62 protein-coding genes and 1 riboswitch (2 of these 63 only partly in view) are annotated in these 56,930 nt (G+C 46.1%); of the genes, 45 read left to right on the forward strand and 17 right to left on the reverse strand.

Annotation, left to right across the window (positions count from 1 at the left end):
- The 3 genes from BBI11_RS03925 to BBI11_RS03935 form a co-directional block, all read left to right on the forward strand.
- Positions 1-705, forward strand: the 3' portion of a protein-coding gene (locus BBI11_RS03925) for a hypothetical protein (protein WP_068460834.1). The gene continues 57 nt to the left of window position 1, outside the view; 705 of the gene's 762 nt are visible here — the last part of the coding sequence; its start codon lies beyond the left edge, outside the window; it ends in the stop codon at positions 703-705.
- Positions 706-810: 105 nt separating this feature from the next.
- The gene (gene ltaS, locus BBI11_RS03930) at positions 811-2,742 is read left to right on the forward strand and encodes a lipoteichoic acid synthase (RefSeq protein WP_167358142.1); all 1,932 of its coding nucleotides are present in this window, start codon (positions 811-813) and stop codon (positions 2,740-2,742) included.
- Positions 2,743-3,114: 372 nt separating this feature from the next.
- The gene (locus BBI11_RS03935) at positions 3,115-4,050 is read left to right on the forward strand and encodes an acetamidase/formamidase family protein (RefSeq protein WP_068460838.1); all 936 of its coding nucleotides are present in this window, start codon (positions 3,115-3,117) and stop codon (positions 4,048-4,050) included.
- Positions 4,051-4,121: 71 nt separating this feature from the next.
- Here the strand turns inward: BBI11_RS03935 and BBI11_RS03940 are convergent, their stop codons facing one another.
- The 4 genes from BBI11_RS03940 to BBI11_RS03955 all read right to left on the reverse strand — a co-directional run bounded on the left by BBI11_RS03940 (position 4,122) and on the right by BBI11_RS03955 (position 7,344).
- Entirely contained in the window at positions 4,122-4,832 is a 711-nt protein-coding gene (locus BBI11_RS03940) for a hypothetical protein (protein ID WP_068460840.1), read from the reverse strand.
- Between the two features lies 1 nt (position 4,833).
- Complete coding sequence (locus BBI11_RS03945) at positions 4,834-5,703, reverse strand: ATP-binding cassette domain-containing protein (RefSeq protein WP_068460842.1); 870 nt, start codon at positions 5,701-5,703, stop codon at positions 4,834-4,836.
- Positions 5,703-6,077: a GntR family transcriptional regulator gene (locus BBI11_RS03950; RefSeq protein ID WP_068460844.1), complete on the reverse strand. Its 375-nt coding sequence runs from the start codon at positions 6,075-6,077 to the stop codon at positions 5,703-5,705. The genes BBI11_RS03945 and BBI11_RS03950 overlap by 1 nt, the downstream gene beginning before the upstream one ends.
- Positions 6,078-6,210: 133 nt before the next feature.
- The gene (locus tag BBI11_RS03955; protein ID WP_335645536.1) at positions 6,211-7,344 is read right to left on the reverse strand and encodes an IscS subfamily cysteine desulfurase; all 1,134 of its coding nucleotides are present in this window, start codon (positions 7,342-7,344) and stop codon (positions 6,211-6,213) included.
- A 99-nt stretch (positions 7,345-7,443) separates the two neighbouring features.
- Between BBI11_RS03955 and nadB the strand changes: the two genes are divergently transcribed.
- The 7 genes from nadB (at position 7,444) to BBI11_RS03990 (ending at position 16,333) form a co-directional block, all read left to right on the forward strand.
- Entirely contained in the window at positions 7,444-8,994 is a 1,551-nt protein-coding gene (gene nadB / locus BBI11_RS03960) for an L-aspartate oxidase (protein WP_083389002.1), read from the forward strand.
- Complete coding sequence (nadC, locus tag BBI11_RS03965) at positions 8,994-9,848, forward strand: carboxylating nicotinate-nucleotide diphosphorylase (protein WP_068460846.1); 855 nt, start codon at positions 8,994-8,996, stop codon at positions 9,846-9,848. Before nadB ends, nadC begins: the two co-directional genes overlap by 1 nt.
- Positions 9,845-10,939 (forward strand): quinolinate synthase NadA, encoded by a 1,095-nt coding sequence (nadA, locus tag BBI11_RS03970; RefSeq protein WP_068460847.1) that lies wholly within the window; start codon positions 9,845-9,847, stop codon positions 10,937-10,939. Before nadC ends, nadA begins: the two co-directional genes overlap by 4 nt.
- 217 nt (positions 10,940-11,156) lie before the next feature.
- Positions 11,157-12,158, forward strand: coding sequence for a LacI family DNA-binding transcriptional regulator (locus BBI11_RS03975; RefSeq protein WP_068460849.1), 1,002 nt, complete (start codon positions 11,157-11,159; stop codon positions 12,156-12,158).
- 140 nt (positions 12,159-12,298) lie between these two features.
- A complete protein-coding gene (locus BBI11_RS03980) occupies positions 12,299-13,687 on the forward strand; it encodes a hypothetical protein (protein WP_068460851.1) in 1,389 nt (462 codons plus the stop codon).
- Positions 13,688-13,707: 20 nt separating this feature from the next.
- Positions 13,708-15,129, forward strand: coding sequence for an aldehyde dehydrogenase family protein (locus BBI11_RS03985; protein ID WP_068460853.1), 1,422 nt, complete (start codon positions 13,708-13,710; stop codon positions 15,127-15,129).
- Between the two features lie 46 nt (positions 15,130-15,175).
- Positions 15,176-16,333, forward strand: a complete 1,158-nt coding sequence (locus BBI11_RS03990; protein WP_418312513.1) for an iron-containing alcohol dehydrogenase — start codon at positions 15,176-15,178, stop codon at positions 16,331-16,333.
- Between the two features lie 75 nt (positions 16,334-16,408).
- Here BBI11_RS03990 and BBI11_RS03995 read toward each other — a convergent pair whose 3' ends face one another.
- Complete coding sequence (locus BBI11_RS03995; RefSeq protein ID WP_068460858.1) at positions 16,409-17,437, reverse strand: NADP-dependent oxidoreductase; 1,029 nt, start codon at positions 17,435-17,437, stop codon at positions 16,409-16,411.
- 157 nt (positions 17,438-17,594) lie between these two features.
- Here BBI11_RS03995 and BBI11_RS04000 point away from each other — a divergent pair, with 157 nt between their 5' ends.
- Both BBI11_RS04000 and BBI11_RS04005 read left to right on the forward strand, forming a co-directional pair.
- The gene (locus tag BBI11_RS04000) at positions 17,595-18,722 is read left to right on the forward strand and encodes an NADH-dependent flavin oxidoreductase (protein ID WP_068460859.1); all 1,128 of its coding nucleotides are present in this window, start codon (positions 17,595-17,597) and stop codon (positions 18,720-18,722) included.
- A gap of 102 nt (positions 18,723-18,824) precedes the next feature.
- Positions 18,825-19,469 carry a DUF1643 domain-containing protein gene (locus tag BBI11_RS04005; RefSeq protein ID WP_068460862.1) on the forward strand — a complete coding sequence of 215 codons (645 nt, stop codon included), beginning with the start codon at positions 18,825-18,827 and terminating at the stop codon, positions 19,467-19,469.
- 52 nt (positions 19,470-19,521) lie between these two features.
- Here BBI11_RS04005 and BBI11_RS04010 read toward each other — a convergent pair whose 3' ends face one another.
- The gene (locus BBI11_RS04010) at positions 19,522-20,190 is read right to left on the reverse strand and encodes a GIY-YIG nuclease family protein (protein ID WP_068460864.1); all 669 of its coding nucleotides are present in this window, start codon (positions 20,188-20,190) and stop codon (positions 19,522-19,524) included.
- A gap of 92 nt (positions 20,191-20,282) precedes the next feature.
- On the opposite strand from BBI11_RS04010, the gene BBI11_RS04015 reads away from it, so the two are divergent.
- From BBI11_RS04015 to nhaC, 5 genes are all read left to right on the forward strand, one after another.
- Positions 20,283-21,296, forward strand: coding sequence for a helix-turn-helix transcriptional regulator (locus BBI11_RS04015; protein WP_083389004.1), 1,014 nt, complete (start codon positions 20,283-20,285; stop codon positions 21,294-21,296).
- An 82-nt stretch (positions 21,297-21,378) separates the two neighbouring features.
- Positions 21,379-22,026, forward strand: coding sequence for a DUF1643 domain-containing protein (locus tag BBI11_RS04020; protein WP_068460867.1), 648 nt, complete (start codon positions 21,379-21,381; stop codon positions 22,024-22,026).
- 76 nt (positions 22,027-22,102) lie between these two features.
- Positions 22,103-22,405 (forward strand): hypothetical protein, encoded by a 303-nt coding sequence (locus BBI11_RS04025; RefSeq protein WP_167358143.1) that lies wholly within the window; start codon positions 22,103-22,105, stop codon positions 22,403-22,405.
- Positions 22,406-22,522: 117 nt separating this feature from the next.
- Positions 22,523-22,975 carry a DinB family protein gene (locus BBI11_RS04030; RefSeq protein WP_083389138.1) on the forward strand — a complete coding sequence of 151 codons (453 nt, stop codon included), beginning with the start codon at positions 22,523-22,525 and terminating at the stop codon, positions 22,973-22,975.
- Positions 22,976-23,304: 329 nt separating this feature from the next.
- Positions 23,305-24,699, forward strand: a complete 1,395-nt coding sequence (nhaC, locus tag BBI11_RS04035; RefSeq protein ID WP_068460874.1) for a Na+/H+ antiporter NhaC — start codon at positions 23,305-23,307, stop codon at positions 24,697-24,699.
- A 95-nt stretch (positions 24,700-24,794) separates the two neighbouring features.
- Here the strand turns inward: nhaC and BBI11_RS04040 are convergent, their stop codons facing one another.
- Positions 24,795-25,754, reverse strand: a complete 960-nt coding sequence (locus BBI11_RS04040) for an ABC transporter substrate-binding protein (protein WP_068460876.1) — start codon at positions 25,752-25,754, stop codon at positions 24,795-24,797.
- Entirely contained in the window at positions 25,751-26,293 is a 543-nt protein-coding gene (locus BBI11_RS04045; protein WP_068460878.1) for a hypothetical protein, read from the reverse strand. The genes BBI11_RS04040 and BBI11_RS04045 overlap by 4 nt, the downstream gene beginning before the upstream one ends.
- Positions 26,294-26,459: 166 nt before the next feature.
- A riboswitch (cobalamin riboswitch) is annotated at positions 26,460-26,639 on the reverse strand.
- A 365-nt stretch (positions 26,640-27,004) separates the two neighbouring features.
- Here BBI11_RS04045 and BBI11_RS04050 point away from each other — a divergent pair.
- The 11 genes from BBI11_RS04050 (at position 27,005) to BBI11_RS04100 (ending at position 36,186) form a co-directional block, all read left to right on the forward strand.
- Complete coding sequence (locus tag BBI11_RS04050; protein ID WP_068460880.1) at positions 27,005-27,253, forward strand: acyl carrier protein; 249 nt, start codon at positions 27,005-27,007, stop codon at positions 27,251-27,253.
- Positions 27,246-28,637 (forward strand): AMP-binding protein, encoded by a 1,392-nt coding sequence (locus tag BBI11_RS04055; RefSeq protein WP_083389005.1) that lies wholly within the window; start codon positions 27,246-27,248, stop codon positions 28,635-28,637. Before BBI11_RS04050 ends, BBI11_RS04055 begins: the two co-directional genes overlap by 8 nt.
- Positions 28,638-28,722: 85 nt before the next feature.
- Entirely contained in the window at positions 28,723-30,174 is a 1,452-nt protein-coding gene (locus BBI11_RS04060) for an MBOAT family O-acyltransferase (protein WP_068460882.1), read from the forward strand.
- Between the two features lie 80 nt (positions 30,175-30,254).
- Positions 30,255-31,163 (forward strand): hypothetical protein, encoded by a 909-nt coding sequence (locus tag BBI11_RS04065; RefSeq protein WP_068460884.1) that lies wholly within the window; start codon positions 30,255-30,257, stop codon positions 31,161-31,163.
- Positions 31,164-31,520: 357 nt separating this feature from the next.
- Entirely contained in the window at positions 31,521-31,721 is a 201-nt protein-coding gene (locus BBI11_RS04070; protein ID WP_068460886.1) for a hypothetical protein, read from the forward strand.
- Positions 31,722-31,931: 210 nt separating this feature from the next.
- Positions 31,932-32,333: a hypothetical protein gene (locus BBI11_RS04075; RefSeq protein ID WP_068460888.1), complete on the forward strand. Its 402-nt coding sequence runs from the start codon at positions 31,932-31,934 to the stop codon at positions 32,331-32,333.
- A 218-nt stretch (positions 32,334-32,551) separates the two neighbouring features.
- Positions 32,552-32,764 carry a helix-turn-helix transcriptional regulator gene (locus tag BBI11_RS04080; protein WP_006830166.1) on the forward strand — a complete coding sequence of 71 codons (213 nt, stop codon included), beginning with the start codon at positions 32,552-32,554 and terminating at the stop codon, positions 32,762-32,764.
- Positions 32,761-33,150 carry a hypothetical protein gene (locus BBI11_RS04085; RefSeq protein WP_068460890.1) on the forward strand — a complete coding sequence of 130 codons (390 nt, stop codon included), beginning with the start codon at positions 32,761-32,763 and terminating at the stop codon, positions 33,148-33,150. Before BBI11_RS04080 ends, BBI11_RS04085 begins: the two co-directional genes overlap by 4 nt.
- A 252-nt stretch (positions 33,151-33,402) precedes the next feature.
- Positions 33,403-33,885 carry an RNA polymerase sigma factor gene (locus BBI11_RS04090; RefSeq protein ID WP_068460892.1) on the forward strand — a complete coding sequence of 161 codons (483 nt, stop codon included), beginning with the start codon at positions 33,403-33,405 and terminating at the stop codon, positions 33,883-33,885.
- On the forward strand, positions 33,875-34,723 hold the full coding sequence (locus BBI11_RS04095) for a zf-HC2 domain-containing protein (RefSeq protein ID WP_068460894.1): 849 nt from the start codon (positions 33,875-33,877) through the stop codon (positions 34,721-34,723). Before BBI11_RS04090 ends, BBI11_RS04095 begins: the two co-directional genes overlap by 11 nt.
- Positions 34,724-34,965: 242 nt before the next feature.
- The gene (locus tag BBI11_RS04100) at positions 34,966-36,186 is read left to right on the forward strand and encodes an MFS transporter (RefSeq protein ID WP_167358145.1); all 1,221 of its coding nucleotides are present in this window, start codon (positions 34,966-34,968) and stop codon (positions 36,184-36,186) included.
- A 25-nt stretch (positions 36,187-36,211) separates the two neighbouring features.
- On the opposite strand, the gene BBI11_RS04105 is transcribed toward BBI11_RS04100, so the two are convergent.
- Entirely contained in the window at positions 36,212-36,769 is a 558-nt protein-coding gene (locus BBI11_RS04105) for a helix-turn-helix domain-containing protein (RefSeq protein WP_068460898.1), read from the reverse strand.
- Between the two features lie 526 nt (positions 36,770-37,295).
- Between BBI11_RS04105 and BBI11_RS04110 the strand changes: the two genes are divergently transcribed.
- The 8 genes from BBI11_RS04110 to BBI11_RS04135 all read left to right on the forward strand — a co-directional run bounded on the left by BBI11_RS04110 (position 37,296) and on the right by BBI11_RS04135 (position 43,788).
- On the forward strand, positions 37,296-37,736 hold the full coding sequence (locus tag BBI11_RS04110) for a hypothetical protein (RefSeq protein ID WP_068460900.1): 441 nt from the start codon (positions 37,296-37,298) through the stop codon (positions 37,734-37,736).
- On the forward strand, positions 37,709-38,326 hold the full coding sequence (locus BBI11_RS04115; protein ID WP_068460902.1) for a DUF2268 domain-containing putative Zn-dependent protease: 618 nt from the start codon (positions 37,709-37,711) through the stop codon (positions 38,324-38,326). Before BBI11_RS04110 ends, BBI11_RS04115 begins: the two co-directional genes overlap by 28 nt.
- 330 nt (positions 38,327-38,656) lie before the next feature.
- The gene (locus tag BBI11_RS04120) at positions 38,657-40,297 is read left to right on the forward strand and encodes a thiamine pyrophosphate-binding protein (RefSeq protein WP_068460904.1); all 1,641 of its coding nucleotides are present in this window, start codon (positions 38,657-38,659) and stop codon (positions 40,295-40,297) included.
- 282 nt (positions 40,298-40,579) lie between these two features.
- Positions 40,580-41,290, forward strand: coding sequence for an alpha/beta fold hydrolase (locus BBI11_RS04125; protein ID WP_068460906.1), 711 nt, complete (start codon positions 40,580-40,582; stop codon positions 41,288-41,290).
- 44 nt (positions 41,291-41,334) lie between these two features.
- A complete protein-coding gene (locus tag BBI11_RS16305; protein WP_156889033.1) occupies positions 41,335-41,496 on the forward strand; it encodes a hypothetical protein in 162 nt (53 codons plus the stop codon).
- 87 nt (positions 41,497-41,583) lie between these two features.
- Positions 41,584-41,751, forward strand: coding sequence for a hypothetical protein (locus BBI11_RS16310; RefSeq protein WP_156889034.1), 168 nt, complete (start codon positions 41,584-41,586; stop codon positions 41,749-41,751).
- Between the two features lie 43 nt (positions 41,752-41,794).
- Positions 41,795-42,244 carry a hypothetical protein gene (locus tag BBI11_RS04130; protein WP_156889035.1) on the forward strand — a complete coding sequence of 150 codons (450 nt, stop codon included), beginning with the start codon at positions 41,795-41,797 and terminating at the stop codon, positions 42,242-42,244.
- Positions 42,245-42,486: 242 nt separating this feature from the next.
- On the forward strand, positions 42,487-43,788 hold the full coding sequence (locus BBI11_RS04135) for an endonuclease (protein ID WP_068460909.1): 1,302 nt from the start codon (positions 42,487-42,489) through the stop codon (positions 43,786-43,788).
- Between the two features lie 144 nt (positions 43,789-43,932).
- Here BBI11_RS04135 and BBI11_RS04140 read toward each other — a convergent pair whose 3' ends face one another.
- Positions 43,933-44,220: a hypothetical protein gene (locus BBI11_RS04140; RefSeq protein ID WP_068460911.1), complete on the reverse strand. Its 288-nt coding sequence runs from the start codon at positions 44,218-44,220 to the stop codon at positions 43,933-43,935.
- A gap of 208 nt (positions 44,221-44,428) precedes the next feature.
- Between BBI11_RS04140 and BBI11_RS04145 the strand changes: the two genes are divergently transcribed.
- Positions 44,429-44,617, forward strand: a complete 189-nt coding sequence (locus tag BBI11_RS04145; protein WP_068460914.1) for a hypothetical protein — start codon at positions 44,429-44,431, stop codon at positions 44,615-44,617.
- Positions 44,618-44,711: 94 nt separating this feature from the next.
- Positions 44,712-44,939 (forward strand): hypothetical protein, encoded by a 228-nt coding sequence (locus BBI11_RS04150; protein WP_068460916.1) that lies wholly within the window; start codon positions 44,712-44,714, stop codon positions 44,937-44,939.
- 41 nt (positions 44,940-44,980) lie between these two features.
- Here the strand turns inward: BBI11_RS04150 and BBI11_RS04155 are convergent, their stop codons facing one another.
- Together BBI11_RS04155 and BBI11_RS04160 are read right to left on the reverse strand one after the other, a co-directional pair.
- On the reverse strand, positions 44,981-45,700 hold the full coding sequence (locus tag BBI11_RS04155) for a 3-ketoacyl-ACP reductase (protein WP_068460919.1): 720 nt from the start codon (positions 45,698-45,700) through the stop codon (positions 44,981-44,983).
- 352 nt (positions 45,701-46,052) lie between these two features.
- Complete coding sequence (locus BBI11_RS04160; RefSeq protein WP_068460920.1) at positions 46,053-46,835, reverse strand: glucose 1-dehydrogenase; 783 nt, start codon at positions 46,833-46,835, stop codon at positions 46,053-46,055.
- Positions 46,836-46,992: 157 nt separating this feature from the next.
- Between BBI11_RS04160 and BBI11_RS04165 the strand changes: the two genes are divergently transcribed.
- On the forward strand, positions 46,993-47,589 hold the full coding sequence (locus BBI11_RS04165) for a TetR/AcrR family transcriptional regulator (protein ID WP_068460922.1): 597 nt from the start codon (positions 46,993-46,995) through the stop codon (positions 47,587-47,589).
- A 53-nt stretch (positions 47,590-47,642) separates the two neighbouring features.
- Here BBI11_RS04165 and BBI11_RS04170 read toward each other — a convergent pair whose 3' ends face one another.
- Positions 47,643-48,458 carry an alpha/beta fold hydrolase gene (locus BBI11_RS04170; RefSeq protein ID WP_068460925.1) on the reverse strand — a complete coding sequence of 272 codons (816 nt, stop codon included), beginning with the start codon at positions 48,456-48,458 and terminating at the stop codon, positions 47,643-47,645.
- 333 nt (positions 48,459-48,791) lie between these two features.
- On the opposite strand from BBI11_RS04170, the gene BBI11_RS04175 reads away from it, so the two are divergent.
- Genes BBI11_RS04175 through BBI11_RS04190 form a run of 4 tightly spaced genes read left to right on the forward strand, consistent with a single transcriptional unit; the run spans position 48,792 to position 52,368 of the window.
- A complete protein-coding gene (locus BBI11_RS04175) occupies positions 48,792-49,508 on the forward strand; it encodes a PspA/IM30 family protein (protein ID WP_068460927.1) in 717 nt (238 codons plus the stop codon).
- Positions 49,509-49,556: 48 nt separating this feature from the next.
- The gene (locus BBI11_RS04180) at positions 49,557-50,585 is read left to right on the forward strand and encodes a TFIIB-type zinc ribbon-containing protein (protein WP_068460929.1); all 1,029 of its coding nucleotides are present in this window, start codon (positions 49,557-49,559) and stop codon (positions 50,583-50,585) included.
- Positions 50,582-51,361, forward strand: coding sequence for a TPM domain-containing protein (locus BBI11_RS04185; protein ID WP_237150316.1), 780 nt, complete (start codon positions 50,582-50,584; stop codon positions 51,359-51,361). The genes BBI11_RS04180 and BBI11_RS04185 overlap by 4 nt, the downstream gene beginning before the upstream one ends.
- Before the next feature lie 29 nt (positions 51,362-51,390).
- The gene (locus BBI11_RS04190; protein WP_068460931.1) at positions 51,391-52,368 is read left to right on the forward strand and encodes an SPFH domain-containing protein; all 978 of its coding nucleotides are present in this window, start codon (positions 51,391-51,393) and stop codon (positions 52,366-52,368) included.
- Between the two features lie 123 nt (positions 52,369-52,491).
- Here BBI11_RS04190 and BBI11_RS04195 read toward each other — a convergent pair whose 3' ends face one another.
- The 4 genes from BBI11_RS04195 to BBI11_RS04210 form a co-directional block, all read right to left on the reverse strand.
- Positions 52,492-53,241: an SDR family NAD(P)-dependent oxidoreductase gene (locus BBI11_RS04195; protein WP_068460934.1), complete on the reverse strand. Its 750-nt coding sequence runs from the start codon at positions 53,239-53,241 to the stop codon at positions 52,492-52,494.
- 66 nt (positions 53,242-53,307) lie between these two features.
- Positions 53,308-53,808 (reverse strand): DUF2798 domain-containing protein, encoded by a 501-nt coding sequence (locus BBI11_RS04200; RefSeq protein WP_068460936.1) that lies wholly within the window; start codon positions 53,806-53,808, stop codon positions 53,308-53,310.
- A 139-nt stretch (positions 53,809-53,947) separates the two neighbouring features.
- Entirely contained in the window at positions 53,948-54,466 is a 519-nt protein-coding gene (locus BBI11_RS04205) for a mismatch-specific DNA-glycosylase (RefSeq protein ID WP_068460938.1), read from the reverse strand.
- 114 nt (positions 54,467-54,580) lie between these two features.
- A complete protein-coding gene (locus tag BBI11_RS04210) occupies positions 54,581-55,042 on the reverse strand; it encodes a BsuPI-related putative proteinase inhibitor (protein ID WP_068460940.1) in 462 nt (153 codons plus the stop codon).
- Between the two features lie 137 nt (positions 55,043-55,179).
- Here BBI11_RS04210 and BBI11_RS16315 point away from each other — a divergent pair, with 137 nt between their 5' ends.
- Both BBI11_RS16315 and BBI11_RS04215 read left to right on the forward strand, forming a co-directional pair.
- Positions 55,180-55,317: a hypothetical protein gene (locus BBI11_RS16315; protein ID WP_156889036.1), complete on the forward strand. Its 138-nt coding sequence runs from the start codon at positions 55,180-55,182 to the stop codon at positions 55,315-55,317.
- Positions 55,318-55,431: 114 nt separating this feature from the next.
- A protein-coding gene (locus BBI11_RS04215; protein WP_257785577.1) for a class I adenylate-forming enzyme family protein crosses the window boundary here: on the forward strand, positions 55,432-56,930 show its 5' portion. Its footprint extends 82 nt past the window's final position; 1,499 of the gene's 1,581 nt are visible here — the first part of the coding sequence; it begins with the start codon at positions 55,432-55,434; its stop codon lies off the right edge, out of view.

The raw sequence follows: 56,930 nt of genomic DNA on the forward strand, positions 1-56,930 counted from the left end.
ATCGTAAACGAACTGTCGTGGCAGGTGCCGCTGATTTCCTACGAAGTATCCTATTCCCGTATCAAGCGTTTTAAAATGGATATCTTGATGAAGATGCTGCTGCTCACTTTTCAAGAAGCAGACATCCGCCGCCCGGCTGCACTTGCAGAAATGCTATTGGTCGAAGAATTGTTTATTCGTGATTTGATCGATAAGATGCATCACACCCAGTTGATTCGGCTCGATCCCAAAGGCTACCGGCTGACGGACAAAGGGTATGGGCAATTGGAAAGAGGCATTTTCGAAGAAGCGATGGATGGTGAGAGCGACACGGTCTCTTTCAGCGCGGCTCATAACCGCTATTGGCTCATAGAAGATGTGCAGGACAAAAAACAAACTGACGGCCCTGTCTACCGCTATGCCACGGAATCTTCAGCTGACAAAAACCGCATCCAGGAGCTGTTGGCGCAAGAAAAAGATGCCGCCGAAGAAGGCTATCAAGTGCTAGTTGCGGATGTCCTGACGCTAGATGAACTTGGCTATGATGCTATCCCTTGCATCGAGTTTCAGCTATACGACCGGAAGCAGGATCTCTTCTACGCCCGCGTCTGGAACACGAAGAGCAATACTTGGGATGATGTACTTCAGAAACAAATCGAAAAGCAGGAATTGGTCACATGGCGCGAAGCGATGGCAAGCCAAGAATCCGCACCGGAGCATGCATAAGGCTTTGAATTTCCGGAAAATGGGAGTACAATAGAGAATGTTTCTTTCGAGAAACAGGCTAGCGAATAGCCAGAAGACAATCGATCATAAAAAGGTGTAATGAACATGAAAAAAATGAAAATGACTAATTACATGCCCATTTTTGTATTGGCAGTTGTGATGCTATGGGCGAAAACATATATCTCGCAAAAAACACAATTCACGCTGGAAGTAGAAGGCGGGCTGCAAGAATTCCTGTTGTTGCTTAATCCGTTAGGCTCTGCGCTGTTATTGCTGAGCTTGTCTTTGTTCTTTAAAGGGATGCGCAAATACTGGGTCTTGCTGTCAATATACCTTGGCATGTCGATTCTGCTCTATGCCAATGTCGTCTATTACCGGTTTTTCAGTGATTTCATCACTTTGCCGACTTTGTTCCAGACACAGAATTTCGGTGATTTGGGAGGCAGTGTGCTGACCTTGATCCAGCCGCTCGACATCCTGTTCTTTGCCGATGTTTTGTTGCTAGGTGCATTGGTTTTATCGAAACGAATGGAAAAAGACATGCGCACGGTCAAAAAGAGAATGGCTCTGCCATTGATTGCAGCGGCTTTGTTGATTTCACTCTTTAACTTGTCGCTCGCGGAATCAGACCGCCCAGATCTTTTGACACGCGGTTTTGACCGCACGTACATCGTCAAGTATTTAGGGATGTACAATTACGCGCTTTACGACACGGTCGAAAGCGTGAAAGCTTCCTCCCAGCGGGTTATGGCAGATAGCGATGACAATACGGAAGTGTTGAATTACACGAAATCGAATTACGCAAAACCGGATGAAGCGTATTTCGGCGCAGCTGAGGACATGAACGTCATCTATTTGCATTTGGAATCGTTCCAAACCTTCCTGATAGATTATGAGCTGGACGGCGAAGAAGTGACGCCATTTTTGAATTCGATGGTAGAAGACCCAAACACCATGTATTTCGATAATTTCTTCCATCAAACGGCTCAAGGCAAGACGTCCGATGCCGAATTCATGTTAGAAAACTCCCTATTTGGCTTGCCAAAAGGTTCAGCGTTTATTACGAAAGGGCAGAACACATATCAGTCCGCGCCCGCCATCTTGAAAGATGAGGGCTATACATCGGCTGTATTCCATGGCAATAACGGGACGTTCTGGAACCGCTCTGAAATCTATAAGTCTTTCGGTTACGATCATTTCTTTGATATCGAATCGTACCCGAATACGACTGAAGCTGACATGGCCGAATATGGCTTGATGGATAAGCCATTCTTCGAGCAGTCAGCGCCGCTTTTAGAGTCGCTGCCGGAGCCATTTTATACGAAATTCATCACCGTAGCGCACCATTTCCCTTATAAAATGGACCAGCAACTGGCGACCATCGAAAAAGGGACAACGGGTGACGCGAGCGTCGATAATTATTTCCAGACGGCGCGTTATGCCGACGAAGCGATCAAGCAATTTTTCGAACAGCTCGAAGCGTCGGGACTTGCGGACAACACGATGATCATCATGTACGGAGACCATTACGGCATTTCTGATAACCATAATGAAGCGATGGCTGAAGTCTTGTCGAAAGACATTACGCCGGTTGAAAATGCCAAGCTTCAACGCGTGCCATTGTTCATCCATGTGCCAGGAATGGATGGCGGCCTCAACGATACGTACGGCGGCCAGATTGACCTATTGCCGACCGTGCTGCATTTGCTCGGTGTGGATACGCAAAACTATGTGCATTTCGGGACCGATTTATTGTCTGAAGAACATGAAGAACTCGTCATGTTCCGCAACGGCGATTATGTCAGTCCCGAGGCTTACTCCATCGGCGAAGCGTTTTACGACCCTGCCAGCGGATTGCCGCTTGAAGAAGGGCAGCTTGAAGAAGCCGAGATGCTGAAACAGCTCGGCAGATATGAACTGCAACTGTCGGATGGCGTCGTCAATGGCGACTTGCTGAGGTTTTACACACCTGTTGGATTCACCCCGGTCGACCCGGCGGATTATTATTACCAACAGCCGAGAAATACGGATAATTGATGGAACAAGATGCCCAGAACCGATCGATCGGTCATGGGCATCTTTTTTGTTTGGGCTGGCAGCCGGGCAAAAAACTTCTCTAACAGCCATGAATGTGAAAGACTAAAAGAAAGCTGATTTATTATCGTAAAGGAGCGACAGATTATGTTTTCATTTTTTAAGAAAAAATGTGCAGTGTGCAAACAAAGCGCGCGGCAGCCAAGAAAATATTATAACGACCGCAACGAGGCGGTGGTCGTTTGTGCGCAATGCGTATTGTATGCAGAGAGGCGCGCCTTTCGTAAGCGCAGTGCCTGATCGCAAAAGGCTTGCCGGAACTCGCATGGGTTCTGCCATCATCACAAGAAACCAGCTACACGGAAGGGGCAGCTCATGAATCATCGAATCGAACTTACATCCGAAAATCTCCACTCGTCGTTCAACCAGGCCTATAAGCCAATCCTGTCGGTGCATTCCGGCGACACCCTCGAGGCACGGACGCCGGACATCGAATGGGGCTATTCGGCGCATGAAGGTGAAGAGCGGATCATTTATAGCTCGAGGGAACAGGAAGAAAAACTTGGCCATCCGCTTATCGGGCCGATTGAAATCGAAGGCGCAAAGCCCGGGATGGTGCTGGAAGTACGTATCAACGAGAATGTCCCTGGCTGGTATGGCCGCAACTGGGCAGGAGGGACGCCGGCTTGGCAAAATGAAAAACTCGGCATCGCAAATAGCGAGCGCCTCCAAGTCGACTGGACGCTAAACCGCGAACAAATGACCGGCAAGTGCACATTGTCCGGAACCGAGTTCAGCGTCGCCTTATCGCCATTTCTCGGGTTGATCGGCTTGGCGCCAGGCGCACCAGGCACCCACCGGACCGCTCCGCCATACCGGACGGGCGGCAATATCGACTGCAAGGAACTGGTCAAAGGCAGCTCGCTGTTTTTGCCGGTTGAAGTGGACGGTGCGATGCTGTCGTTCGGCGATGGACACGCTTTGCAAGGCGACGGGGAAAACTCGGGTACGGCGATCGAATGCCCGATGGACCACGTCGCATTGACGGTCGTGCTTCACGAAGAGATGACGCTCCATATGCCAAAGGCGAAAACGCCGGCAGGCTGGGTAACGTTTGGCTTTGATGAAGACTTGAATGAAGCGGCCGCGACAGCGCTCGATGAAATGATCGGCTTGATTCAAGATTTTCATTCCGTTTCCAAAACACAAGCGACCGCTTTGGCAAGTGTGGCGGTCGATTTGCACATCACCCAGATCGTCAATGGCGTCAAAGGGGTCCACGCCCTCTTGCCACACGGGGCGATCCGTTGAGATGACATATGAAAAAGCTGTTCTACAGATGTAATCATCTGCGGAACAGCTTTTTTTGATGGGCTAGTTTATTACATCTTGATCGGGACACGTTTTGTCAAAAGTCTCATGACCAGGAAAAGCACAAGAAGCATGGCGACCGAGCCGAGTACAATCAGCCAGAAATCCATTTCCAGCGGTTCGTATGGCAGCCAGTCCAGTGTGTAATTTCCAGGCTTCCATAGATAGTCGTTGAGGCCGAAGACGATGAACGACAAGGCGATAAAGCCAAACCCGGCAATCCAGCGGAAGCGGTAATAGCCGATGCTGATGAGCCAGCCGGCGAAAAAATAAGTGAGCACATTCAAGAACAGCCCAATCGCTGCAGCGGCTGCGCCAGCTGTGGATTCGAAAACGACAGCCGTATCCAGTGCGACCGGGAAGATCGAAGCTTTAGCCAACAAGTGTTGAAGGCCGTTAATGGCGAGCGGTACAACGGTCAGGAATAAAGCGAACCCAGTGGCGGCAAGGGAGATGCCGAAGAAAGAATCCCGTCGGCTAACGCCTTGTTGGATATGCCGGCCCATGAACGTATAGGCTGTCATGATGCCGAGCACCAGCGTGAAGATACTTGTCGAGTACTGGGAGAAGGTGAAGAACCCTTCAATGGGGGCGGGCCCGCCATTCAGCCAAAAAACCCGGATCAAATGGATCGCCAGCAAAATGGAGAAAAACCAAAGGCTCCAACGGATCATTTCCTTAAATACGGCAGTGGCTACTTTCATAGAGCGTGTGGATGTCATATCAGTTCGCCTCCTCGGTTAAGTAGATGAACAGGTCTTGAAGCGAGACGGGGCCTATTTCGAGTCCTAAAGCATGGGCTTCCTGGCGTTTTGTTTCGTCGAGTTCCCCGTAGACCATCACGGATTTCGTGCCGCCGAGCTGCTGTTCGTTCAGTCGCTGCATAGTTGCTGTAAATGCATCGACATCTGCTGCTGCGCCAGTGACCGATGCGCCTTGCGCTTCAAGTGTTTCATAAGGTTCATTTAAGACCAGTCGTCCTTGGTCGATGATGACGACATGGTCGAACAAATAATCCATCTCGGATACCAAATGAGTGGACAGGATGAACGTACGCGGATGTTCTTCCTGGTCTTTCAGAATCTCTTTATAAAAAATCTCACGTGCCGGTGCGTCCATGCCAAGATAGGCTTCATCGAAAATCGTAATGGGTGCGCGGCTTGCGAGGCCGATGACGACATTCAGTGCCGACTGCATGCCTTTCGATAATTTGTTGACGGGTTTGTCGACAGGCAATTTGAAACGTTTGATCAAATGCTCGGCATTGTCCATGTCAAAATGTGGGCGGTAATGAGCGGCAAGTGCGATCAATTTCTTCGCCTTCTCTGTTTCTTCTTTATAGTCTTTGTCATAAATGAACGCGATTTGCTCCATTTTCTCCGGGTTTTCGAACACAAGAGCTCCATCAACGGCTACTTCACCAGTTGTCGGTTCACGAAAAGCGGCAATTAACGAAAGCAGCGAAGTTTTGCCTGCGCCGTTCCGGCCGATGAGCCCGTGGATTTTGCCGGCTTCGAGCGTCAGGGAGATGTCTTTCAAGGCTTCAAATTTCTTGAATTTCAAGGTCACATGATTGAGTTGAACGGCTGTCATCACACATCACGTCCTTTCGTGGATTTGATCAATTCGATGATTTCGAGCTCGGTGATGCCAAGCTTTTCTGCTTCTTGCACCAGGCGGGTGACGTAATTGTCAACGAATGCTTTTTTGCGCTGCTGGACTAATGTGTGCTTTGCGCCTTCTGCTACGAACATGCCGATCCCTCGCTTTTTATAGAGTATGCCTTCATCGACGAGCTGTGTGATGCCTTTGGACACGGTGGCGTGATTGATTTTGTAGAAGTTAACCAATTGATTGGTGGATGGGGCTTGGTCGCCTTCTTGCAATTGATCATTGACGATCTGGTCTTCGATCAATTCGCGAATTTGCAGGAACAGGGGCTTTGTCGAATCGGATGGATTGATCATGAAAACACCTCCTCTAGGTGATTTAGTGTAACGGTTATATACTTATGTGTATAACCATATAACTAAAATGATTTCTTGTCAATAGAATTGTCAGAAAAATTTTGGCGCAAAAAAAACCGCTGCGAGGGCGGCTTTACAAAGAAGACGTAAATTCGGTTAATGAATGGTCGACGACTTGGATAAACTCATCGATATCCCGTGTGCTGGTTTCTCGGTGAAAGGAGATGCGGACGAATTTTCGTGCCGCATCCGGTTCTGTTCCCATCGCAAGCATTGCGGACATCGCTTCGCCATAGCCGATCTTACAAGCGGTGCCAGTCGAGATGGCGATCTGTGCACGGTTGCAATCGAGCATCATCCATTGTCCTTCAACATGCGGCAAGATCAAGCCTTGGATAAACGGAGATTTTGTGGTGACTTCACCTGTTGCGATTACGCCATCAGGCAAATGTGCGAACAGGTAGTCCTGAAGTTTTTGCGCATGTTCGTAACTGTGTGGCTGCTCGCTGATGGCGAGCTTCGCGGCGATGGTGGCGGAGACGATACCCGGCACATCAATGGTTCCTGCACGAAATCCATTTTGATGCGTCGTCCCTTCGTAAACCGATTGCCAGTGGATGGACGGGTCAAGGTAGGCGATGCCGACGCCTTTTGGGCCGCCGATTTTATGTGCTGAACACACAGCAGAGGCGACGCCCCATAATCCGATATCGACGGGTAGTTTGCCGAAGCCTTGGACGATATCCGAATGAAGCGGCACGCCGAAGCGACGAGCAATTTGCGCGCATTCTTTGACCGGCTGTACGGCACCCATTTCGGAGTTGACCAGCTGCATCACGACGAGTGCGGTTTTTTCACTGATAGCTTGTTCGAAGGCCTTCATATCGACTTGGCCAAAGCGGTCAACTTCAATGTAATCGATGGTGTAGCCTTGTTTTTCAAGTTCATGCAATGTAGACAACACGGAAGCATGTTCAAGTTTCGTGGAGACAATCTGCCGGCTAGTGGCGGGCCTGCCATTTAGCAGCGAGCGGATCGCGAGTTGATTCGCTTCAGATGCATTGCCGGTGAAATAAATACCGTCGGGCCGGACATTCAAGAATTGTCCCCATAACTTTCGGCACGACACGACATAGTCGGCTGCCGCAGATCCTGCGTCGTGAAGGCTTTGGGTATTCCCAAAGGCTTTTTCCGCAGCTTCTGCGTAGGCGGCGATGGCTTCTTTTCTCATTGGGGCAGTTGCGGCAGAGTCCAGATAAATCATCATCTCTCATCAAATTCCTTCCTTAAATGGACTTTCTTCTTGTAATCACTCTATCTTTATGTCATTAATGGTGTCAAGACACTTGTAAAGAAGGTGTAAAGTTTGTATGATGTTTGCATTATCGGAGGAGGCGTAGCCGGGCTCATGCTTGCGCGTTCGCTACCCGATTCGTATTCGATTGCCTTGCTGACTAAACAGCACGCTTACGCAGGAAACACTGCACTCGCACAAGGCGGCATTGCCGCGAGCATCAGTTTGGACGATTGTGCACAATCCCATGCCATAGATACCATGCTCGCTTCGGCCCATCACGCAGATGCCGAACGGGTGGATATATTAGTCCGTGAAGGAGCTGACATCGTAGCGGAATTGCTTGCACAAGGATTGCCTTATGATGCAGATCGAAACGGCCAGCCCTCTCTTGGCATGGAAGGCGCGCATAGCACCAGGCGCATCTTGCATGCAGGAGGCGATCAAACCGGAAGCATACTGATGCAGTTTCTATTGGAAGATTCCGCAGAGAACATTACGCGCTTATCGGGCCATCAAGCTCTGGAATTGATGATTTCTCAAGGGCGTTGCACGGGTGTTCTTGTCTCTCAGCCTACAGGTGACCGCACGATTATCCGTGCCCGTCACATCGTTCTTGCGACAGGAGGGATTGGCCAATTGTATAACCAGACATCGAACTCCTCCGTTGCAACGGGCGACGGGTTGTCACTTGCTTACCACGCAGGAGCGGTGCTGGAAGATCTGGAGTTTGTCCAATTCCATCCGACGGTCCTAACCATCGGCGGCAAGTCTTGCGGATTGATTTCAGAGGCGGTTCGCGGGGAAGGAGCCCTGCTGGTGGACCGGAACGGCAAGCGCATCATGGAAGGCATCCATCCACTCATGGAACTCGCACCGCGTGATGTCGTGGCGAGAGCCATTGAATGGCATTGGCAACAACATGGCCCTGTGTACTTGGATGCCAGAAAAGTGGCTGAGTTTGCTCAACACTTTCCCTCAATCCAGACGAATTGTTTGCGCCACGGGATCGACCCGCGCTACGAACGGATCCCGGTGCGTCCCGGCGCTCATTTCCATATGGGCGGAGTAAAAACGGACAGCTACGGCGCGACGACGGTTGCAGGACTTTTTGCCATCGGGGAAGTGGCATCTACTGGCGTCCACGGAGCGAACCGACTGGCGAGCAATTCTTTGCTTGAAGGGTTGGTATTCGGTCGACGTCTGGCTAAACGCATCACAGAACTTACTCATCCAGAAGTGCCACTGGACGTGCCTGTAAATTTCAGCGCTAACCAACGGCTTGATTTTGAAGCGCTAGATGAAAGTGAATTGAAAAAAGAAATGACACATGTCGCAGGAATTTTGAGACATCCCAAACAACTGGAACGATTTCTGAAGGCGCATCCGCTGCGTTCGTTTCCACTTCGTGACTATTCGGATGAGCTCATTGCCGAGATCCACCGAAGCACCGCAAGCAGCCTCATTGCGACAGCCGCTTTATTGCGTGAAGAAAGCCGGGGCGGCCATTACCGGGTCGATATCCCGGAAATGAAAGAACAGTGGACCGGAAAAGTCATCGAGTTATCGAAGAACGGTGCGCATTTAAGTGAGCGTAAAATTCAATCCAAGGAGACAGTATGATGAATCGTTTGAAAGCAGAACAAGCGTTAAAGCAATTTTTACTCGAAGATATCGGGGACCGCGACGTATCGTCTGTATTGTTTAGCGATACCGATCACGGCGAAGCCATCGTCCGCATGAAACAAGACGGCGTCATTGCAGGGCTCGACTGTTACATATGGGGATACGGGCTATTGGATGCCTCGGTCAGTGTGGAACTGTTGAAACGGGATGGAGACCGGGTCCAAGCAGGAGAAGCCATCGTGAAATTAACTGGCCCGGTCGCCTCGCTGCTTGCCGGGGAGCGGGTGTTATTGAACTTAGTTCAGCGCATGAGCGCAGTGGCGACCTTGACGGCGAACTGTGTCGAAGCGCTCGGTTCGAGCCATACTAAAATCGTCGATACCCGCAAGACGACCCCGGGGCTGCGCATGTTTGAAAAATACGCAGTTCGCGCAGGCGGCGGGTTCAATCACCGAAACGGGCTGTACGATGCAGTCATGCTAAAAGACAATCACATCGCGGCTGCCGGCTCGATCATTGAGGCAGTGAAAAAAGTGCGCGACTCACTCGGCCATATGACGATGATCGAAGTGGAAGTCGAAACCGAGCAGCAATTGATGGAGGCTATAGAAGCTCAACCTGACGCCATCATGTTTGATAACCAGTCACCTGAGACAATTCGGCACTGGGTCCAGCTTGTGCCAGAATCGATTCGCACAGAAGCATCCGGCGGCATTGATCTCGAGAAGCTCGCGCTTTACCGCGACACCGGCGTCGATGTCATTTCGATTGGTGCCTTAACCCACAGCGTGTCGAATCTTGATATGAGCATGAATCTTTCCATATCCCATAAGGAGGTATTTGTACGATGACTTCTTTGCTTGAAGAACTACAAATGGCGGACGCCATGCCAAAAAGTTACTTAACTGCATCGACTGAAGAACTGCACAAACGAGCAAAACAGGCCCGTGAAACACTTGGGGACCGACTGTATATTCTGGGCCACCATTACCAGAAAGACGAAGTAATTGCATATGCCGATGTTAAAGGCGACTCACTGCAATTGTCCCAAATTGCCGGCCGCCAAACGGCAGATTATATCTTATTCTGCGGCGTCCATTTCATGGCGGAAACGGCCGATATTTTGACCGAACCGCATCAAGCGGTCATCTTGCCGGATATGCGGGCGGGCTGTTCGATGGCGGATATGGCCAATATCGACCAAACTGAACGCGCTTGGCTGGAATTGCAGAAATTATATGGCGATACTATCGTTCCACTGACCTACGTCAATTCGACAGCGGCGATCAAAGCTTTTGTCGGCCGCAACGGCGGGGCGACCGTCACTTCCTCCAATGCCGAAGAAATGGTTGAATGGGCCTTGGCGCAAAAGCAGCGCATGCTGTTCTTGCCCGATCAGCATCTTGGGCGCAACACCGCGGTGAAACTGGGTATTCCGCTCGAGCAGATGGCTGTATGGAATCCCATCAGACAGAAGCTTGAACTCGACTGCGCCATAGAAGAAGTGCAAGTGATCTTGTGGAAAGGGCATTGCTCGGTCCATATGAATTTTCTGCCGAAACACATCGACAACCTGCGTATGAAAGAACCTGATCGCAATATCCTCGTCCATCCGGAATGTACGTACGAAGTCGTCAGCGCATCTGATTTTGCGGGTTCCACGAAATACATCATCGACATGATCGAAGCATCCGAACCAGGATCGAAATGGGCAATTGGCACGGAAATGAACCTTGTCAACCGGCTTATCAAGGATTTTCCAGACCGTGATATCGTCTCCTTAAATCCATTTATGTGTCCGTGTTTGACGATGAACCGCATCGATTTGCCGCATTTTACGTGGATCTTGGAAGAACTGGTGGCAGGCCGTGTCCTTAACCGCATTCAAGTAGATAAGAAAACGTCCGTGGAAGCGAAGATGGCTTTAGAGAAAATGTTATAAGCATGAAACCCGCTGTCCTGAAATGGGGAGCGGGTTTTTTTATGTGATGGGACAATAAAGCCTTGGATGCTAGCTCCCCCTTTATCGATCATCGACTTTCGTGTAATATTTCAGTGAAAGCCTGTTTCGACAAACACTGAAAACATAGGCGCTCATGGATGCCATTCAATTAGTGTTCATAGATGTTCCATAACTTATATCAGCTGAGGGGGTTCATATGGTTTCATCAAAAGATGTAGCAAAATATGCAGGTGTTTCGCAAACGACCGTGTCACGTGTGTTGAATACTCCCGATCGAGTAAAAGAACCTACGTATAAAAAAGTGATGGCGGCCATCGACGAGTTAAATTATATTCCGGATGCGAATGCCCGCTCGCTCGTCCAGCAAAAAACCGATACCATCGCCTTGGTGTCAGGGCCTTTGTTTAACCCGTTTTTTGTAGAAACGACAACATCCATAGTTAATTTTGCCAATGAAAACGGCTTTAAAGTGAATGTCCATTTTTCTAAAAACGAAAACATTACCGATACGTACCACTCCATATTTGAAAACAAAGTGGACGGCATAATCCTGTCCTCTATTTTGATAGAGGATCCTGTTTTCCATAAGTTGGAAAAATCAGGAATTCCCTTCATTACTTACAATAGAAAGCACGAAAGCAATAAGAATTTTGTTGAAATGGATAACGAACAGGCAGGTTTTCTAGCTGCTGATTATTTATTATCGCTTGGTCATGAGACGATTTGCTGGGTGGGTGGGCCCCTAGAAGTCAGCACATTCAAAGGCCGGTATGACGGCTTTTTGAGAGCGTTTCAAAAAAATGATGTCTCAGTGGAGCAAGAGCGGGTTTTTCTAACCGATACAAGCAAAGAAGAATTGCATAAAACTTTTTTGAAAATGGAACAGTTGAAAGACAAACCGACGGCGATTTATGCAGCGACAGATGCTATTGCGATCCAGATGATGGATTTTTATATTTCAGCAGGCTATCGCGTCCCGGAAGATATTAGCATCATCGGCATCGACAATGTAGAAATCGGCCAGCATGCCTCCATCAACTTAACCACGGTCGGCGTTACTTCATCGGCGAATCTCGGTCAATTGGCGATCGAAACACTGATCGATATGATTCGCGAGAAAAATAACCCTTGTATTCAAATCACAAAAGCTGTTAGACTATTCGAAAGAAAGACAACAATGGCAAGAAGGAGGGTATAAGCCCTTTTTTTTCACTCAAAATGGTTACGTAACCATTTTATTGTTAGTGAAAATGATGGCGCTTTCATTGGGGAAGATGAACTGGTATTCATCTAAATAGCAATGGGGTAAAAATTTCACGAAGAAACTGGGGGATGTATATGAAATGGAAACAACGTGAGTTTGGAGAAGAGTCACCTTTTATTCCAGCGGGGCCGTTTAAAATTCGCTTGCCGTTTATTCACTATCGATTTGAGTGGCCGGATTATGTGCAAGGCCTGTTAATGTGCGCAGTTGATCTAGCTGCGATTCCGTTATTGATCGAATTGCTTGGGATGCCTTTTGAAGTGGCGTTAGCCATTGTATTGCTGAACGGGGCCTTTTATTTGCTGCATCATTTGCTCGGGGATCCAGCAGTTCCGGGATGGATTACACCGGCGATTCCGCTGATCATGCTGTATTGCATGCAGTTTCCAGAAGGGCCTGAGAGGATACATGCATTGATCGCTTTTCAGATGACCTTAGGGGTGTTTGCGATTCTTCTTGGATCGACCGGATTGGCTGCCAAAGTCGTATCGAGCATTCCTTCTGCCATTAGGGCCGGAATTATTCTAGGTGCCGGATTTGCCGCAGTGGCGTCGATTTTTGAAGTAGGCGGCCGTTTTGAAACCTTCCCATGGACAATTTCAATTGCTGTCGGTATTGGTTTCTATTTATTGTTTTCAAAGCATTTCGATAAACTCAAAACAACCCATCCGATATGGGGCTTGGTCGGAAAGCTAGGCATTTTCCCGATCATCATCATCGCTATTGTGATTGCGCCGCTGTTTGGCGAAGCGCCATGGCCGACGATTGAATGGGGCTTGATCTCGCCTGATTTTGTCGGCCTATGGACGAACTACACTATGTTTGGTCTAGGGTTCCCGCCGTTGATGCTGTTTGTCACAGGTATTCCAACGGTCCTGGCGGCGTATATTGTTCTTTTCGGCGATGTATTGCAGACGAAAGCATTAGTAAAAGAAGCAGACTTATCACGACCGGATGAAAAACTTGACTACAATCCGAACCGTGCACATTTGATTTTCGGTGCGAGAAATTCAGCGATGAGTGTACTCGGGCCAGATGTGACCATGGCGGGTCCTTTATGGGCAGCGATGCAAGTGGTCGTGGTTCAGCGATATAAAGATGGCCGAAAAGCGATGGATTCTTTCATCGGGGGCGCAGGTTCATTCCGATGGGGAACGAATACCGGCTTGTTGTTATTGCCAATCGTCAGCTTGGTTCAGCCAATTCTCGGAATCGCTCTCGCGTTAACGCTGTTAATCCAAGGATATGTCAGCGTGAAAGTCGGGATCTTGGAAGCGAGAAGTCAAAGTGATTTGGGAATTGCCGGCATTATTGGAGCCGTGCTAGTCATTAAAGGAGCGGCATGGGCTTTCCCAGTCGGTATCGCATTGTGCTTATTGATTTATGGCAAAGACTTCTTCAAGAACGAATCGGATGAGACATTCACGAAAGACCTTGTGCCGGAAACGAAAGAAAATGCTTAACGGATGAAAGGATGTCACGTATGAAAAAGAAACTTTATCTAAACGGTCAATGGCAAGAAACAACAGACTATGCCGAGCTGTTCTCGCCTTACTCGAATGAAAAAATCGGTGAAATTCCGAAAGCTTCCGTATCAGATGTGGAAGCGGCGATTGAAGCAGCTGCTGAAGCACGTGAGGCCATGGAAGCATTGACGGCCTACGAGCGTGCGGCCATCCTTGAGCAATTGGTTTCACTGTTCATTGAACATAAAGAGCAAGCGGCAAAAATCATTGCCCAAGAATCAGCTAAGCCGTTGAAATTTGCATTAGGGGAAATTGACCGGACGATTGAAACGTATAAATTCGCGGCTGAAGAAGCGAAACGGTTATCTGGAGAAATGATTCCGATAGATGCGGCAAAAGGCGGGAACAACCGCTTAGCTTATACGATGCGCGAACCTTTAGGCGTCGTGGCAGCAATTACGCCATTCAACTTCCCGCAAAATTTGGTCGCTCATAAAATAGGTCCAGCGATAGCTGCAGGCAATACAGTCGTATTGAAACCAGCTTCCCAAACTCCGCTTTCGGCCTTTTTCCTGGCCGAACTGCTGGATCAGACAGATTTGCCGAAGGGCGCATTCAACCTGGTCACAGGCAGCGGCAAAACAGTCGGTGATGTGTTGGTCGAAAGCGACCGAGTGAAAATGGTGACCTTTACAGGAAGCCCGGCTGTCGGCAAAGGGATACGGGATAAGGCAGGACTGAAGAAAGTCGCCTTGGAACTGGGATCGAATGCAGGGATGATCGTCGACGAAGGAGTCGATCTGGATTTGGTGGTGGAGAAAGCGGTTGCCGGTGCTTTTTCGAACCAAGGGCAAGTGTGCATCTCCTTGCAGCGGATTTACATTATGGACAGCTTGATGGATGATTTCCTGTCCCGTTTCAAAACAGCGGCCAGTCAATTGGTGATAGGAGATCCACTGGATGCGAAGACCGATCTGTCAGCGATGATTTCCAAACAAGAACAAGAACGGGCTGTACAGTGGGTCAAGGAATCGGTTGATGAAGGGGCTACGCTAATCGCTGGAGGAGCAGTTGAAGATGATGTGTTCCAACCGACTATCTTGTCTAACGTGGCAACAGATTCGAAAGTGTCGTGCCAGGAAGTGTTTGCGCCTGTCGTCATTGTCAATCCGATCCAATCGATCGAACAAGGCATCCATGAAATCAACAACTCGGATTTCGGACTGCAAGCCGGGATTTTTACGAATGATATCAAGACAGCCTTCTATGCTTCGAAAAAGCTGCAAGTTGGCGGAGTGCTGATCAACGACATCCCAACATTCCGCGTCGATCAGATGCCTTATGGCGGTGTGAAAGAAAGCGGCAACGGGAAAGAAGGACTTAAATACACCATTGAAGAAATGACTGAAATGAAATTGGTCATCTGGAATCAATCGTAAAGAATTGGGAAAAGGAGTGAATGATGTGTCGAGCAAACTTACATTCATGCCGATCAGCTATACCGGCTGGGGCGCATTGGAACAGCTAACGGTTGAAGCGGAACGCCTGAACGCCAGCAATATCCTCATCGTCACCGACCCGTTTCTGGAAGAGCTCGGGATGACGAGAAAAATCGTCGAACCGCTTGAAGCAAAAGGGTGGAAGACGAGCGTCTATACAGAAGTCGTCCCGGAGCCGCCTTTGGAAGTCGGCGAAAAATTAGTCGCTTACACGAAAGAACATAAATTCGACTTAGTCATCGGCCTTGGCGGCGGCAGTGCCCTAGATCTTGCGAAACTAGCGGGGGTTCTCGCGACGCATGAAGGAAAAGTGGCCGACTATTTGAATTTGACGGGGGAACGAGCGTTAACTGATAAAGGCATACCGAAAATACTGATTCCGACGACCTCAGGAACAGGTTCTGAAGTAACGAATATTGCGGTGTTGTCTTTGGAATCCACCAAAGATGTCGTGACGCATGATTATTTATTGCCGGATGTGGCGATTGTCGACCCGGCGTTGACGGTTTCCTTGTCGCCGAAAGTGACAGCGGCGACGGGCATCGACGCGTTGACGCATGCAGTGGAAGCGTATGTATCGAAAAACGCCAACCCCGTGACAGACGGTTTGGCGTTGCAGGCGATCCGCTTGATCAGCGGGTCGATCCGCACGGCGGTAGAAGACGGGGGAAACAAAGAAGCACGCAGCAATATGAGCTACGGCAGTTATTTGGCAGGATTGGCCTTTTTCAACGCCGGCGTTGCTGGGGTGCACGCTTTGGCGTATCCGCTCGGCGGCCAGTTCCATATCTCGCACGGTGAGTCGAATGCCGTTTTGCTTCCATATGTTATGGGCTACATTCGCCCGAGCTGTGAGAAGAGAATGAAGGACATCGTCGAGGCGATGGGGGTCGATGTCACCCAAATGAATGAACGACAAGCTTCCTATACGTGCGTCGAGGAATTGAAAAAGCTCGTCGCCGACGTGCATATTCCCGTGTCGCTGAAAGGCTTCGACATTGGGGAAGACGCCTTGGACAGCTTGGCGGACGATGGCATCAAGCAAACGAGGATTCTCGGGAGAAGCCCGATGCCGCTTGAGAGAGAAGACATTTACGCCATTTACCATGCTGCTTATTCTGGAGAAGTCATTGAAAAAGGATGATACAAAAAAAGCTGAAGCAGGAACCCATTTAGGTTCCCGCTTCAGCTTTTGTGTTTTTATAGAAGAAAGTGAGATTTACAGTTTAGCGAAATCTGGATCTGCGACTTTCACCAATTGTTTGCCGAGGTTGCTGCCATCGAACAGGCCAAGGAAAGCTTTTGGCGTATTGTCGAAGCCTTCGGTGATCGTTTCTTCGTATTTCAATTTGCCTTCTTGCAGCCATTTGCCAAGGTCTTGTGCGCCAGTTTTGAAATCGTGCGCATAATCGCCAAGCGTGAAGCCTTTCATCATCGAGCTCGTCGTGATGAATTTCCACTGGATGCGTGGGCCGATATCTGCTTCCGGATTGTTGTAAGCTGAGATGGCGCCGCACAATACGACACGTGCATTGCGGTTAATCTCCACTATGACTGCGTCCGATACTTCGCCGCCGACATTGTCGAAATAGACGTCAACACCGTTCGGAATGGTTTTTTGGAAAGCTTCTTTGAAGTTGTCGTCTTTGTAATTGACGGCTTCATCGAATCCAAGATCGTTGATCAAGTAATCGATTTTCTCCTGTGAGCCGGCAATGCCGACAACATGTGCACCTTTTAGTTTGGCGATTTGCCCAACGATGGAACCGACAGCTCCTGCTGCGCCGGAAACGACGACTGTTTCGCCTTCTTGCGGCTTGCCGATATCAAGCAGGCCGAAGTATGCCGTGAGACCTGTCAGCCCGAGTACGCCAAGGCGTGTGGAAATTGGCGCAATGGATGGGTCCACTTTCTGGACGGATTTCGCTTCGACCGCGTTGTATTCAGCCCAGTCCATGGAACCTGTGACGATATCGCCTTGTGTGAAGTGTTCGGATTTCGATTCGATGACTTCTGCGACGATGCCGCCTGAAATTGCTTTATTCAATTCGAATGGCGCCACATAGGATTTCTGGTCTTTCATGCGACCGCGCATGTACGGGTCCACGGAAAGGTATAAAGTTTTCAGCAATAATTCATCTGTACCGATAGCTGGGATTTCTTTTTCGACAAAATTAAAGTCGTTGTCAGTTGGTATGCCTTCTGGGCGGTTCGCTAAGTGGATTTCTCTGTATGTGTTTGGGGTCATGTCAATTCCTCCTTGGAATAAGTTTGCATTGAAAAGCGTACCACTCCCATGGAAAAAAAGTAAAACTTCCAGCTCGTCAAGCTCGTATTGTTGTAGTTGTCCTAATGCTATGATATTTTAATATAACTAACTTTAATTCAAGGGAAGAGGTCATAAAATGAACCCGCAATATAAATCATTATTTGAAGAAATCACTTTGCCAAACGGCGTTGTCCTGTCTGATCGTTTAGGCGTCGCCCCGATGACAACCTATTCAGGAAATCCAGACGGCACAGTCTCAGATGCAGAACTTGCCTATTACCGCCGCCGCGCAGACCTTGGCAGCCTATTCGTCTCTGCTTGCATCGCGGTATCGGAAAATGGTCTCGCATTCCCGAACCAATTCATCGCATATAAAGACGATGTCATGCCGCGCCTCAAGCAACTAGCGACGGAAATGAAGTCACAAGGAAGCAAAGCGATCCTGCAAATGCAGCATGGCGGTCGCCAAGGCCAGCCAGATTTGATCGAAGCGGGCGAAACGGTCGCACCGAGTGCCATCGCAGAATCCGCAGACAAGCCAACACCACGTGCTTTGACGGGTGAAGAAATCACCGACATCATCCGTGATTTCGGCGAAACGACGCGCCGCGCGATTGAAGCCGGATTTGACGGAGTGGAAATCCACGGCGCCAATACGTATTTGATCCAGCAATTCGTCTCGGCGACATACAACCAGCGCGAAGACGAGTGGGGCGGCAGCTTAGAGAACCGCTTGAAATTCGCTTTAGCCGTCTTGGATGAAGTGAAGCAAGTAGCTGCGAAACATGCAGACGACAGCTTCATTATCGGCTACCGTTTATCACCGGAAGAAAACAATGCAGAATCCGTCGGTTACACGATCAAAGAAACGCAACAATTGGTCGAGCGTTTGATCGAAGGCGGCATCCATTATCTCCACGTATCGCTTATGGAATTCAAAAAAGCACCGCGTGGCATGGAAGATGGCGATAGCATCGTTCAAATTCTGTCGAAACAAATCGACGGCCGTGTCGCGTTCGTCGTCGTCGGCGGTGTTACACGTCCTGATCATGCAGTAGCCGCGCTTGAAGAAGGAGCAGACATCATTGTCATGGGCCGCCAAGCACTGGTCGACCCAGAATGGACCGAAAAAGTGAAGCAAGGAAACGAATCAGAAATCAACGAAACGGTTCCGCAAGAATTGGTCGGCAAACTCGACATCCCAGAAACGATGTGGAACGCTGTCACTTCTTACGGCATGGTCAAAGTTGACGCGAAAGTATAAACGATAGAAAGCTCCTAGGCCGAATATGGCTTGGGAGCTTTTTTGTGCAAGAATCATCTATTTGATAGACTGGTATCCATCAAAAACGTAAGGAGTGATTAGGTGTCGCTGATTCCAGCTGAACAGTTAAAGCAAATTTTTTCGGTCGAGGCCAAGTTTTATCAGGCCGAACTAGCGAACGAAAAGATCCTCATGCGCCGGGAAGCGCACATCAGGCGAAACGGTGTGTTTGCCACTCTTGCAGACGCGGTGATCGTCATGATCAATCCATCCAATTGCGCGCAAGCAGGGAAGACGGAGAAGAGTCCGCGAGATGCAGAGTGGGTCTCCACAAAACCGAATCCGACGCAATACCAATTGATGAACTTGATGGAGAGGCAAGGATGGAATCTAGTCACGCTCGTCAATTTATCGGATATTTGTGAAGGGAATATGGGCAAGTTCAAGGTCATTGAAAATCAGTTCAATAAAGCCGGTATCGCCCATTCGTTATTCCAAGAAGGGAATGTGGATGAGCGTGAAGCTTTGCTCGGGTCTGCCGATCATCTTATTTTTGCATGGGGCTCATCGACTGTCGCCAAAAGGCTCGCGTCAGAATTTGGCTTGTTTCGAAACGGGCAGGCAGAGAGTCCGTATGAGCATGCGATTGCCTGGGTGGCAGCTGAAAACGGCTTCCCGCGCCATCCCAAACCTGCGACAGTGATGGACCGGATGATCTGGTTAGAGCAAATGGAAGCTTTGCTTTAGTAATCGAATAGCACAAAAGGCGGCTTTAGTGGAAGCCGCCTTTTTAGTGTCATCATTTTTCTTTGAGCACACCAGCTGATACCAAATTGTTCAAGGCGCCTTGGTTGTTAAAGCGGAAATAGCCGCTTAAGCGGTTCAGGTCTTTGTGGGTGAGCTGCGAAAAATCCACAGCAAGTTCGTAGCGGTCCTCAAGCTTGGTGAGTAAGGTTTTAGCGAATGCCGCTTGTTTTGGCGTCAGTGGTTTATCGTCTTTTGCCGCCTGAGGGGATGGGGGATCCGCAATTATCTGCCCGCCTGAAATCGTCTGCTGGATAGTCTCAGGATACCTACCTGCTTTTAGCCAAGCTACGTCATCTTGATTCAACGCAAACCATTCTCCCTCCAGACGCTTATTTTTGAAATGTTGGTGGAAGGCGGCTTTTGTCTGGTGGTGATCACCGGATTTGATCAAATGGATCAATTTGTTTTCGAAAGGCAATTTGACGACGAACAAGTTCATATAGCGCTCAACATGCTTGGTTTTGCCGATTTTAAAAGAGCCGTTCATCTGCTCTTGCACGAAATAGACATAGCCCGGTGCTTTTCCAGGAACATCGGGGGAGGTCATCACTTTTTGCAATTGTTCTTGGTTTGGTTCGTATAGATAAATTTTCGGGGACGATATTGTGGACGGTGCTTCGGTCGGCGATGCTAAAATTTTGTTTAAGAATGACTTTATCATAAAACAAGTAACCTCCTACTTTTTAAAAAATCTAATATTTACAATTATAACTTATATAGTCATATGTTACTATTTGAATATAGGAGATATGTTTGACTAAAAGGATTTCAGATAAGGGTGAAAAAATGGCAAATACAAATTTGTTAAACCTGATTGATTGTTTGACCAGATACACCAGCAAAGATAATCCAAAGACATTAAAAGAGATTCATGAATTTTTTTTAGAGGAATATGATTCTGGGGTTTCTATAAGTAATACTAGAAAGAGACTGGAGAGTTTGGTGCAAGAAGAATCTATTTTCACAGTAGTTAAAGATAAAAACGTTACTAATTATAAAGAGAATGTATATTATCTTTCAACGACCCTCTTTGAACTGTACGAGCTCCGTTATTTAATGGACGCTGTTTCGTCAGCAAGGTTCATATCTAAAGAAGAAACTAAAGGTTTAATTTATAAATTGAGAACTTTAACAGATGAAGAGACCTCGAAACGCTTATCAAATGAACTTATACCAAGTGATACAAAAGTAAACGCACCACAGTTTGCTGAATACATTCAAACAATTCATGAAGCGATTAAGGAGAAACGATGGCTAAGTTTTCGCTATGGTCGATTCGATGTTAATAAAGAATTTAAGCTGAGTAGAGAAGGCAATGAATACGAAGTGAAACCGTATGGTGTTGTTTGGAATCAGGAATATTACTATTTGATTGCTTTTGAAAAAAGTAAGCAGAGTATCATTCATTACCGAATAGATCGGATGCGTGACGTTCTAAAGTCAGAAAAGAAATGGGTAGATGAAAAAGGTTTTAAGCTTAAAGAGTACGTTTCCCAATTGTTTCATATGTATTCGGGTGAAAAGAGTAATATTGCGGTTGAGTTTGATAATCATTTAATCAATGTAGTAATCGATCGTTTCGGGCTAAACGCCTCTATTAAGCCAATGGATGACAAAAAATTCTTGCTTGAATTTGAAGGTATTGTAAGCCAAGGTCTTGTCCGCTGGCTATTAACTTGGGGAGCCGATGCGAAGGCAATCCATCCTGAGAAATTAGTTGACGATATGAAGAAAGAAGTTGCACGCTACGACGGATTGTACTCCTAATAAATCACGTTTCCCAAAAATGGGGAACGAGAGTTATTTTCAGCTGCTACACTCAAAATAACTAAACATAAGGAGTGAGTCTATGATGTTAATACCAGCAGAGCAGTTAAGAAAGACTTTTCAAGTAGAAGCGAAATTTTATTATGCACAAGTCAATGAAGAACGTTTCTTAATGCGACAGCAAGCAAGGATTTTTCGAAAAGGCATTAGTCAATCTACTACGGATGCAGTATTCGTAATGATTAACCCAGGTGGTTGTTTACCGGGAGAATCGATAGGAAACATAGAAATTGCAGAAGCAAAATTTATTTCAGCGAAGCCGGATCCTACACAATATCAATTAATGAATCTAATGGAGAGAAAAGGCTGGAATGTTATTACGCTCATTAACTTATCGGATATTTGTGAAGGGAATATGAAGAGTTTTATTAGTCGTGAAAAAGAGTTTCGTAAAGCAAATGTCGCCCACTCTCTATTCCAACAAGGAAATACGAAAGAACTTAAAGAAGTTCTAGCATCAGCAGATCATCTCATTTTTGCTTGGGGAGCATCTGACATTGCTAAAAAATTGGCTTGTCAATTTGGCCTTTTTCATGATGGGCAGCCCACAGATTCATATTTACATGCGAAAGCTCTAGTTCATGTAGAGAACAAGTATCCTCGCCATCCTAAACCAGCCACTATAGCGAACCGAATAATTTGGCTTAAAGAAATGGAGCCGCTGCTTTAAGGGAAGTGCGTCTGATTGATTAAAGGAGCTGATTGCCGTGTTAATAAAGGCCATTTTAATCTCGGTCGGGAAATGGATGGATAGACAATTGTCATCATCTCCTCCATCCGATACAATCGGCGATACAAAAATTATCGATGGCAAGGAATATTGGAATATGGGCGATTTGTATGATCAGGATAATTGGCGATATATTGGCCCAGCAACTTATGAGTATTTTATTAATCTTTACCAAGAGGATGCACGGGTATTTTATGCTCTCTCTTTAGAAGAGGATGTCGATGCCATCCACTCGGAAGGTTTTTATAACAAACGAGAAGCAGAAGAAAAGCTAATTCAGTATAAAGAAAAAAGAAATTCAAATATGCTAAAAAAATGACTGTTCCTTCACTAATATTAGACTTTGACCAATACGTATTTAAGCGGGGGTTAGAAGGTGAGATTCAAAATCAATAAAACTACAGGCTTTTCGCCAAAAATCGGCGAACTTGTCTCGATGCTCGACTATACGCGCACGGTGACGTTGACGGATGTAGAAGGCTTATCAATCGAACAGCTGGATTATTTAGCTGACGGGCACTCGAATTCGATCGGGGCGCTCTTAATGCATATGGCGGCGATTGAATTTGTCCACCAGATCATCGCGTTTGAAAATCGAGACCTAACAGAGCAAGAGTTGGAGCAATGGCTGGTGCCACTTGAGTTGGGGGACAAGGCGAGAAGCGAAATCCGTGGCCATTCGCTTGATTATTATCTGGATGAATTAAAGAAGGTCAGGGACCATACACTGTCGCTAATGGAAAGTGTCGACGATAGCTGGTTGTATGAAGAAGGGCAATATTATAATGGCATCACTTACAATAAGTATTATCTCTGGTTTCATGTCGTAGAAGATGAAACGAGCCACAGGGGACAGATCCGGATTCTCAAGCGCATGTTGGAGAAGTGAAAATAGGAGGAGAAAACCTGTCCGCGTTCCACCGCTTGACTTATTCCGCGGAGATGCTAAGATTTAAAGCAATTGCAAAAAGCAACGACGAATATGTTGAATGATGAAAGAGTAGGCTCATTGCGCGCAGCGGTAAGAGACTGGACGGTCGGTGGAAGTCCAGGCAGCAATCGGGGTGAATTACGCCATCTGCAGTTTCAACGGTCAATTGAGTGGATGTTCCGAAGCGGAAGATCAACTAGGGTGGTAACGCGGAGAAAACCTTCGTCCCTTTTTTAAGGGATGATAGGTTTTCTTTTTTTATTTTCACAATACAGGAGGAACTGGACATGTTTCATATTAAAGCGATTTTATCACCAGGCACAAAGGAAGCGGCGGCTTTGGTCGCGCTTATTGTTGCCATCATTAGTTTCAGCATTATCCGGTTCGAAGCGGCTCCGCACGTGCCGATCTTGATCTCGATCCTATTATTGATGTGCTACGGGCTGGTTAAAAAATTATCCTACCGTGAATTGGAGCGGGGGCTGATTGAAGGCGCTAGCGCGGGGATGGGCGCCGTTTTCTTATTCTTCTTCATCGGCATCCTCATCAGCAGCTGGATGATGAGCGGGACGATCCCGACTTTGATCTACGCCGGGTTTAGCTTGGTGACGCCCGTGTTTTTCTTTGCGGTCGTCTTTGTCGTCACAGCGATTATCGGGCTATCAATTGGCAGTTCTTTAACAACAGTGGCGACCGTGGGTGTGGCCTTGATCGGTATCGCTGGCGCACTGGATTTGTCACTCGCCATCACAGCAGGCGCAATCGTTTCCGGCGCCTTTTTCGGGGACAAGATGTCGCCGTTATCGGATACAACCAATTTGGCCGCCTCCATTGTAGGCGTGGATCTCTTTGAACACATTCGCAATATGGGCTGGACGACGATTCCTGCCTTTATCTTAACGCTGGTGTTCTTCGGGCTATTATCGCCATCTGTGAGCTTGGATCATACGGAAAACATCGCTTTGTTTAAGGAAGGCTTGCTTGAGACCGGCTTGATCCATTGGTACGCTTTAACACCGCTTGTCGTCTTAATCGTCTTGACGGTCTTCAAAGTGCCAGCGGTGTTGACCTTGGCCGCGAGTTCAGTGGTCGCTCTTGGCGTATCCCTATTCCATCAGAGCCTGCAAGTGTCATCGATGCTCGGCATCCTGTTTGGTGGCTACCAATCGTCGACTGGCATTGATGAAATTGATGCATTGCTGTCACGGGGCGGCATGGCAAGCATGTTCTTCACCATCGCCTTGGTCCTGCTCGCACTGAGCATGGGCGGTTTGTTATTCAAGCTTGGCATCATCCAAAACCTGCTTGCGAAAATCGAAAGTCTGCTGAAGAAAGTATCTTCTGTCATCGTCGCGTCTGCCTTGACGGCGATTGGCACGAATATCCTCGTCGGGGAACAATATTTATCGATCTTGCTGACGGGCCAGGCGTTTCAGGAGCCGTATAAGAAAGTCGGCTTGGCTGGAAAGAACCTGAGCCGCGTCATGGAAGATGCAGGGACAGTCGTCAATCCACTCGTGCCGTGGAGCGTCTGCGGGATTTTCATCGCCTCGGTTTTGGACGTTTCGACATTGGAATATTTGCCATTTGCGTTCTTCTGCTTGCTGTCGCCAATTTTGACAGTGTTGCTCGGAGTGAGCGGGAAAACTTTGACGTATATTGAGGAAAGTTCAGTGAAATGATTCGCTAGCAAAATATTCGCGACGATGAATAGAAAAAAGCGCAACCGATCCAATCGGCTGCGCTTTTTTTCGGTTGAATAGATAATGGAACAGACTTACTCCATCAATTCCGGATAAACGGTTTCTGCGACCAGCTGCACGGCTTCGCCGATGCGCGGCCCAGGGCGGGAAGTGATGTCGGAATCGATGAAATGGACTTCGCCGTTTTCGATTGCCTCAACAGCTGACCAGCTATCGCGCGCTTCAATGTCACCAACGGCATCTTCGACATATGACACGGTCGTCAAGATGGTTTCAGGGTCGCGGGTGATGACTTCTTCTTCAGAAATATTCGGCCAGCCTTCGAGATCTTCAAAGACATTGGTCACTTGAGCGTGGTCGAGAATTTCCTGCATGAACGTGGACTTGCCGGTTGTGTAAATTTCAGGAGACGGGCTAATCTCCACGTAAACTTCTTCTTGCTCTTCTACAGCTGCGAGGCGTTCCTGGACATCTTCGATTTGCGTCTGAATGCCTTCGATTACTTCAGCGCCTTTGTCTTCTTTAGCCAGGACAGAAGCGATTTGTTCGATATCGCCATATACTTCGTCAAATGAAGTCGCGGATTGAATGACGAATACCGGAATGTCTGCGTCTTCTAGTTGAGATAGGGCAGGCGGCGCTTCGCCGGTAGAGTAGGCCAAGACGACATCCGGGTCAAGCTGGATAATTTTTTCGGCATTGAATTCGACAGAATCACTGACACGTTCAATGTCTTGTGCCGCTTCCGGATAGTTGTCGAAGTCGGTCACGCCGACCAATTGATCTCCTGCACCTAGTGCAAAGACAATCTCGGTATTGCTTGGGATGAGGGAGACAATCGTTTCAGGCGCTTGCTCGAATTCGATGTCTTCGCCTCTATCATCGGTAACCGTGTACGGCGTGTCGCCTGAAGTTTCCGTTGCCGTTTCTTCCGGTGTTTCTTCTGTCGCAGGGGCTTCGGCCGAGTCATCTTGGCAAGCGCCAAGAGTTAAAGCGAGTGGAATGCTGAGTAAAAGAAATGATTTGATTTTCACGAGTGAGTCTCCTTTTTCTTCATGCGTTTTGTTGGATACGATTTACTGACGAACGGGATTTCATCGACGCCGTGCTGCTTATTGGCATAGACGGCCATCACGAAAAAGACATTGGCGAGCAGGTTGGTGTAGTCCATCAAATGCTCCGGCACTTCGCGTTCGAGCGTCACGTGGTGAAGGGCGCGGACGGATTTTTTCGCTTCGCTGCGGCAGACGTGAAGAATGCACGCACCGTGCGTTCCTTGCGGCAAGACAAACTGATCGATTTGTTCTTTCACTTCCGCCACGTAGCGATCATACAATTCGCTGAGCTCGGCGAGATCTTGTTCCGTGATGGCAAGTTTCCCGCGCACAGAGCCGTTTAAATGGTAGACCATCGGCTGCAAATAGCGCAGATCGTCAACGATGACAGGAATATCGTTCGTTGCGATGGCTTCGCCGATCCGCGTCGTCAAGGAATCGGTGCGAATCTCGAAGTCGACCGTCGAGGCGCTTTCCCGCATGAACGGGTAGCATAGGTAGCGCATGTCTTTTTTCATCTGTTCACCTCCTAAATAGAATCCGTAAATATCAGCAGACGTATCGCTTCTGAAAAGACATAAAAAAGCCACTCTCAACGAAGAGAGTGGCACGATTGCGAATATCGGGCATAAAGCCGTCCATAGGAAAAAGTTGCCGTAGATCCTCTTATCTTCCGAAGAGCAAAAATACGTTCAGAAAAAGGTAGGTCTCCTGGCTTGTGCATCGATTTACTCTAAGGCCTTCCCGGGTCTCCCCAGTGGCATCTCTTATTTCATACGCACTTACAGTTGCGGAAACAGCTCCGGATTTTCACCGGATTCCCTGTTACGCTGACGAATCAGCACCTTTTCCCTGCATGATTATTTACTTAGTTTCAGTGTAGCACTTTTGTTTTGGATTTAGGAGAGGAGAACCAAAATGTTTAGGGCTTTCAGTCGGTTATTTGGAAGAATTAGCGCAACGCTTAGGAGGAGCAGGAACAATAACCACCTAAGCCGTGTAGCGATAGCGTTTATCACGCATAAATACGAAGTTGACTTTTCATTGGTTGGATTTATAATTGACTGTGATAATCATTTTCAATTAAACAATTTACGAAGCAAATCTATAAAGCTGTTGTCGCTGTGAAACACTGCCGCGGCACTGTAAGTTCTCGTGTATGGAATCTGGTTGAAAAGCCATTCTTTCTGCAGAGACAACTGACAACCAGAATGGAAAGGGTGTAACAAATGAAGAATATTGAAAAATACAGAAATGCTTTCGTGGAGGCATTGGAAATAGATGAAGATGAAGTAGGGGAAGAGCTAGTATTGGGTGAGACGAGTGAATGGGATTCGCTTGGCCATATGATTCTCATCTCCACGATGGAAGAGGCCTTTGACGTCTCTTTGGATTCCGAATGGATGTCCGAATTCGATTCGTACCAGTCTGGACTCAAGTTATTGGACCGATTAGGAGTAGACTTCATCAATGAATAGTTTCAACCAATTGGAGGCGTTTGGAGACCGCACGGCCATATATGCGGAGCGGGAATACTCGTACGCTGCAATGGTCGAGATTGCTGATTCGATTAGCCGACAAGTTGGAGAGCGAACGCTCGTTTTTTGTTTATGTGCCAATAATAAAGAGTCAGTATTCGGCTATGTGGGCTTTCTTCGAGGCGGTATTGTGCCGGTGCTGTTGGATGCTTCGATTCAAGCAGACCGGCTTGACCGGCTGATTGAGCTGTATCAGCCTGCGTATATTTGGGCGAACCGTGAAAACGAAGACCTCGCAAAAACGATGAATCGGTCATTTGAGTTTGGGGAGTATTCTTTATTCGAATGCCCGGCCGTTCATCAACACGAGCTAGATGAACATCTTGCGCTCCTTTTAACAACCTCAGGAAGTACGGGCAGCCCCAAATTTGTCCGCTTAAGTTACGAAAACATTTTCAGTAATGCTGACTCAATTCGGGAGTACTTAGATATCCAAGAAGACGACAAACCGATCACCACGCTTCCGATGAATTATTCATACGGACTGTCGATCATCAATAGCCATCTCATCTGTGGCGCGGCGATCATTTTGACGGATGCCTCGATCTTGAAAAAAGAATTTTGGGATTTGTGCAAAGAGCGGCAAGCAACGACATTCGGGGGAGTTCCGTTCGTGTACGAGATGCTTGATAAGTTGAAGTTTGAACAGTTCGACCTCCCAAGCTTAAAAACACTGACGCAAGCCGGAGGGAAACTGAACGCCAAGCTCTCGTCTAAATTTGCGGAACTCTGCCAGCAAAAAGGAATTCGATTTGTCACGATGTACGGTCAAACCGAAGCGACAGCGCGGATGAGCTACTTGCCGCATGAAAAAAGCCTCGAGAAAGCCGGAAGCATCGGCATCGCGATCCCCGGCGGCAAATTGATGCTGCAAGATGGCAATGGTGAGCCGATCACGTCGCCACACGTAGTCGGGGAATTGATCTACCAAGGAGCCAATGTGTCTTTAGGCTATGCGGAATCCTCAGCCGACCTGTCGAGCAAAGACGACAATCACGGAACGCTGCATACAGGGGATCTGGCATACTTTGACGAGGACGGCTATTTCTTTATAACGGGACGCACGAAACGAATCCTTAAAATTGCCGGAAGCCGCATCAGTTTAGATGAAGTGGAAGGACTGTTGCATGAGCAAGGGCATGACTGTGTCTGCTCAGGAACAGATGATAAATTATTCATTTACACATTAAAGGAAGACCAAGTGCAAATTAAAAAAATAATTAAGGAAAAATTAAACTTAAAGGGCTTTAAAGTAATAAGCATTGAGGAATTCCCACGCAACGATTTCGGGAAAATCCTATATGCGGAGCTGCCTAGTGCATAGGCGGCAGGACCAGCTGCATCTGCAGTAGGACCTGGCTTCCTTCAGACAAAAGCATCCTTTAGTTGATTAATTATCAGGTGATCGAATGACGTTTATCTCAATTGAATTTCTACTATTTTTCGCCGTAATCGTTTTTGCGTATTACTCCATCCCACATCGCTGGCGATGGGTTCTTTTATTGGCTGCCAGTTATAGTTTCTATGCCAGCTTAAGCGGCTATTTTGTCTTCTTGCTGTTGACCAGTACAGCGTTTTCGTATGTGACCGGAATCCTGATTGAAAAACAGGAAACGAAAAAACAAAAGAAGAAAGTCATGCTCGTGGGCATTGGCGTCTTGTTGTTTTTTCTTGGCTGGTTTAAGTATTTTAACTTCGTCAACGATTCACTTCGCGCCATTTCAGCCTATTTGAATGTGGATTACACTATTCCTTATCAGGAAATTATCCTGCCGATCGCGATTTCTTTTTATACGTTCCAGGCAGTCAGTTACTTGGTGGACATTTACCGCGGCAAGCTAAAAGCGGAAATGCATTACGGCTATTTTTCCATCTATTTCGCCTTTTTCCCGCAATTGGTGGCGGGGCCGATCGAACGCGCGAAAAAGCTGCTTCCACAATTTAAAGCAGAACAAACCTTAAAATACGAAAACTTAAGTTATGGAATGAAGCGAATCGCCTGGGGATTTTTTAAGAAGACTTTGATTGCGGACCGGCTCGCGCCCATCGTAGCGAGTGTGTACGATAACCCGGATGCAACCGGGTCACAAATCGTCCTCGCAACCATTTTATTTTCGGTTCAACTTTACGCCGATTTTTCCGCACTTAGCGACATTGCAATTGGCTGCGCCAGAATGCTTGGAATTAAATTGACCGAAAACTTCAAGCAGCCGCATTTTGCCACATCGATCGGGGATTTCTGGAACCGTTGGCACATTACGTTTTCTACCTGGCTTAGAGATTATATCTTCGTGCCGTTATGTAAAGGGAAAAAGAAAAGAAGCGAAATTTACGTAGCCATCATCATCACGTTTTTAATCAGCGGCATTTGGCACGGAGCTGCTTGGAGTTTTGTGTTATGGGGGCTGATTCACGGGTTTTACCGCGTATTTGGCGACCATACGAAACAAGCTCGTGGGAAGATGGCATCATTTACCTACTTGGACCGAAATCCCACATTCCATAAATGGGTGAAAATCGCGATTACGTTCTTATTGGTTTGTTTTTCTAGAGTGTTCTTCCGGTCGGATTCAGTGACTGCCGCATTTACCAATGCACAGCTATTCTTAACGCCTAGCTCGTGGCGGCCGTCCGGAATCATAGAAGCGTTCGAGATATTTTCACTGCTCGATCTAGCCATCTTTGCGTTTTTCTTTGTCGTCATGCAGTTGTTCCACCATGTGGAAAGAAAGAATACCTCGACATGGAACTGGCTATCGCAACGCCCCGTATTCGCCCGTTACGCTGTATACGTATTAATCGTTGTATCCGTCTTGGTATTCGGTGCGACAGGTCAAGGGTTCGTATATGGTGGATTTTAACCGGAAAGGTGCCCGCGTAATCTAAGCGCGGGCTATCCAGTCAATTAAGGAAAAGAACTACAGCAACGAAAGGATTTGCCATGGGCCGTTTATTCATAAAATTAACCATTATCATCACTGTGGCTTTGCTATTGTTTATACCGATCAATAACTTTGTCAAGCAGTCACGGAGTTACAATATCAACGACGACATCTTGGCGTTTAAGAAAGACCCGCATCCGGTCGACATCATCAATCTTGGCGCATCCCATTCAATGTACGGCTATTATTTCAAACCGACTGGCCTGTCTCACTTGGATCTGGCGCTGCCTGCCCAGACGCTTCAATACGATTTTAAATTGCTGAAAGAGTACGGCGAGCATTTAAAGCCGAATGGGGTGGTCATCGTTTCAATCTCCCAACTGTCTTTCGTCAATAGTAAGGACATGGACGTCGGGCGCTATTATGAAATTTTAGACCACAGCGAAATTGAACCATTCAGTATGGTGGATTATTACCGGTATTTATACTTCCCGGGCACCAATAGCGAAATCTTCACTTCCGCCCTTTCAAGCAAATGGAAAGGCTTTACATGGACTTCCCATCAATCCTGGGCAAACGATGGCAAAAACTATGCGGAAAGAAAGACAGAGTTCATAGAAGAGCAGTATAGGGAAGCATCCGCCAACGATGAAATCGAGCAAAATGTAAAGCAATTTCAGGAGCTCTTGGAGTATTGCAAAGACCAAGGCTACCAAGTGGTGCTGACCATGGAGCCTGTCCACCAGACGTATCTAGACCATTTTGATGAACAAGCGATGGAGCGGTTAGTGTTCCAGTACTTAGACCCTCTGGACTTGGACGTGCCTTTCTTAAACTACATGGACGATTCCCGATTCTCAGACAACCAAGACTATTTTATCGACTCTGACCATTTAAACAGTGAAGGCAGAAAAAAATATTCATGGATCGTCTACGAAGAGCTCAAAAGTATGGGACATTTTGAGTAAGCTAAAACTCCTGACCACCAGAATTGGTGGTCAGGAGTTTTTTTGTGAGTTTTGCATTTGAATGAGGCGTGAATCGTATGAAGAAACAATAAGAAAAGCGTTCGTAAAACTAGTGGGAAGATAGCGGACGTTCGAAAAGTGAATGGGTGTGTTTACGAACGCTTTTTTAGTCGTTTTTAATGCTTTTCCGACCGTTCGTGAATGTGTACATTTACGAACGCTTTTATTTCGAATGAGTTTATTGAAACTATTTAATTGTAAGAATTTTTGTTAAAATTGAAGTAAGGAATTTTATGGTATTTTCAGTGAATGATTTTATAGCTAGTATTTTTATAGAACTAAGAGGGAGGGAAACCGATGCTTAAGTTTATAAAAAGAGTCTTGTTCACAAGATGGGTGTTGTATCATACAACGGCAAGTGTCGACCAACATTTTTCCGTGTTAGAAGAACTTAGAAGCCGTGAGATTGATTTTAAAACAAAGGGGTTAAATTTTGGTGGTGGATATGGAGGAGCGAGTGGATTTAGTACTGTTTATCATATATACACAAAAAAGTGAAAGGTAGTGAAAGAGGGAGAAGAGGTCGATTGAAACATACTTTCTCTCTCTTTTTTATGTGTAAAAGTGTACTTTTACGAACGGTTAGTAGTTATTGTTAACGAATATAAATGCCGAAATATATTGCTTGAAAATTAGGAATATATGTTAAAATCACTTAGCTATTGATATGGTTTTGTGAGTAGTTGGATATTAGAAAGAGGGGATTTGGTGAAAAGAAAGATTTTATTTTTTATCGGAATAGCTATTGTATTTATGAGTGGTTACGCAATACTTTCTAACGGGTTTTCCAATATCGATAGTATTGAAGTACAAAGTTTTGATAGAGAAACAAATGAGCTTATTGAAGAAAGAGTTATAACAGATAATCCTACAATAAAGAATTTCACGAGAATACTTAATAGAGCAGACCGAGATAATAATGCTGGTTATGAAATGTCGAGAAGAGAAGACTATAGAATTAGTATTTTATATGAAACCGGTGATATTGACGAATTTTTGGTATGGGATCAAGAAGGGGTGAATATATTTTTACCTAGAATAACTGCAAATGATGTTTTTAGAATAGAAAATAAACGGCATATAAAAGAATTACTCGAAATAATAGATTGAAAAATTTGGTTTACATATCATGAGGTTAGCGGAAGTTCAGTATAAACAAATAAAAACTTTGAAGTATTTAGGAATGACGGATGTTTTCTACATAACATCCGTCATTTTTTGATTACTTTTATAAAAAAAGTAAAGATTTCTTTACATTTAAGTTTTTAGCTTTTATAGTTTATGTAAAGATATATTTACATCCTGATTTCTAGAAAGTAGGGAAAGGCATGCCGGTTAAAAACAATATTCAAAAAATCCGCAAAGAGAGAGGGATTAAGCAAATTACGATGGCCGAAGATTTACAGGTCACAAGGCAGACGTTCACGGCAATCGAAAAAAATAAATACAACCCAAGTCTGGAATTGGCGTTAAAGATCATCAAATATTTTGACCTTCCGATCGAGGAAGTTTTTATTTTGGAAGAGGAGGAAGAGAAATGAAAAAGAAAAAATACGCACAATGGAATATTACAATCGCATCGACAGGCGGATTAATAGGTGTAATTATTGGAACGTTTATTTTCAGCGGAGTAGACTGGTCGGCCATTCTTGGTGGTATTACTGGTTTGTTTATCATTTTCCTGGGAAATCTTTTTTACGTAAGATCGAAAAAGGATAGAACTCCAGAAGTTGATGAGCGGACCTTGAATAATATGCGAAAGTATTACGCAATTATTGCTAACCTGTTCTTAGGTGCTCTATTTTTAATGTTGGCTGCTATAACGTATATGGGGTATGACCAAATTTCAATTTCTTATCTATGGATTTTTGTCATCGCTTATATGCTCATAAGTGGAATTGGCGCTCTAATTGTTAGCCGTAGATAAGGTAGGAAAACTGCAAGCAAAGAGTGACTGGTTTACATATGACCCCTTATCGGAAGAGAAGAAACTCTAGTATGAGTTTCTTCTCTTTTTGTTTGGAGGCGCGACTCTTCGAATACTTTGTTAACACTTAGTTATTAATGGAATCATCGTAAATAAAATTTCGAATGTTACACTATAAAAATTGAAAAAACTTAATAAGCATGTAACGAAATGTGGTTATTTCAGATATATAGGGTGAAGGGAGGTAGAAGGGTGGATGAACTTACGGAAATATATGAACAGCATGCGGAACAAGTCTATAAATATTTGATAACACTCTGTCGAAATACGGATTTGGCACAGGAGTTAACGCAGGAAACCTTTTATCAAGCAATTCGCTCGATTGATAATTACAACGGCGAATGCAAAATGTCGGTCTGGCTGTGTCAAATTGCAAAGCATACCTATTATAAATATGTCGATAGGGAAGTAAAGCAAGCGGATCAGCTCCATACAAATGATCACGCAATATCCTTAGAACACGATCTCATTGCTAACGAAAATAAAATTGAACTTTTCCGTATGGTTCATTTGTTGGGTGAGCCATTTAAAGAAGTCGTATTGCTGCGATTATTAGGAGGTTTATCCTTCAAAGAAATTGGTGAAATTCACCAACGAAATGAAAACTGGGCAAGAGTAACTTTTTACAGAGCTAAATTAAAGTTGAGAGAGCGAGGAACTGTGTATGAAGAATGAATGTTACATCGTCCGTGATTTATTGCCTTCCTATATAGATCAACTGTGCAGTGATGAAAGCAAGGTGTTTATCGACCAACATATGAGTCAGTGTGATTCGTGTTCTCGAGTTTTACAGCAAATGAGAACGGAATTTGATGACGTAGAACAAGTAGAGCTACCCATGCGTATCGAGCAAAAAAAGCCATTTGAAAAAGTTTCGCGGTTTTTAACGGCCCAAGGAAACTTCGCGAAATTTTTAAAAGCTTCTTTTTGGCTCTCACTGTTTATTACGATTGTTCTTTTGGTATTCTCTTTTAGTGAATTGGCCATATGGCAGGATGATCAACAAGAAGCTCAACGTGTAGAACAGCAACAGGAGGATATAATGGCTAAGGCTTTTACTGCATTATCAGCACAGGATAGACCGAATGAGATGGCATTACAAAAAGTTTTTGAACAATATCGAGAGCAATTGCAACATATTGCGGTATTCTCAACGGATGATATCGAAGACACTAGCACATCACAAAAGGAGCCAACTACTGTATTTCCCATTGATTACGAAAGAGCTTCGCTTATCGTAGGGCAAGGCGGAAAAATTAGCGAATCGATTGTTCCAAACGAATATGACATTGGAACGATGGCTATGGCAAACAATGAATGGGTCGTCCAATTTGAATACAAACAATCCTATTTGGAAACTGTTGAAGCTGCCCATCAAATAAAATATTACTCTTCTAGTATTTGGGAGTTGTTTATTATACCAATCACTTTCAGTATTATTAGTTTGTTTATTTTCATTACCTGGAGATATCAAAAACGAATTATGAAACCGATGAGAGCTCAAGTAGATTGAATGAATCTTGTCTAATTGTAAAAAAGCTCCTCTATTTAGCGAGTCATGCTTTGTTGACATACGACAAATTCCCCGAAGAAGGAACTTCATTAGAAGCGCCTTCTTTTTTTAGTTAGAAAGCATAAATCCCTCAACACTTTTCATGTTGTATAAGAAAAAACTCCCTCATGATAGTTATTGACAAAATATTATTTATCGTTAAAATTAATTTTAATGATAAATAATATTTGGGTGGTGGTTTTTTGTTCAAGAGTAAAAATATCCGGAATCTGTTCCTTGGAAGATTGGTGTCTGTGTCGGGCGATAGCCTGTACGAAGTCGCAGTGATCTGGTATGTGTTTGAATTAAGTCAAAATGCGCTTTATACAGGTGTGGCCGCAGCGATTGTGATGATTCCGAAATGCTTTAATTTTCTTCTAGGGCCACTGATCGAAGAGATGAACAAAACGAAAATATTGCTTCACGCCCAGTTTTTTCAATTCCTCTTGATGTTGGCCATTCCTGTGGGAATTTCGCTAGGCTATGAATCTGTCTTTCTTGTACTGGCCATCATGTTTTTTATTTCTTTTCTTGAAAATTTTCAGGGGACCGCTGAAATTGCGGTGGTCCCCCAATTGGTTGCGAAAGAAGATCGAGGTAAATTCAATTCTGCGATCAGCAGCAGCGGGCAAATGGTGGATATCGGCATGAAGGCAGTTTTTGCCGGATTCATCTTAACTATCGGGGTGCAGAATATTTACCTATTCAATGCGCTGACATTTTTGGCAGCGGCCTTCTTTTTCAGCATGATAAAGGTCAAACCGCCTGTTGAAAGTGTGAAGCGAGAAGTGAGCGATTGGGCGGCCTATAAGAAAAGCTTGAAATCGGGATTCGTCTATTTTTTCACATCCAAAATCGTCTTTATCTGTTTGCCTTTTTTAATCGCCAATTTTTCGTTCGGTATGGCAGAAGCGATTCTTCCTGTCTACGCAAATGAAAGAGGGGGAGCTGAACAATACGGGATGTTCATCGTCGCTATCACTCTGGGCAATCTAACGGGCTCGGTGCTAGTGGTAAAAGTGATGAAGTTTCCACTCGGATTGTTGATGATGATTTTGCCGTTGCTGTCATTCATACTATGGTTCTCTTCGGTCATTATCAGCAATAACTGGATATCGACCGTTTCTCTAGGACTCGCATTGATTCCTTTTGGCATGATGAGCATTCTACTCATCACCTTTTTACAGACTTCGATAGAAGAGCATTTGTTGGCCAGGGTTTCTTCCATCATCGATAGCGTTTTGGTCTCGGCCATGCCCCTCGGTGCCATATTAGGAGGCGTCTTCACTTCTGTGATTGGAGTAGACTATATGATGATGATCAGTTCATTTGGCTTGGTCGGCATCGCTTTTTATTTCTTCTTGAACAAAAAGATCCGGTCATTGCCTAAAATTGAAGACATTCAGCTTCAGCAGCAAGCATGAAAAAAGCCATTAAGCATAACTCTGCTTAATGGCTTTCTGAATCACTCTCGTAAGTAAGGAGAGAGAAGGTATATTCTTTTGTTTCACTTTGGTCTTCTTTGCTTCGACTGCGGATGAGTTTGTGGATTTCTTCATTTACTTTAACCCATTCGGAATTAGTGAGGGAAACCGTCATTTCCCCGTACATCGCCCGTGAATAGTCTTGGTTCTTGTCGGTTTCCGTTTTTTCCAAATCGGATTTTAGTAGATTGAGGCCTTTATTGAAAGTCCACAAAGCATGGGTTAATAACGAAGCCGAATTTTTGATAGCGAGTTCGCCTTCTAATTTTATCACTTCTTCCTCACTGAATAGATGCCGGGATGTATAATATTTTTCGATCAAATTCCCAATCTGTTTTTCTTCGCTTATCTTGATTAGCTCAGTAGTTAGAAGCTTTTGAATCGGATAGTACAATCTGGAAGGCTTGTCGTTGAGTTCAGCAGCGATTTCTTTGACGGTCTTGTCCTTATTTTTTACGGAATAAAGGATGGCTTCAATTTTTGGGTCGGAAATCAATTTCATTAGATCGTAATTGCTCGTCATAAGCTCTCTCCTTCATGGTGCGTATAAATTAATTTTATCGCAGAAAAAAACTTTAACAAGAGCAAAAGGGATGAGGATTCATCGCTATAGAATACTAATGTATGAATCGGTACACAAAGATTTTGCTAGTGCTGGAGCATTTTCGCTCAATTACGCTCTTTGCTGAAGTACTTCCATGAGATGAAATACAAGATAAATCCAGTAGCTGAAGCAATCATAATGAAAGGAGTAAAAGCGCTAGAGTCTTCGACGAAAAATAGGACATATAGCAAAAAGACCATAATACCAGCAGCTATAATTCTAATAAGATTTTCCATAAGAACCTCCTTGTTAAAGAGAACTTGTTTTGAATGTTTACCATGAATAAAAAACTTCTTTTTATCTACCAATAAATGTGTTTCCAAATATTGTACATATACCCTACAATAGGAATGTGTAGGGCGTAAAGGGATAACTTCAACTAGTGATGAAAGATTATTCATGTCTTTGACTCGCGGAAAAAGTATTTATGAAGAGGTGGGGGATATTGAAGAGAAGCCTGGGCGTCATCTTGTTAAGCCTCGCAATGGTTTCCTCGGCATGCTCAGAGGAGTTTGTGGAAACTGAGGGTTCGGCCAAAACGGCTGTAAAAACCGAAACTACATCTGAAAATCAAAACGAGCAAGTGCCTTTATTTGAACCGGCTATCGTGGAAGTCGGGGACCAAAAAATCAATGTGTTTTCTTATTACCGTTCGTTTGACCACTACTTACAGTTAGCAAAGAAAGATGCTGATTCGCTGGAGGCGTCTTATGAACAAACTGTAATAGAACCATTCCAAAACAATGCTTTTGGGAAAGAGGAGAGCATAGAAGAAATAGAGTATTGGTTTTACGCGCCTCCTAAAGACATTATTCCGTTGCAGAGCGAACTCCAAGCATTATCCGATCGGAAGAGCCTTTGCATACAGCAATCGATGAGGCTTTAAAGAAATCTGCGGAAATGCTGCCCGGAAGTGACAAGACCGTACATGTGTTTCCAGCGAATCCCGCATATACACATGGGAAGACAGAGGAACTGAATCCTTCAGGGATGGCATTAGAACAGGACGTGATGGTGCTATTTGCCACCCCTATTCTTCTTGAAGAAGGCTTGCAACACACTATCGCGCATGAATACTTTCATATGATTGATATGCAAAGAGGAACTGCGGAAGATCCAATTAATACCACCTTACTAGAAACGGCAGTGATGGAAGGAAAAGCTGAAGCTTTTGCGGAAATTATTTACCCTGAATCTAAACTGGATTGGATAGCCAATGCAGATGAAAAAATTACAGAAGAAACCAAAATGCTGTTTCTAAAAGAAAAAGATTCGGCGGAAGTTGAAGTATGGAACGATTTTTATTATGGCAATGCCGTTACCAAAGTGCCTATCTTCGCTAGTCACATGATCGGGTATGACATTATGCAAAAGTTTTTGACGCAGCACCCCAATATGCCAGTTGAGGAATGGCTGGAATTGACTGCAGAAGAGGTTTTAGCAGGAAGTGGGTATGCGGAACCGGCATCAAACTAATCAAAATCTATTAGTGAAGAAGCTCATTTAAGGGCTTCTTTTTTTTACGGAAAAGAATGGCTTCCCTGAAAATTACTAACTGAATTTCCCTTCCAGCTATTGCATATTTTCGAATTGAAACTTATAGTAAAAATGACACAGCAAGTTTTTTGAAATATATAACAATTAAAAGAGATACTTACACAAGGTATCAAATTTTTAAAATGATAGCGATTGACTAAAACTCCATTATGTTTACAGCTTGAGTGCACACCTAGAGGGAATGCTTGGATTTATTGATACAACAGAATAAAGCTTTGGCTACTACTATTTGAGGAGAGTGGGCGTGTTATGAAAGCAGTTCGTAATGTGTTGGAATACCTAGAAGGAAATGGTGTTAAGTATATCTTTGGGATACCCGCAGGTTCAGTCAATGCGTTTTATGATCAATTATTGGATTTTCCGGAAATGACTCCGATTGTTACCAAACACGAAGGGGCCGCTTCTTATATGGCCGCTTCCTACGCAAAGTATTCTCGGGAACTGAGTGTATGCATCGGCAGCAGTGGCCCTGGAGGCACGAACCTACTGACTGGGGCGGCTAACGCGATGCGCGAACATTTGCCGATCCTGTTTCTTACTGGGGCTGTGCCGGTCAGTACGATGGGCTTGAATGCGTCGCAGGAACTGGATGCACAGTCGCTTTTTCAGTCGATCACCAAGTATAGTGTGACAGTATTGAAACCGGAGAATTTATTGGCTGAGGTTGCCAAAGCGACACAAATTGCGCTGTCTGGTGTCCCGGGCCCGGTCCATGTGGCGATGCCGATCGATGTGCAAATGGGGAATATCGAACAACTGCCGATTCCGAAGCTCGAAATCGAGCGGCATGCCCCAATCTCCGCTGAACAAGTAAAGCGAGTAGCCGATCGATTGATGCAGAAGAAAAAGGGGTTCATCTTTGCGGGGCAAGGGGTGCGCAATTCAGTGGCTCAAGTCGTCGAACTGGCCGAATTACTCGATTGGCCGATCGTCGCGACACCTGTAGCTAAGGGACTGTTCCGGGGAGATCATCCGCTTTTTTCAGGCGTGTTCGGTTTTGCCGGCAATGAGCAGACTTCGTTGTTGGTGAACGAAGGCGATGCAGAGACCTTAATGGTACTGGGGTCCAGTTTAGGGGAAACTGCCACCAGCAATTACAACCCAAATCTCGCAAAAGACCGATTTGTGATCCAGCTGGACTTTGACGACACTGTTTTCGGCCGAAAGTATCCTGTTAATATTCCTGTGCATGGAGACATGACGGATAGTTTGTCCCAAATTATTGACGAACTCAAAGATCGAGGACTGACAAGACCGCAGACTGTGAAGTTAGTGGAGCGTGATCAGGGAACGGAGCAGGATGCGGAATACAATACGAAAAACGTCTTGCTGAAGTTGCAGGAATTGTTGCCGGCTTCCACGCGCTATACAATTGATATCGGCGAATTTATGGCCTATGTGATTCATGATATGGACGTTTTGGAAGAAGACACTTTTGATATCAACGTCCATTTCGGGGCTATGGGGAGCGGGCTGAGCGCAGCGATCGGCTCGACGCTGGCTGAACCTGATCGGCCGGTCGTGGCACTGACGGGCGATGGTTGTTTCTTCATGCACGGCATGGAGATCCTCACCGCTAAAGAATACAATCTGCCTGTTTTGTTCGTCGTCATGAATAATGCACGCTTAGGGATGGTTTACCAGGGGCATACTTTGCAATATAAACGCTCGCATCCATCTTTCGAGCAAGAGCCAGTCAATATTGCGGCAATGGCTGAAGCCTTAAATATCCCGAACTTCCGCGTAGATGATTTGGACGATTTGTCTCAAAATATGCTGGACGCATTAACCGGCTTGAACGGCCCAGCCATTTTAGAAGTGGCTTTAGTTGATAATAATATCCCGCCAATGGGGGACAGAGTGAAGTTTCTTTCTTCTTTCGGTAAATAGGGAATAATTTCTGCCGGGACAGCTCGACCATAAATCAATAAGGCTTAGGTAAGAAGGTGCTGGTGTTGAGCATCTTCTTTTTTGTTCCGTAGAGATACTAAGGGGGGGAAGCAGTGCTAATGAAATTCCCCCTATTGTTCCAGAAAAATGTAAGGTACAATTTAATTAACAAATTTTTCTATATATTGAATGAAGTTTACTATTCAAGTGCTCTAATCGAAAAGATGGAGCTACACTTGAATTCCGGTTATCAAATGTACGAGGAAAGGAAGAGATACCTTCATGATTTTGCATTCAGTAGAAGTGGGGACAGGAGAGCCGATTGTATTCTTGCACACAGGGCTGCAGACGGGCATGACGGACTTTGAATACCAAAGAGAATTCTTTAAAGACTCATTTCGCGTGGTACTGCCTGATTTACGCGGACATGGCCAATCCATCAACAATGATTTGTCTAATTTTTTTAAGGACGCGGCGAGGGACCTATTGGATACATTGGAGAAAAAAGAAATGAGCTCTATTCATATCGTAGGTGCTTCATTGGGCGCGTTGGTTGGGCTGTTTTTTGCTAAGAGGTTCCCCGAAAAAGTCAAAAGCTTGACGCTATCCGGTATAACACCGGGAAAACCTGAGAATTGGAACCAGATGCACAAGGAAGATGTAGCCGTTCAAACTCAGCTCCTTCAAAATGAAGAAGCCATTCATCACTTCGATCAATTGCACGCAGCCGATTGGAAACAGTTTCTGTACATGGCACGAAATGACGAATGGTATCCGTTTGAAGAAACAAAAGATTTAGCGGGAATCCGTTCCCCTATCTTGCTTATTGTGGGCGAAGGGAACCCTAACGAGACAACAGGGGCGATATCCTACCGTTCCATGCATGAAAATGTTCATGTTTCGATTATTCCCTTTGCCTCTCACTTAGTTCATATGGAACAACCCAAACTCTATAGCGAAGTGTTGAAGCTGTTTCTTAAAGGCATTTCTTAATTCAGGTGAATTTATGGGCTGGTATGGGGGAGGGAATAAAAAACATGGCAAAAATAATCCATAAGGACAATCAAGAGAATGTTTATATATTCATCGCGCTTATTGTCCTTTCCATCATTACATTCCGCCAAATAACAATAATTGAACGAAAAAGAAAAGAAATCACAGCGGCTTTGATGGAGCCTTATGATCCTGAAATCTTATGAGTAGAAAAGATTTGTGAGCGCGAACTAGAGATTTTTGTAGTCAACGCGTATTAAAAGGGTAATGATGAAATGTTAGGAGGAATTCCAATGGCCGAATTTTTAACATCACTGCTGTTCACTTTTGTCGTTTTATTGGTGATTTTTTCAGTGGCGTACAAGTTCTTGCTGCCAGAAAAGAGAATAATAAATATTAAAAACTTGTCGATTATCCTGGGGCAGGCACTTGTTATTACGTTCATGCTGACGTTGATTTAGCTCGAGTTCATTGATAAGCAGACCAATTGAAGGGAATGGTTCTTTGAAAAGCTTCAAAACGATGGTTCTTGGCATCTGTCTCGTGTTCACCTTAGCAGCTTGTAATCAGGCCGTTTGGTACGATACAAAAGAGGAAGCAATGGAAAATGGGCTGGAAGACAAAGCGCGTGGTGTTACGGTGGAAGAATATAAAGGCGAAACGATTGTATTGTATGAGTACGAAGGGGCTTTAGGGGCGGCAAGTATTACAGAAAGTGAAAAGGGCTATCATTGGTACAGAAGTGTTCCTTATCATGGATTTGACGTCACGGAGGATTTGCCCTATACAACAGGAAGTTTCACGTTTGAAACAGAAGCGGGAGTAGAGGTTGCCATCTTATACGGAGCAATTTTCGATCCCATGATGGACATTAATGAGGTAGCCAGCCGTGAAGAGTTAACTGAAGTGACAATGCTGGATGAGTCCGATCTCTTTTATACTTTGCTTGAATAAGCTTAATCAGAAAGCAATTAAGTTAAAAAGTGCTGAATCAATGACAGAATTGATTCAGCACTTTTTATTAATTTTCTGTAATTTTTGCTAAATAACATTGACCTTGTAGAAAGCGTTCTGTAAAGTTGAAAACGGTGGTAGAAAAAACTGTAAATTTGAATAATTAAGTTTCAAAAATTTACAAAATAAAAATCACCATTACACAGTTAAGGGCTTTTACTAAAAAGGAGGACGACAGGAAGATGAATAACAGCTTATGGAACAAATCAGCAAAGGCTTTATTGGCAGTAGGGTTAGTCGCAAGCTTTGGGGTGCCGACATCACAGACGACGGTGGAAGCAGCTGCTCCGGCGAATGACTTATTTATCTCGGAATACATAGAAGGCAGCAGCTTCAACAAAGCAATCGAGATTTATAATGGCACAGGCACTTCTGTTGAATTGAGCCCTTATTCATTGTCGCTGTATACCAATGGCAGCACCTCCTCGCAAAGTGAAATGGCTCTTTCCGGCACTGTCGCAAACGGTGAGACGGTCGTCATTTATCACGGGAGCGCCAATGCAGCGATCCAAAGCAAGGGCGATTTGCAAAATAACAGTGTCGTCAATTTCAATGGCGACGATGCATTGGTCCTAGAAAAATCCGGAGCACCGATCGATTCGCTTGGCCAAGTAGGTGCACGCATCGACAACTTGAAAGACGTTACGCTGGTCCGCAATCCGGATATTCAGTCTGGCGACAGCATAGTGAATAACTCATTCAACCCTTCAACTGAATGGACGGTATACCCAAGCGATACAGTGGAATACCTAGGAAGTCACACGATGGAATCTGGCGTAACCCCAGTCCCTGATCCAGATCCAACTGTGGATGGCTATTACGAAACGGCGAATGGTTTGCAAGGCGAGTCATTAAAAGCAGAGCTTCACGACATCATCGATGGACACACGGAACTTAGTTATTCACAAGTATGGGACGCATTGAAAATCACTGATGAAGACCCAAATAACGCGAATAACGTTCTCTTATTATATACAGGCGAGTCCCGTTCGAAATCCTTGAACGGCGGCAATGTCGGAGATTGGAACCGCGAACACACATGGGCGAAGTCTCACGGCAATTTCGGGACGGCGATGGGAGCGGGAACGGATATCCATCATTTGCGCCCGACCGACGTACAAGTGAATGGGCTGCGCGGCAATTTGGACTTTAATTACGGTGGCAGTACCGTCAGTGGCTGTGATGGCTGCTTACGCACACCGACTTCTTGGGAGCCGCCAAATGAAGTGAAAGGCGATGTCGCCCGGATGCTGTTTTATATGGCGGTTCGTTATGAATCAGGTGACGGCGTAGACTTGGAACTGAATGATTTCGTGAATAACGGCTCAACGCCTTACCATGGCAAGATTTCTGTGTTGCTCGAATGGCATGAGCAAGACCCGGTCAGCTCATGGGAACAGCAACGCAACGAAAAAATCGAGGACATCCAAGGCAACCGTAACCCGTTCGTTGATCATCCAGAATGGGCAGAATCGATTTGGTAGAGAGAATTCAAGCTGAATACCCGGTGAACCATATATTGAAATAGGATAGATGGAGCCTTAGAGGCATCAAAAATCCCCACAGCTTCTTAAAAGAAGACTGTGGGGATTTTTGTGTGTAAAAGAAACCTGACTCATGTTCCTCGGCTAGCCGTTCTTCCTTTTCCATTCCAAAAGGATCGGAAGGATGTTTAATAAAATCGAGACTATCGTCAAAACCCATAATGCTGTCGCCATAATCGGTACGACATCCGCTAGTGCCGACCAATCTTCTGCACGGACCCAGCTGGCAACGATATTGTAATCAGCCACGATGGTCAAAGCGGTAAACGACAGTCCTAGCGCCATCGCTAACCGATAATCTTTCCCTGTTGCGTATAACAAAAGGTTGGCACCGGTCGCCGTGATGGCAAGCAGGCCGAATAGGAACCACATCGCTTCACCTCCCATTGATAAATGATGATGATTCATTAAGACTGCACGGCATGCTCAATGATTTCGGGAAAACAGTATGAGGCAAAAGAAAGTCATAAGCTAAACTTTATTTAAAGAATAACTGAAAATACCGATTTTTGAAACTTTATACAGGCGAATACGTACTACAAGGTAACTAAGTGAACAAAAGACGAAAGGGGAGATTTTTATGCATTGGATGATGTGGATTTTCTGGGGGTTCTTTGCAGCTTTGTTTATTGGGAGCTATATCGTGGATAAACTGACAAAGAAAAAATACAGTTTAGGAAAAGCTGACAAATCCTTAAACCAAAGCACGGCAGAAGCAGATGCAAGGCGTCAAGCCACTCGCAATAACCACGAAAGCGGCATGTTTTAATGAAATAACTGACATTTTTTGTGTCGTTGAGCAGGTGTAAGTTCCGGATGAACGGGTACAGTATACAAAATGCACGACGAGGAGGAATTGCTGTATGGCCAGAAAAGGAACCGCTGGGCGCACGCCTGAAAAGCAAGTGGGGGCACGTGAATCTGCGATTGATAAAGCAATCAATAAAACAAAAGAGGCGCTAGATGGAGACAATGAAGCTACAGATTACGGTGAAGAAAAAGGCAGAGACCAACAGGAAGACGCAAAAGAATATTCGAAGCACGTATCAAGCGAAGACGATCACGATGTGACGGATAACGATCACAAATAAAAAACGGAGCTTGAGGAAATTTCCTCAAGCTCCGTTTTTGTTTAGGATGGGTTAGTCGACCATAGTCCGGCGCTCTTAACAAAGACGCGCGGATGCAGTTTCAAACTAGCGACAATCAAGTCCGCCAAGTCTTCCGGATGCATGACTTTTTCAGCATCTCCTGTGATCAAATTGGACTCGTGAGCAAGGTCCGTGACGACTGTGCTCGGCGTCATCGCCGTAACGCGGATATTGTGTTTGCGTACTTCGAGTGCGAGCGATTCAGTCAAGCCCATGACAGCGAATTTGGAAGAGCTGTAAGCGCTCGTGACCGGTGCGCCTTTTTGACCTGCAGTGGACGAAATATTGATGATATCGCCTGAGCTTTGCTCGATCATGCCAGGCAAGACGGCACGTGTGGCGTTATAGACACCCATCAAGTTGACGTCGACGATGTTTTTCCATTCTTCTGGAGATAGTTCCATAAAGCCGCCGAATTTTCCGGTGCCGGCGTTATTGATCAGGATGTCGATAGCCCCGAGTTCGTTTTTGAGTTTCTCTGTCGCTTGTTCAATCGCTGCGAGATCCGTCACATCGGCTGAAGCTGTTGCCACTTTGACATTCGCATCTTGCAGTTCGACAGATACTTTGTCGAGATTTTCCTGATTCAAGCCGATCAAGCCGACATTTACGCCTTCATTGGCAAGAGCGATCGCTGTCGCACGGCCAATGCCGCGTCCTCCACCTGTGATGATCGCCGTTTTCCCTTTAATTGATTGCATCGTAACACTCCTTCAGTTTGGGCAGGACAAGGCCTTCCCGCAATTAAATACTTTCTTATTATCTGTGATTTGATTCGGAAATGCATGTGATGCGTCTTGAGTAGATGATTTTCCGGTTACTGAGAAAAATCGTATTTGCTGTGTATTGATATCAGCGAGATATTGGAGTGTTTGGAGAAGCGTCCGCTCGACTCCTGTGGTAAAGCGAGACGACCGAGACCCCGCAGTGAACGTAGTGAGCGAGGAGGCTTGGGCGCGAGCCCACGGAAAGCGAGCGGTAAGCTTCGGAAAATACGTTTAAGTATTGAGTCAAAATAAAAACAACCCGGGAAATCCCGGGCTGTTCGTGTGATCAATATTTATAGGATTGGCCGCCGTCGATCGGAATGACGGTAGCGTTGATGAATTTCGCTGCATCCGATAACAAGAAAGCGACGAGGTTGCCAACTTCCTCTGGTTTACCGAAACGTTTCATCGGGTTGACGCTGACGAATTCCTGGCCGGCTGCTTCCCAGTCGTCTCCAGCGATTTGCTTCAAAGAGCCTTCGACCATTGGCGTCATGATGGCGCCTGGTGCGATGGCGTTGATGCTAATGCCAAACTCACCATATTCGATGCCGGAATTGCGTGTCATGCCGACAACGCCGTGCTTGCTCGCTGCATAGCCGGACTGGTTGCCGATGCCGCGGATGCCGCCAACCGATGCGGTATTGACAATCGAGCCGTAGCCTTGCTCTTTCATAACTTTCAAGACGTGCTTCATGCCGTAGAAGACACCGTTCAAGTTGACGCTGATGACTTTTTCGAATTCATCAGAACCGTAGTCTTCCGTCAAGTTCTGCTTGCCTTCGATACCGGCGTTATTGAAGAAGCCATCGATTTTGCCGAATGTATCGAGCGTGAATTGGACATAGTTTTTCACTTGTTCTTCATCGGTCACGTTTGCTTCAACAATCTTGATAGAAGCGTCCGGGAAATCTGCCAGAATTTCGTTTTTGCTCGCTTCCAGTGACTCATTGTTCATGTCTACAAGGACCAGCTTGCCGCCTTGAGCTGCGATCGAGTCGGCAGCGGCACGGCCAAGACCGGAACCTCCGCCGGTAATAATGACGACTTTGTCTTGGTAATTAATCATGGATATCTCTCTCCTTTTCATGGATATGCTAAACTTGAAAATAGGCTACTCTTTTACTGTAAGCGTTTGCAAGCAAGCTCTCAATCAGTAAAATTTCCGGATGTGTCGAGTAATTCGACACATTCTTGAGAACTGTCGAGTTTAAGGGGGATGGGCGATGAAAAGTAAAAAAGAAAGATTATCTCCGCAAGCAGAGCGAACGAAGCAGCATTTAAAAGAAGCGTATATCGAATTGATCAACGAAAAAGGATACAGCCACGTGTCGGTGACAGATATTGTCCACCGAGCGCAGTATAACCGGGCGACTTTCTATTTGTATTATCTGGACAAGTTCCATTTGACTGAAGAACTGCTCGAAGAAATGTTCCGGCAGATTAAACGAACCAGTACCGAGCGCTACAAAAAGGGAGCGGATGTGCTCACTTCGGCAATGGATGCGGATTCTTTTGAATTGATTCGCTTTGTGTATGATAATCGTTCTTTTTTCAATTTATATCTAACAGAAGATACCATCCCAGGACTTCACGGAGAGTTGCCGCAAGCGATTTTTGAAATGCTCGACGAAGGGTTTACATTCGAAGGGATCCACAACGACCATATTAACTCCCAGCAGTTCAAACGGTATATGGCGTACGGGACTTCAGGACTTATTCTGGAATGGGCCAAAACAGGCTATGAGAAATCCCCAAAAGAGATGACCGGCACTTTGATCGACATTGTGCGGTCGTTTGCGACAGCTTTTCGGTTCAATTAAAAATCCAGCCTTCCTGAATATAGGGAGGCTGGATTTTTTTGGCGCTTCGTAGATTAGGTGCTTGAACTATTCAGGAAGTTCAAGAGTTCTTCGTTGAAACGTTCCGGCTCATCAGCATTGATGCCGTGTCCGCTGTCTTCGAATGGTACGAGTACAGAGTTCGGGATTTCCTTGTCCAGGATTTCGCCGAGTTCGTAAGGGCAGATCTGGTCTTTTTTGCCGTGGAAAATAGCTGTCGGCACTGTAATAGAAGACAGCTCGCCGCGCAAGTCTTCGTCGCGCAGGGCAACGGCTGAGTTCAATGTGGAGTGTGCGCCTGCTTCAAGCGCCAGTGACTGGAACCAATTCAGGAATTGCGGTGAATGTTTCTGTTCGAAAAACAAGTCCGCAAACTCGGCAAGAAACGCCGGGCGGTCTTTTTCGATTTGGGCGATGATGTCGTCCACTTCTTCAGGTTTCATGCCGACGTTGAAATCATCACGCTGCGTGAAGATCGGAGCTGCAGCACCCATCAAGAGGAGTTTGTCGACTTTTTCCGACCCGAATTTTGTCAAATAACGAATAGCGATCGGGCCGCCCATGGAAAAACCGGCGAGCACGAATGGTTCTAGACGAAGTTCATTGACGACCGCTTCCAGGTCTTTGGCCATCGTATCGTAATCGTATCCTGCCCAGGGCTTGTCGGATTTTCCGTAGCCGCGCATGTCGACACCGATATAGCGGAAGCCGTTCTTCGCGAGCAAGCTCGTCTGGTATTCGAATGCTTTATTGTTCAACGGCCAGCCGTGAAGAAAGACGACGGGCTGTCCAGAGCCAATATCTTCTACATGAATTTTCACGTTTTCTTCAACTTGAATATAATGTCCCACTTAAGTTCCTCCTAGAGTTTTGATTAACTACTCCCTTCTATTTCCTTTTTCGAAGTTTCTGTAAACTTAAAAATGAAAAAATCTTTAATTGAAATGTCTTTAGTTTAAAAGAAATGCGATTGTCGCCACCCGTCTCCAGCGCTTTTTTCGCTAGCGGCAGGGGGCGGTTCTTTTCATTCCAACGGACTCAAACGAAACCAATTCATGGATTAAACGTATTCATATTACTCTGACAACCAGTGGAAGTTAGAGTGAGTGAGCATTTTAGAGGAGAATCCAAAAAATAATAGAAGTTTTACAGAACCACAAATTTAATCGAAGAGGAGAATGAAAATGGAGATCCTAAAACGTTTCAGAGACATTATGACGAGCAATATCCACGCAATGCTGGACAAGGCGGAAGACCCGGAAAAGATGATCGATCAGTATTTGCGCGACTTGAATAGCGACCTTGGCAAAGTGAAATCCGAGACGGCAGCGATCATGGCGGCAGAGAAACGCGAGCGCCGCGAACTTGATGAGTTGAAGAAAGAGATGGACGATATGCAGCGCTATGCGGTAAAAGCGCTCGAAGCGGGCAATGAAGAAGACGCCCGAAAATTCCTCCAGCGCAAGGCGGAACTGTCGGAACGCGTGACGGACAAAGAGACGGCGGTCGAACTCGCGGCGACGAATACGCAGCAGATGCGCCAAATGCACGATAAATTAGAGAGCGATATCGGCGAGCTTGAATCGCGCCGCCAAGAACTGAAAGGCAAAGCGGCAGTTGCGAAGACGCAACAGCGCATGAATGATTTCGCGTCCAGTGTCGGAGGGGCAGGCGAACGCATCTCGGCATTCGATGCGATGGAGAAGAAAATCAACCAGCAATTGGATGAATCGGCCGCGATGGCTGAACTCAATAAAAGCTCAGAGACAAGCATCAAGGACTTGGCGAAGAAATACGATGACGGCCCGAATGTCGACGAGGAACTGGAGTCCTTGAAATCAGGTACCAATGTGGACGCGGAACTGGAAGCGCTGAAGAGCCAAATCGGAAAGAACGAGTAATGTCCGGCAACTGGACGCGATCCTGAAGCACGAAGGGAGGAAACTCGTTTGGTCATCCATTACAAATGCCCGAATTGCGGAGCTGACATGGCGTTCGATAGCGAATCGGGCCATTTAAGCTGCCCGAGCTGCGGCCATGAAGAAAACATCGAGACCTTTCCGGAACAGAACATCGAACGGAAATTCGATGAAGGCGAAGCGAAAGAATACCATTGCGAAAACTGCGGGGCGATCATCCTGACTGAAGCGGAAACGACCGCGACCCACTGCAGCTTCTGCGGGGCATCGGTCGTATTGGCAGACCGTTTGACGGGAGATCTCGCCCCGGCCAAAGTCATTCCGTTTACCGTCAGCAAAGATGAAGCGGTCACAGCGTTCAAGAAATGGACGCGCGGCGGGCGATTGACCCCGCGCGGCTTTATGAGCGGCGACCGCATCAAGAAAATGACAGGCATGTACGTGCCGTTTTGGCTTTACGACATCGAAGGCGAAGCCCATATCCAGGCAATCGGCACGCAAGTCCGGACTTACCAAAGCGGAGATACAATTTATACGGAAACGAATTTTTATGACGTGTTCCGGGAAATCGATTTGAGTTATTTAAAAGTGCCGGCGGATGCTTCGGAAAAAATGGACGATGTGCTGATGGATAAGCTGGAGCCTTACGATTACAGCGAATTAAAAGATTTCCGCATGCCGTATTTGGCGGGCTATTTAGCCGAAAAATACGATTTCGACGACGAGCAATTGTTTTCCCGTGTGGAATCGAAAATCGTCCCTTATATCGACGCTTATATCAGCACGACCATTTCCGGCTATTCATCCGTCAGCTATACGACCAAGCAGATCGATGCGCAAAAAAAGAAAGTCTATTACACTTTATTCCCAGTGTGGATGGTGTATTACGATTTCGACAATAAAGAGCATACCTTTGCGATGAACGGGCAAACCGGCAAAGTGGTCGGCAAGCCGCCGATCAGCGCCGGCAAAGTCGCCTTGTGGTTCACCGGCATCGCCGTATCGAGTTTTGTGGCCATGAAAGCCATCGCCTTTGCGGTAGGGGGTGTCTTGTGGTGAAAAAGTTTTCATGTAAACTGGCGTGGATGCCGATAGTGGCTTTACTGCTGTTTTTCATTAGCGGATTGTCCGTTTCAGCACAAACCGGTGATTTGATATACGACGAAGCCGGCTTGCTCAGTGGCGGAGAAGCGCAGGAACTGGAAGCCTTGGCAGAGCAATACGGTGCGGAACAAAACGTGGATTTTCTGTTTTTGACGACCGATAGTACGGAAGGGCAATCGATCGAAGGCTATATGGGTGATTTCTTCGATGCGCGCGCAGATAGTACAGGCCGTGAAGATGCGGTACTATTGACGATCGATATCGGCGGCCGTGAAGTCTATCTCGCTGGTTTCGGTACGGCCGAGCAGACGCTGGATCCGGAACGCGTCGATCTCGTGCTTGACCGGATTATCCCTGAGATGCAATCGGGCGATTATGCGGATGCGTTCGAAGAAACAGTCGTCACTTCAAGCGAATACATGGAATACCGGCCGGGTGTCAATCCGGAGAGCATTTTCTTGAAAAGCTGGTTTCATTTAGCCATCGCGATATTGCTCGCGGGGGTGATTGTCGGGTCAATGCTTTACAACGCAGGGGGCAAGGTGACGACGACCCCTGGCACATACGTCGACCGGGACCACACACGCGTACGCAGCCAGAATGACCGCTTCCGCAATAAAACCGTCACGCGCAGAAAAGTTCCGAAAAATAAAGATGGCGGCGGATTTGGTGGCGGCGGTGGCATGACCGGCGGCGGGCGTTCATTCAGTGGCGGCGGCCGAAGCTTCTAGGCGATCGAACAAAGGAAGGAATGAAGAACATGGCATTTTTTGGCAATCAATTTTCAGACGTGGTGGAATGGGAAGAGTTCCGCGACGATATGATTTTTTGGAAGTGGACGAATAAGGAAATCAAAAAAGGCAGCCGGTTGATCATTCGGCCAGGCCAGGATGCGATTTTCTTCAATAACGGCAAAGTGGAAGGGATCTTCGAGCAAGAAGGCGAGTACGACATCGTTTCAGAGATCGTGCCGTTCCTGTCCACTTTGAAAGGCTTCCGCTTCGGCTTTAACAGCGGCATGCGAGTCGAAGTGCTATTCGTCAATACGAAAGAATTCACCGTCAAATGGGGCACGAAAAGCCCTATCAATATCCCCGCTCCGCAGCTTCCGGGCGGCATGCCCATCCGCGCGAACGGCACGTTCCATTTTAAAGTGAACGATTACGTCAATTTGATCGACAAAGTCGCCGGCGTCAAACAAAGCTACCTGGTCGAAGATGTTCAATTGCGCATTACGGCGCGTCTCGATCAATTATTGATGAAGTGGATCACCCGTGAAGGCAAGGACATGTTCAATTTGCAGTCGAATTCACATGAAATCGGCAAGGGCATCCAGGATGATTTGAACATGGAAATCATGGACGACGGGATGAAAGTGACTGGCTTCCAGGTCATGAGCTTTAACTACCCGAAAGAAATCCAGGACATGATCAATAAAAACGCCTCACACGGCATGGTCGGAGACGTGTCAAAATACCAGCAAATCTCTGTCGCGGATGCGATGGGCAAATCATCCGGGTCAAATACAGCCTCCGATATGGCGGGCATGATGATGGGAATGAACATCGCCAAGGAAATGATGGATGACCAGAAAGAATCGCCAAACTCGAGCGCAAGTTCATCAAGCGCTTCAGGCAGCACGGGCGGCCAACAAGGACCGAACTTCTGCCCGAATTGCGGCGAGAAAGTGAGCGGTGCTAAATTTTGCCCAAACTGCGGACAGAAGCTGGTTGGATAGGAAACGAAAAAACAGGAAGGGGCATTGCGCTCCTTTCCTGTTTTTTTATTGGCTGCTTTCGGATGTCCCTGGAGAACGACTAAAAAAGCTTCCAAGAGAATGAACTCTTGGAAGCTTTCTCAATTATTTTGTGCTGGTGAAGCCCCCGTCAATGCGGATGACGTCGCCGTTAATGTATTGCGCTTTCGACGTCAGCAGGAACGCCACGAGTTCTGCGACTTCATCTGCTGTACCGAGGCGTTTTTGCGGGATGCCTTCTTCTGCGCTTTTCTTCATTTTTGGATTGGCGTCAAAATAGGCTTTGACCATCGGCGTTTCAGTCGGACCAGGAGCCACAGCGTTCACGCGCAAGCCGTCTTTCGCGTATTCGGCAACCAGTGACTTAGTCATGCCGACGATGCCATGCTTGGTTGCGGAATAAGTGACGACTGTATCTTGACCGATGACGCCGGCGCTTGATGCAGTATTGACGATCGCCCCGCCACCGTTGTTCACCATTACTTCTGCTACATAGCGCAGGCCATAAAGCGCGCCGAGCATGTTGATACCGACAATCTGCTCGATTTCCTCTATATCCGTTTCAAGAAATTGTTTGCCGCTCCCGGAAATGCCGGCGTTATTGAAGAAATAATCAATCGATCCGAAATGTTCGACCGTTTTATCAACGTAGTTTTTGACTTCTTGTGCTTTGGATACATCTGCACGGATAAAGATAGCATCCGGGCCAAGCGCTTTTACTTGCTCGACCGTCTCATTGCCGCCTTTTTCACTGATGTCGACGACTGCGATATTGATGCCTTCCTGTGCCAAGCGCAACGCGGCCGATTGCCCGAGCCCGCTGCCGCCTCCTGTAACGATTGCTGTTTTTGCCATGTAGAATCTCCTCCTTGTGCTAATTGTTTACCCGCAACAAAAGGAGAATAATCAATGTGCAGTTACTTATCGGACGATGGCAGCTTGACGGTCTTTTGATTCGTGCAATTTCACCATTACCTGGCGTGCGAGGGGTTGGATCAATAGAATTTCGGCAATCAGTACAATCGCAAAATTGTATGGCCAATGCGCGAGCCAGTTACTGAAGATTTCGTTGTGGATGCCATTGGCGATGATGTCACCGACAAAAGTCATCGCCACGGACATGCCAATGACTGTGAAGACAATACGGAGCAAAACTTTTTTGTGGAAAGAAGAGGAGTCATTCGTCAGTTTCTTTGTTAACGATTCTGCTAGTCTTCCAAAGATTGCTCCTTCAAGAATCATTGCAATGATCCACATGACCGGTATGATTTTTAGGATTGTCCACATCGTTTCCAGTGTAAAATGCTCTGTATGAAGCATGACGTTGTAGCTGGTCATGAGCAGCACCGTTATTGTCACTATTAGCGAGCCGAAAAGCAGTCCTTCTTTGCCATTATGTGGCAGGCGTTTGTCTTGTTGCATAAAGATTCCCCATTTCTTTTATATTGGATATAGTAATAGACTGGATAAAAGCAGTCGTTTCAACAACCATTCCAACACTATACCAATAGGGGAACTTTTTTCGTAAGTGTCTAATTTGTGAATAATTTGCAAGTGAATTTTAGTTGTTTTCACATATCAATTGGTGCAAACCTTCGTAAATTTCCACGATTTCGGCTTGTTTCATCCCCACTAGGCCACTTGAAGAGGGAGCGACAAATTCGATGACACCAGGAATGACTGAGTCCGGCTGCTTGCCCCAATGAGTGGATTTCTTGCCGCTAAATTGGAGGTAGACACCTTTGCCGACAAAACATAGCACTTTCGGCCGGTAACGTTCGATTTTGCGTTTTAATTGTTCGGCGCCTTCTTTGTATTCCTCTTTAGTGATATCGGCCGCTGCTTTAGTCGGGCGAGGAACGATATTCGTCAAGCCGTAGCCAAGTTTGAGTAAATCATGATTTTCTTCCGGCGCGTACTTTCTGGGTGTTAGTCCGGATTCGAAGAGGATCTTCCAAAAACGGTTGTTTGGATTCGCGTAATGATAGCCGGTTTCACTAGAGCGGATGCTCGGGTTGAACCCGACAAATAGGATGTCGAGCCCGTCTTTCACGTGATCGGGAATAGGTGTAAGTTCCATAGGATTCTCCTTTTTAACTAATTGATGATTTTAGTCTATCGTGAAAGCCAAGAAACGAGCAATCACGGCACATAGTAGAACACCCGAACCGCAACATTCGGTTCGGGTGTTTTGCTATTCGATGATGTGTTCAATTTCCGCTGGATAATTTGTGCCTTCTGTCGATGTCATCCACACTTCAAGCGTATAGGTACCAGGTTCGAGATTGGCTGCTGGCACTTGAATATCGTATTGAAGCTCTTCGCCAGGGGATAAGTTTTCTTCACCCAGCGCTTGGGTGTACATGCTGACGGACGACATGCGGAATACTTCGATGCCCTGTTCGTCAGTTAAAGTGAAATCATAGCGCTGTCCGCTCGTGAAGTTGAACGTCACAAGCTCTTGTGTATCGTTTTTTACGGTATAACGGTAGGTTCCATTGTCCATTTCTTCGATTGTTGATGTGACTTCACCTTCGATGATCTCGCCCCCTGTATCCGGATCTTCCGGTAGATTGTCGCTTTCGGTGCCGCACGAAGCGAGCATCAAAAGAGCCACGATTAGTATCAACCAACTAGTTCCGGCTTTTTGCTTCATTGGGTTCGCCCCCCTTTTTGTGTCTATAGAGTAGACCGCAAGAGGCCGTAAAAAGTTACAGAAACGAGTATCTTGTGCTGTTCTTGTGGCAGCTTGCTAGCCTATACTGGTCTTATACCCTAAAGGAGGGCCAAGTAATGCCTGAATTGTTCAATGATTTCCGCGAAGCGCTGACAGCCAAAATGAAATGCTTCGGCATAAGTACCTTCGTAGTCGCCAAGTACATGGCCTTGGGATTGATTCCTTTGTATCTTATCTATTTGGCCATAAATTAGTTGGCACGAGAGAGGCTCTGAAAAGAGTCTTTTTTTATTTCCAATTACTGTAATATTGACTATATTTTCAGAATATTATAATATTGAAGAACTACCGCTCAGTCAGAAGGGGAGATTCATGAACAAACAAAGGAGGAATGGGAGATGAACATTACCACGTCTTTAACGATGAACGCGACGCGTCAGCCTGATTTAGTGGCATTGAATTTCGAGGGGAAATCCTATACGTATCAGGAATTAAACGCGGAAGTGAATCGCTTGGCGAACGCTTTAGTACGTGAAGGGATTGCAAAAGGCGATAAAGTCGCGCTATTCATGAAGAATTCGGATGCTTACGTCATAGCGTTTTTTGCGGCATTGAAGGCAGGGGGCGTCGTCGTCCCAGTCAATTACAGGCTAAATGCTGAGGAAGCGGGCTATCTCTTTGGTCAGTCGGATGCGGCCTATGTGTTTTGCGATCAGGAGTTTGAAAGCTTAGTGGCGGAAGCAAAGAAATCGGAGGAGCTGCTGCACCAAGTGGTCGTCTACCCGAAAGCGCAAGAGCAAGCCCACCTGAGCTGGGACGAAATGCTGGACGATGACCGCACGGAACCCAACGTAGAAATCTTGCCGGAAGACGATGCCGAAATCCTCTATACTTCAGGAACGACCGGCCCGCCGAAAGGAGCACTTTTTGACCACCAGCGAATCGTCAATGTCAGCACCTCTTTCATCCTCGGGACCGGTGTCAATCATGATGACCGCTTGCTTCATGCTGCACCATTTTTCCATCCTTCCCAGCTGAATTTGTTTTTAGTGACCGGCGTCATACTCGGCGTGCCACAAACCATCTTGCGCGACTTTGCGACCAGGGATGTATTGGAAGCCATTCAACAGGACGGCTGTACGGTGTTTTTCGGATTGCCTGATATGTACCATGCATTGATGGAGGCACCGGAGAGCACGTACGACCTCGGGACGATTCGTAAATGCATGTACGGGACAGACCCGATGCCAAGCGGCCTGGTGGCACGTGCGATGAAATTCTTCGGTCACGAACAATTTTATAATTTATGCTTTCTCACTGAGGGCGGTCCGGGAGGCGTTTATTTGTTGCCAAGCGAGCATGCTCATAAAGAAGGCGCCGGCGGTAAGTCAATGTACATGACACATGTCCGAGTGGTCGATGAATCAATGAACGACGTCGCGCCGGGGCGGGTCGGTGAATTCATCATGCGCGGCGAGACAATCATGAAATCGTATTACAAGATGCCCGATGAAACCGAAGCCGCCTTCCGAAATGGCTGGTTGTTGACTGGCGATCTTGCGACAATCGACGAAGACGGCTACATCACGCTCGTCGACCGAAAATCCGACCGCATCATCTCTGCGGGAAACAATATCTATTCAATTGAAATTGAACAATTGCTAAATCGTCATCCGCAAATTCAGGAAGCGGCGACTGTCGGAATCCCTGAAGAAGAGTGGGGCGAAATCGTCGGTGTTGTCATCGTTCCAAAAGAAGGGGAGACGATCGATGAAGTGGCGCTTTCGGAATACTTGCTGGAACATTTGCCGCCTCACAAAGCCCCGAAAAAATTCCGTTTCGCGGATGAATTGCCGCGCAACGCTTC

The organism is Planococcus maritimus, assembly GCF_001687625.2.
GTDB lineage: Bacteria > Bacillota > Bacilli > Bacillales_A > Planococcaceae > Planococcus > Planococcus maritimus.

What these genes read in the sequence shown, in the direction of transcription:
- ltaS (WP_167358142.1), top strand. Translation starts at nt 811, where the DNA reads ATGAAAAAAATGAAAATGACTAATTACATGCCCATTTTTGTATTGGCA.
- BBI11_RS03935 (WP_068460838.1), top strand. Translation starts at nt 3,115, where the DNA reads ATGAATCATCGAATCGAACTTACATCCGAAAATCTCCACTCGTCGTTC.
- BBI11_RS03940 (WP_068460840.1), bottom strand. Translation starts at nt 4,832, where the DNA reads ATGACATCCACACGCTCTATGAAAGTAGCCACTGCCGTATTTAAGGAA.
- BBI11_RS03945 (WP_068460842.1), bottom strand. Translation starts at nt 5,703, where the DNA reads ATGACAGCCGTTCAACTCAATCATGTGACCTTGAAATTCAAGAAATTT.
- BBI11_RS03950 (WP_068460844.1), bottom strand. Translation starts at nt 6,077, where the DNA reads ATGATCAATCCATCCGATTCGACAAAGCCCCTGTTCCTGCAAATTCGC.
- BBI11_RS03955 (WP_335645536.1), bottom strand. Translation starts at nt 7,344, where the DNA reads ATGATGATTTATCTGGACTCTGCCGCAACTGCCCCAATGAGAAAAGAA.
- nadC (WP_068460846.1), top strand. Translation starts at nt 8,994, where the DNA reads ATGAATCGTTTGAAAGCAGAACAAGCGTTAAAGCAATTTTTACTCGAA.
- nadA (WP_068460847.1), top strand. Translation starts at nt 9,845, where the DNA reads ATGACTTCTTTGCTTGAAGAACTACAAATGGCGGACGCCATGCCAAAA.
- BBI11_RS03975 (WP_068460849.1), top strand. Translation starts at nt 11,157, where the DNA reads ATGGTTTCATCAAAAGATGTAGCAAAATATGCAGGTGTTTCGCAAACG.
- BBI11_RS03980 (WP_068460851.1), top strand. Translation starts at nt 12,299, where the DNA reads ATGAAATGGAAACAACGTGAGTTTGGAGAAGAGTCACCTTTTATTCCA.
- BBI11_RS03985 (WP_068460853.1), top strand. Translation starts at nt 13,708, where the DNA reads ATGAAAAAGAAACTTTATCTAAACGGTCAATGGCAAGAAACAACAGAC.
- BBI11_RS03990 (WP_418312513.1), top strand. Translation starts at nt 15,176, where the DNA reads ATGCCGATCAGCTATACCGGCTGGGGCGCATTGGAACAGCTAACGGTT.
- BBI11_RS03995 (WP_068460858.1), bottom strand. Translation starts at nt 17,437, where the DNA reads ATGACCCCAAACACATACAGAGAAATCCACTTAGCGAACCGCCCAGAA.
- BBI11_RS04000 (WP_068460859.1), top strand. Translation starts at nt 17,595, where the DNA reads ATGAACCCGCAATATAAATCATTATTTGAAGAAATCACTTTGCCAAAC.
- BBI11_RS04010 (WP_068460864.1), bottom strand. Translation starts at nt 20,190, where the DNA reads ATGATAAAGTCATTCTTAAACAAAATTTTAGCATCGCCGACCGAAGCA.
- BBI11_RS04020 (WP_068460867.1), top strand. Translation starts at nt 21,379, where the DNA reads ATGATGTTAATACCAGCAGAGCAGTTAAGAAAGACTTTTCAAGTAGAA.
- BBI11_RS04025 (WP_167358143.1), top strand. Translation starts at nt 22,103, where the DNA reads ATGGATAGACAATTGTCATCATCTCCTCCATCCGATACAATCGGCGAT.
- BBI11_RS04030 (WP_083389138.1), top strand. Translation starts at nt 22,523, where the DNA reads ATGCTCGACTATACGCGCACGGTGACGTTGACGGATGTAGAAGGCTTA.
- nhaC (WP_068460874.1), top strand. Translation starts at nt 23,305, where the DNA reads ATGTTTCATATTAAAGCGATTTTATCACCAGGCACAAAGGAAGCGGCG.
- BBI11_RS04045 (WP_068460878.1), bottom strand. Translation starts at nt 26,293, where the DNA reads ATGAAAAAAGACATGCGCTACCTATGCTACCCGTTCATGCGGGAAAGC.
- BBI11_RS04050 (WP_068460880.1), top strand. Translation starts at nt 27,005, where the DNA reads ATGAAGAATATTGAAAAATACAGAAATGCTTTCGTGGAGGCATTGGAA.
- BBI11_RS04055 (WP_083389005.1), top strand. Translation starts at nt 27,246, where the DNA reads ATGAATAGTTTCAACCAATTGGAGGCGTTTGGAGACCGCACGGCCATA.
- BBI11_RS04060 (WP_068460882.1), top strand. Translation starts at nt 28,723, where the DNA reads ATGACGTTTATCTCAATTGAATTTCTACTATTTTTCGCCGTAATCGTT.
- BBI11_RS04065 (WP_068460884.1), top strand. Translation starts at nt 30,255, where the DNA reads ATGGGCCGTTTATTCATAAAATTAACCATTATCATCACTGTGGCTTTG.
- BBI11_RS04070 (WP_068460886.1), top strand. Translation starts at nt 31,521, where the DNA reads ATGCTTAAGTTTATAAAAAGAGTCTTGTTCACAAGATGGGTGTTGTAT.
- BBI11_RS04080 (WP_006830166.1), top strand. Translation starts at nt 32,552, where the DNA reads ATGCCGGTTAAAAACAATATTCAAAAAATCCGCAAAGAGAGAGGGATT.
- BBI11_RS04085 (WP_068460890.1), top strand. Translation starts at nt 32,761, where the DNA reads ATGAAAAAGAAAAAATACGCACAATGGAATATTACAATCGCATCGACA.
- BBI11_RS04095 (WP_068460894.1), top strand. Translation starts at nt 33,875, where the DNA reads ATGAAGAATGAATGTTACATCGTCCGTGATTTATTGCCTTCCTATATA.
- BBI11_RS04105 (WP_068460898.1), bottom strand. Translation starts at nt 36,769, where the DNA reads ATGACGAGCAATTACGATCTAATGAAATTGATTTCCGACCCAAAAATT.
- BBI11_RS04120 (WP_068460904.1), top strand. Translation starts at nt 38,657, where the DNA reads ATGAAAGCAGTTCGTAATGTGTTGGAATACCTAGAAGGAAATGGTGTT.
- BBI11_RS04125 (WP_068460906.1), top strand. Translation starts at nt 40,580, where the DNA reads ATGATTTTGCATTCAGTAGAAGTGGGGACAGGAGAGCCGATTGTATTC.
- BBI11_RS16305 (WP_156889033.1), top strand. Translation starts at nt 41,335, where the DNA reads ATGGCAAAAATAATCCATAAGGACAATCAAGAGAATGTTTATATATTC.
- BBI11_RS16310 (WP_156889034.1), top strand. Translation starts at nt 41,584, where the DNA reads ATGGCCGAATTTTTAACATCACTGCTGTTCACTTTTGTCGTTTTATTG.
- BBI11_RS04135 (WP_068460909.1), top strand. Translation starts at nt 42,487, where the DNA reads ATGAATAACAGCTTATGGAACAAATCAGCAAAGGCTTTATTGGCAGTA.
- BBI11_RS04140 (WP_068460911.1), bottom strand. Translation starts at nt 44,220, where the DNA reads ATGTGGTTCCTATTCGGCCTGCTTGCCATCACGGCGACCGGTGCCAAC.
- BBI11_RS04145 (WP_068460914.1), top strand. Translation starts at nt 44,429, where the DNA reads ATGCATTGGATGATGTGGATTTTCTGGGGGTTCTTTGCAGCTTTGTTT.
- BBI11_RS04150 (WP_068460916.1), top strand. Translation starts at nt 44,712, where the DNA reads ATGGCCAGAAAAGGAACCGCTGGGCGCACGCCTGAAAAGCAAGTGGGG.
- BBI11_RS04155 (WP_068460919.1), bottom strand. Translation starts at nt 45,700, where the DNA reads ATGCAATCAATTAAAGGGAAAACGGCGATCATCACAGGTGGAGGACGC.
- BBI11_RS04160 (WP_068460920.1), bottom strand. Translation starts at nt 46,835, where the DNA reads ATGATTAATTACCAAGACAAAGTCGTCATTATTACCGGCGGAGGTTCC.
- BBI11_RS04165 (WP_068460922.1), top strand. Translation starts at nt 46,993, where the DNA reads ATGAAAAGTAAAAAAGAAAGATTATCTCCGCAAGCAGAGCGAACGAAG.
- BBI11_RS04175 (WP_068460927.1), top strand. Translation starts at nt 48,792, where the DNA reads ATGGAGATCCTAAAACGTTTCAGAGACATTATGACGAGCAATATCCAC.
- BBI11_RS04190 (WP_068460931.1), top strand. Translation starts at nt 51,391, where the DNA reads ATGGCATTTTTTGGCAATCAATTTTCAGACGTGGTGGAATGGGAAGAG.
- BBI11_RS04195 (WP_068460934.1), bottom strand. Translation starts at nt 53,241, where the DNA reads ATGGCAAAAACAGCAATCGTTACAGGAGGCGGCAGCGGGCTCGGGCAA.
- BBI11_RS04200 (WP_068460936.1), bottom strand. Translation starts at nt 53,808, where the DNA reads ATGCAACAAGACAAACGCCTGCCACATAATGGCAAAGAAGGACTGCTT.
- BBI11_RS04205 (WP_068460938.1), bottom strand. Translation starts at nt 54,466, where the DNA reads ATGGAACTTACACCTATTCCCGATCACGTGAAAGACGGGCTCGACATC.
- BBI11_RS04210 (WP_068460940.1), bottom strand. Translation starts at nt 55,042, where the DNA reads ATGAAGCAAAAAGCCGGAACTAGTTGGTTGATACTAATCGTGGCTCTT.
- BBI11_RS16315 (WP_156889036.1), top strand. Translation starts at nt 55,180, where the DNA reads ATGCCTGAATTGTTCAATGATTTCCGCGAAGCGCTGACAGCCAAAATG.